Raw genomic sequence first — 57671 nt, forward strand, 5'->3', positions numbered from 1 at the left:
GCGGGTTCGAGCCCCGTCCGTTCCGCCACTTATTTAAATTATCATCGCATCGCGGGATAATAGTTAGCGTTCTTTAGGGGCGTAGCTCAGTTGGTAGAGCACCGGTCTCCAAAACCGGGTGTCGCGAGTTCGAGTCTCTCCGCCCCTGCCATATAATTAGCCTTCCGCTTGCGGAAGGCTTTTTTGCTTTTGGAACCTGATAACTTACATCACCCTGCCTTTTAGACTTTTTCTTCGATTTTCGTGGAAAAGATTCTTTGTTCTTGAACTGTTGGGACGCTTCGTATACATCTCTGCACATTTACGCCCAACGATAAACCTAATAACATTCGAATATAAGCGTTAAGACTTTTGGTAGAATGCTACCAATGATTGTGTCAGGAATTTTATCTCTTCCTTTCTATCGCTGTTATGCAGCCAAACGGCATAAATTGGACGAATAAGAGCCTCCTGTGACTCATCAATGTAAAAGCCACTTTGCCCCCAGTTGGCTGGGAAAAATGCTCTCCCTCCGGTCTGACTCATTATTTGGCTAGCAATTGAGATTGAGCTAGTTGTCAAAATAGGCGGTTTATTGCTGCTAACAAGTTGCTCATCAAAACGTGAGAAGTCAGCCCCCCATTCCAAGCGAATATAAGGCAGATTTTTCGCTTCGTTGCCTTCAGCAGTGGCAAGTAGTTGTAGTGAAAACTCACCGACTTTTTCTGTCGACAGCTCCTCCATTTTGGGGATCTCTGTCGTGATCAATAGATCTAGATGACGTTCATGCAATTGCCGGACATGCGTGTGTCGTTGCCCTATGCGAGTCTCAAGTAACATATCTGGTTTCTGGCAATAAACCCCAGTTAGCCATGAGATCAATAATGCCTCCCACATCATGGCTGGTGCACCGATAGAAAGCTCTTTATGTTGGCGACTCTTGAGAACGTCTTTTTTTGCCAGTAGCCATGTTTCCATCAGCTTTTCTGCGTAGGGTACGAGTCGTTCACCAGCCTCAGTCAGTTGGATATTGTTGCGATGACGAGTAAACAGATCGGCACCAACCTGTGTTTCTAATTGCCGTATACGAAAGCTAACCGCTGATTGTGTTAGATAAAGCGATTCTGCGGCTTTGCCAAAGTGCCTCGTTCTGCTGACTTCCAAGAAGGTTTTCAATAATTCGCTATCCACTGTCTCTCCCACAAAAATATTAATCATGATGATTTAAATGTTTTGTTTTACACGTTGTCAAGCCTAACTAATACTCCGCGCCATAAGTAGCACAGCAATAAGAAAATTTAGGAGCGTGTCAGATGGCGGAAAGCTTCAGCACAAATCATCGTTTTTTTGACAATAAACATTATCCACGTGGTTTTTCACGCCACGGCGATTTCACAATTAAAGAAGCTCAGGTTCTTGAGCGTTTCGGTTATGCATTTAACGAGTTGGATTTAGGGACTCGCGAACCGCAAACTGAAGAAGAAGAACTGTTCGTTGCGGTATGCCGTGGTGAGCGCCAGCCTGCAACGGAAGCTGAGAAGATCTGGTCTAAGTACATAGCACGAATCCGTCGTCCTAAGCGTTTCCATACTCTATCTGGTGGCAAACCACAGATGGATACGGTTGAAGAATATACCGATAGTGATGACTAAAAACTCGGGGCTTAAGGCCCCGTTTTTTATTGTAGTGCTTGATGTAAATGTTGAATTAGTCGATCCATAGAGCGATAGCTCAGTGCTTCTGCAATATGAGAGCGGTTTATGTTTTCACATTGTGCGAGATCGGCAATAGAGCGAGCAACTTTAAGTATGCGATGCCAAGCTCTTACTGATAGCCCCATCTTCTCTAGCGCCTGTTCTAAAAATGCGGCGTCTGGTTGGGATAGGCCACAAACCCTGTCCATTTCCTTTCCTGCTAAGTGAGCATTAAGTTTCCCAGAACGTTTATACTGCACTTCACGTGCTAGACATACCCGCTGTCTGACCATCTCGCTGCTTTCCCCCATAGTTTTTTGAATGCTTAGTACTCCTGCCGGTAGCAATGGAACCTCAATAGAAAGGTCAAACCGATCTAAAAATGGCCCAGATAGACGAGATAAATATTTCAATATTTGTTGTGGCGGTGTTCGAGCATGAATACCTTTGTAGTGTCCGGTGGGGCTAGGGTTCATTGCTGCAACTAATTGTACCCTTGCTGGGAACGTAACTTTAGCCAGAGCCCTTGAAATGCAAGCCTCCCCTGATTCTAGTGGTTCACGCAGCGCATCAAGGACACGACGTTCAAACTCAGGCAGTTCATCTAAGAATAAAACACCATTATGTGCGAGTGATATCTCTCCTGGCCTAGGTAAAGAGCCACCGCCGATGAGCGCAGCCATTGAGGCGCTGTGATGCGGGGTTCTGAATGGCCGCTGATAGCAAGATTGTCCAGTAGTTGATTGATGCACCAAGCTAGCCACTGCAGCGCTCTCAAGTGCCTCTTCTTTCGTTAGTGGAGGTAATATGCTATTCAGCCGACTGGCTAGCATGGTTTTCCCCGTCCCCGGAGGCCCTAACAACAGCAGGTTATGTCCTCCGGTTGCGGCAATTTCTAACGCTCTACGGGCTTGTTCCTGCCCAATAATATCTCGCATGTCTTTGTTGTTTGAGGACATCGTGGATAGCTGCGTTCCTCTTGGCGAGAGGAGTTTTAAATCGCCGCTAAGGAAATCACATACTTGGAGAAGATTATCGGCAATGAGGTGTGGTTGTTGTTCCCCAAGAAGACCCAACTCTTCCTCATTCTCCGCTGGGCCGATCAACTTCCGTTGATCGCGTTGAGCAGCCATAGCTGCAGGAATTGCGCCCTGAATGCGTCGTAGGGCGCCTGAGAGGCCTAATTCACCCAACAGCTCCAATCCTTCCACTGACGTCGCGCTAAGCTGCTCAGAGGCAATTAAAATCGCAATAGCGATGGGCAGATCGTAGCGTCCTCCTTCTTTGGGCAAGTCAGCTGGAGCCAGATTGACCGTTATTCGTTTGGCCGGAAAAGTAAAACCGCAGTTGATGATTGCGCTTCTAACACGGTCTTTGGCCTCTTTCACAGTGGCTTCGGGTAGGCCTACCAGCGTAAAACCAGGCAATCCTGTGCTGATATGTGCTTCAACGCTGACGGCTGGAGCTTGGACACCGATTGCCGCACGGGTATTAATCATCGCTACTGACATAGTCACCTTCGAGCATAGCCACCTCCTTGTTTAGCGACATCATGCGGCTAAAGATTTAAAGCGCCAGTCTGAGCGATGTGTTTTGAGTACTTGATTCCAGCCTTTTGATGCATATGCCCTGCTTTCCATTCAAACCTGCGGACCAGATTATGAGGTGGCAACAAAACTTAACATTTAACATACAATATTTAACAAAGATAGCGTGCTAATTGTTTTGGCCCTGTAGCTAAGAGGGTTATATTTAACATTAGTAATACAAAAAGACATTCTGCATAACAAACCACAATTAACAGGCTGTGCAGTTGTCTCCTATAAAAACGCTAAAAAAGCGCCTCATACTCTACGGTAGGGAATTCACTATGTTTGGTTGGTCAAGCCAGCAACGTAACGTTGCTATTGCGAGCTTTCTAAGCTGGACGCTCGACGCATTTGATTTTTTTATCCTCGTATTCTTACTTAGCGATATTGCTGCGGCTTTTCACGTCGGTATGGAACAGGTCACGCTAGCGATTTTATTGACGCTTGCGGTACGTCCTATTGGTGCCTTGCTGTTTGGGCGCGCGGCGGAGAAGTATGGTCGTCGGCCAATATTGATGGTGAATATCCTGTTTTTTTCAATCTTTGAGCTGCTTTCCGCAGCCGCTCCATCCCTCACTACTTTCCTCGTCCTCAGAGTGCTCTATGGCGTTGCGATGGGCGGTATCTGGGGTGTTGCGTCATCTCTGGCTATGGAAACTATTCCAGACCGTTCACGCGGTCTAATGTCAGGCATATTTCAGGCAGGTTATCCGTTTGGCTATTTGCTGGCAGCGGTGGTGTATGGCTCGTTGTTTGAGCTTGTCGGTTGGAGAGGCATGTTTGTCATTGGCGCGATACCGATAGTGTTATTGCCGTTTATATATTTCAAAGTCCCCGAGTCTCCCGTTTGGTTGGCAGCGCGTGAGCGGAAAGAAAGCACTGCGTTATTACCTGTTTTGAAGAGTCATTGGAAGCTTTGTATTTATCTTGTTTTGCTGATGGCGGCGTTCAATTTCTTCAGTCATGGCACGCAAGATATGTATCCTGCTTTTTTGAAAATTCAGCATGGTTTCGATCCTAAAACCGTCAGTATCATTGCCATTAGCTACAATATCGCGTCAATTATCGGCGGTGTATTCTTTGGCGTTCTATCAGAAAAAATTGGGCGTAAAAAGGCCATTATTATTGCAGCTGCGCTGGCTTTACCTGTGATTCCTCTGTGGGCATTCTCCGGTGGGTCGCTCATGCTTGGTATTGGCGCATTCCTAATGCAGTTCATGGTTCAAGGGGCTTGGGGCGTTATCCCAACCTATCTGAATGAGCTGGTTCCCGCGAATACTCGTGCTGTATTGCCTGGTTTCGTGTATCAGTTGGGGAATCTGATTGCTTCGGTAAACGCAACGCTTCAAGCCACCATTGCTGAAAGCCACGGGCAGAACTACGGCTTGGCGATGGCCATTATTGCCGGTAGCGTTGCGGTGGCCATTATTGTGCTGATTTCCTTCAGTCGAGATACACAAGGTGCCTCATTGGGAAGAAAAATTTCTCCAGAGGAAACCACAATAAAATGATGTTAAATCATATTATTGGGTGTGATTTGAGCCGTTTTTGTTTAATGGTTACGCAAAAAAATTATTGTCAGACAGCAAAGAACTGTGATAACTCTTTAAGCATTAGCTCAGAAGGCAACAGAAAAAACTATTTATGAAAACTCTCGTCCAAGTACTCAGCCTCGTCGTGATTAGTGTGGTGGTGATTATTATCCCACCGTGCGGGGCAGCACTTGGACGAAGAAAGGCTTAAAAATCAAGCCTGAATCAAACGAGAACCCCCGCACCGAAAGGTCCGGGGGTTTTTTTTCGCAATGAGAAAGTGGCGGGGAACAGAAAATGACTGACAGAATAAAATCCTGTTGTCCCAGTAAAAGGGCGGGGAATTAAACTATGAATGGAGCACAGTGGGTAGTACAAGCATTGCGAGCACAGGGTGTTGATAAAGTTTTCGGCTATCCAGGTGGCGCAATTATGCCGGTATACGATGCATTGTATGACGGTGGTGTGGAACACCTACTGTGTCGGCACGAGCAAGGCGCTGTCATTGCAGCGATTGGCTATGCTCGTTCAACGGGAAAACCTGGCGTATGTATTGCGACTTCCGGCCCTGGCGCAACGAATTTGATCACTGGGCTGGCTGATGCCATGTTGGATTCAGTTCCCATCGTTGCGATCACTGGGCAGGTAGGTTCAGCCCTGATTGGCACCGATGCATTTCAAGAGATCGATGTTCTGGGGCTATCTCTGGCCTGTACCAAACACAGTTTTCTGGTGGAATCGCTGGAAGCTCTGCCAAGTATCATGGCTGAGGCCTTTGCAGTAGCAACTAGTGGTCGTCCTGGACCGGTGTTAATCGATATTCCAAAAGATATTCAGTTGGCTGAAGGTGAATTGGCTGCGCATTTGTCTGCGGTGTCAGAAGTGATGGCTCCTTGCCAAGAGGAATTACAACAGGCTCGTGAGCTGTTGGCTAAGGCGAGAAAGCCAATGCTGTACGTTGGCGGTGGTGTGGGGATGGCGCAGGCCGTTCCCGCTTTACGAGATTTTGTTAATGCGACCGGCGTACCGGCAGTAGTGACGCTGAAAGGTTTAGGGGCTCCAGACGCTAACCATCCCTGTTATTTGGGCATGTTAGGGATGCACGGCACTAAGGCAGCTAATCTTGCAGTACAGCAATGTGATTTACTGATTGCCGTTGGCGCACGTTTTGACGATCGCGTTACTGGGAAGCTGAATGCGTTTGCTCCCCACGCTAAAGTGATTCATATGGATATCGACCCTGCCGAAATGAGTAAGTTACGTCAGGCTCATGTGGAATTGTGCGGTGATTTAAACCGCATGTTGCCAGCGCTGAGTCAGCCATTAAGCATCGGTGAGTGGCAATATGACGTTATCAGCCTGAAAGCTGAGCATCCGTGGCGTTACGATCATCCGGGGCAGGCGATTTATGCACCGTTGTTTTTGAAACAGTTGTCTGACCGCAAGCCCGCTGAAGCGGTGGTGACAACCGACGTTGGTCAGCATCAAATGTGGACTGCGCAACATATGCAGTTTGCTCGCCCAGAAAATTTTATTACCTCAAGCGGCTTAGGCACGATGGGCTTTGGTATTCCTGCTGCGGTTGGCGCACAGATGGCTCGTCCTGATGATATGGTGATCTGTGTATCTGGCGACGGCTCATTCATGATGAATGTGCAGGAACTGGGTACCATCAAACGTAAAAATTTGCCGGTGAAAATCATTTTGTTGGATAACCAACGCTTGGGCATGGTTCGCCAATGGCAACAACTCTTTTTTGATGGTCGCTACAGCGAAACCAATCTGTCAGATAACCCTGATTTCATCATGTTGGCCAGCGCGTTTGGAATTTCTGGTCAGACTATCACCCGTAAAGATCAAGTCGACGCGGCACTGGATACGCTGTTAAACAGCGAGGGGCCTTACCTGCTCCATGTCTCCATCGACGAATTAGAGAATGTCTGGCCTTTAGTTCCGCCGGGCGCAGGCAATGAATCTATGATGGAGAAAATATCATGATGCAGTTAACATCTTCGCAACATCAATTGGCTATTCAGGCACGATTCCGCCCAGAAGTTTTAGAGCGTGTGCTGCGCGTTATTCGTCACCGTGGCTTTCAGGTTTGTGCTATGAATATGGCTCAGACGCTGGATTCAGATAGTGTGAGCATCGAACTGACGGTGTCGAGCCAACGGCCAATCAACCTGCTGTCATCGCAGCTGAATAAATTGATGGATGTTGCCAGTGTTGAGATCCAGCCTCAGACCGCACGTCAACAGGCTGTTTGTTAACCGATTACGTTTGTTACAAGATTAATAACATTAATTACGCGCATGAGACGCGACAAGGAAAAGAAGAATGACCACTAAGAAAGCTGATTATATTTGGTTCAATGGCGAGATGGTTCCATGGGCAGAAGCTAAAGTACACGTAATGTCTCATGCGCTGCATTATGGCACTTCCGTATTTGAAGGGGTGCGCTGCTACGATACCAACAATGGCCCTGCAGTTTTCCGTCACCGTGAGCATATGCAGCGCCTGCGTGACTCCGCCAAGATCTATCGCATGCCAGTTTCCTACAGCGTTGATGAACTGATGGAAGCCTGCCGTGAAACTCTGCGCAAAAATAATCTGACCAGTGCTTACATCCGTCCATTGGTATTTGTCGGCGATGTTGGCATGGGCGTTAACCCGCCAGAAGGCTACAAAACTGATGTCATCATTGCCGCATTCCCTTGGGGGGCATATCTGGGCGCAGACGCACTGGATCAGGGTATTGATGCTCAGGTTTCTTCTTGGAATCGTGCAGCACCAAACACCATTCCAACCACGGCAAAAGCCGGTGGTAACTACCTTTCCTCTTTGCTGGTTGGTTCTGAAGCTCGACGTCATGGCTATCAGGAAGGTATCGCTCTGGATGTGCATGGCTATGTATCAGAAGGCGCGGGCGAAAACCTGTTTATGGTGAAAGATGGCATTATTTTCACCCCGCCGTTCACCTCTGCGGCGCTGCCGGGGATCACGCGTGATGCCATTATCAAACTGGCAAAAAATGCTGGTTTTGAAATTCGTGAGCAGGTTATGTCGCGTGAATCACTGTATCTGGCAGACGAAGTCTTTATGTCAGGCACCGCGGCAGAAATTACCCCAGTACGCAGCGTAGACGGCATTCAGGTGGGTATTGGTCGCTGCGGCCCAGTGACGAAACAGATTCAGGAAGCCTTCTTTGGCCTGTTTACTGGTAAGACCGAAGATCAGTGGGGCTGGTTGGATTTAGTTAACGCTAAGTAATTGAAGTGACAGACAGGTTATTCATCAAAATATAACCCCGAAATACATCGGGTTGCAGGCAACCAATGCACACGCAGCTGGAAGTATGAAAGGGATAAGACGGGCGGTTCGTTCCCGCCCGCATAAATAGATAAAAGCCTGAGCACAGGCTTACGCTGGAGTGAATTAAGCATGCCAAAGTATCGTTCTGCAACAACCACACATGGCCGTAATATGGCGGGCGCTCGTGCATTATGGCGAGCAACAGGAATGACCGACGCAGATTTTGGTAAGCCGATTATTGCCGTGGTTAACTCATTTACCCAGTTCGTGCCTGGTCATGTCCACCTGCGCGATCTGGGTAAACTGGTTGCAGAGCAGATCGAGGCCTCAGGCGGCGTAGCTAAAGAGTTCAATACGATTGCGGTTGATGACGGTATCGCTATGGGACATGGCGGTATGCTGTATTCCCTCCCTTCCCGCGAGCTGATTGCCGACTCCGTGGAATACATGGTTAACGCACATTGTGCTGATGCCATGGTATGCATTTCCAACTGCGACAAAATCACCCCAGGGATGCTGATGGCGTCACTGCGCTTGAACATTCCAGTGATCTTTGTTTCGGGCGGGCCGATGGAAGCGGGTAAAACCAAGCTATCCGATCAAATCATCAAGCTGGATCTGGTTGATGCGATGATTCAGGGCGCCAATCCAAACGTCTCGGATGCGGATAGTGAACAAATCGAGCGCTCAGCGTGTCCTACTTGCGGCTCATGTTCCGGTATGTTCACCGCTAACTCCATGAACTGTTTAACTGAAGCGCTGGGTTTATCTCAACCAGGAAATGGTTCATTGCTGGCCACCCACGCTGACCGCAAAGATCTGTTCCTGAATGCGGGCAAGCGCATTGTCGAATTGACGAAACGCTATTACGAGCAGGACGATGAACGCGTGTTGCCGCGCAATATCGCTAACAAAGCGGCGTTTGAAAACGCGATGACGTTGGATATCGCCATGGGCGGCTCAACTAATACCGTTCTGCATCTGTTGGCTTCGGCACAGGAAGGCGAAGTTGATTTCACCATGACGGACATCGATCGTCTGTCACGTAAGGTTCCTCATCTGTGTAAAGTCGCGCCAAGCACCCAGAAATACCATATGGAAGACGTGCATCGCGCTGGCGGCGTGATGGGGATTTTAGGGGAACTGGATCGTGCTGGGCTGCTAAATCGCGAAGTGAATAACGTTCTGGGCATGACCTTGCCTGAAACGTTAGCGACCTACGACGTGATGGTCACAGAAGATGACAGTGTCAAAAAGATGTATACCGCTGGCCCTGCGGGTATCCGTACCACAAAAGCATTCTCGCAAGAGTGCCGCTGGGACTCTCTGGATACTGATCGCCAAGAAGGCTGTATCCGAACCCGTGAGTTTGCCTATAGTCAAGACGGTGGTTTGGCCGTGCTGTACGGCAATATCGCTGAAGATGGCTGTATTGTGAAAACCGCCGGTGTGGAAAAAGAGAGCCTGATTTTCCGTGGCCCAGCGAAAGTGTATGAAAGCCAAGATGCGGCAGTAGACGCCATTCTGGGGGGAAAAGTTGTCGCGGGTGACGTTGTTGTTATCCGGTACGAGGGGCCAAAAGGTGGCCCTGGCATGCAAGAAATGCTGTATCCGACGACCTATCTGAAATCGATGGGGCTAGGTAAAAGCTGTGCGTTGATTACCGATGGCCGTTTCTCCGGAGGTACGTCCGGCCTGTCAATTGGGCATGTTTCTCCTGAAGCGGCGAGCGGCGGCATCATTGCCCTAGTACAAGACGGCGACATGATTGATATCAATATTCCACAGCGTGGCATCAAGTTAGACATTTCGGAAAGTGAACTGGCCAATCGCCGAGAAGAAGAGCTGGCGCGAGGTGATGCGGCATGGACACCTAAAGCGCGCGAGCGTCAGGTATCCTTTGCTTTGCGTGCTTATGCGATGCTGGCAACTAGCGCAGACCGCGGCGCGGTACGCGATAAATCTAAGCTGGGAGGTTAATCATGACTTCCCCTGCTAAGGCGCAAAAAGAAGTGCTTCCAGAGCAGCCCTGTGGAGCTGAATATCTGCGTGCGGTGTTACGAGCTCCAGTGTATGAGGTTGCTCAGGTAACTCCGCTACAGACCATGACTAAGCTATCCGAACGAATTGGCAATACGGTTTTAGTCAAACGCGAAGATCGCCAGCCAGTGCACAGTTTTAAATTGCGCGGTGCCTACGCGATGATCGCCGGTCTTAACGAAGAGCAGAAAGCCAATGGCGTGGTAACGGCCTCCGCAGGCAACCATGCACAGGGAGTCGCGCTTTCCGCCTCACGTTTAGGCATTCAATCCACCATTGTGATGCCGGTATCTACCGCTGATATTAAAGTAGATGCGGTGCGTGGCTTTGGCGGTGAAGCCGTGCTGTACGGTGCAAATTTTGATGAAGCCAAAGCCTATGCGATTGAATTAGCCAAGAGCAAAAATCTGACGTTTGTTCCTCCTTTCGATCACCCGGCGGTTATCGCGGGCCAAGGCACTTTGGCTATGGAGTTGTTACAACAGGATGCTCATCTGGATCGCGTATTTGTTCCCGTTGGTGGCGGTGGCTTAGCCGCTGGTGTCGCGGTGTTGATCAAACAGCTGATGCCGCAGATTAAGGTGATCGGCGTTGAAGCCGAGGACTCGGCCTGTTTACGCGCGGCGTTGGATGCGGGGCATCCGGTAGATTTAGCTCGTGTTGGCTTATTTGCTGAAGGTGTGGCGGTGAAACGCATCGGTGATGAAACCTTCCGCCTTTGCCGCGAATACCTAGACGATGTGATCACCGTCGATAGCGACGCGATCTGTGCGGCAGTGAAAGATCTGTTCGAAGATGTGCGAGCTGTAGCGGAACCTTCAGGTGCATTGGCGCTAGCGGGTTTGAAGAAATACGTTCAGCAGCATCAGATACAGGGCGAGCGATTGGCGCATGTACTTTCGGGAGCCAACCTTAATTTCCATGGCTTGCGCTATGTCTCAGAGCGCTGTGAGCTTGGCGAGCAACGCGAAGCGCTATTAGCCGTGACGATCCCAGAGCAGCAGGGCAGCTTCCTCAAATTTTGCCAATTGCTAGGTGGCCGTTCGGTCACTGAGTTTAACTATCGCTATGCCGATGCTGATAGTGCCTGCATTTTCGTTGGTGTACGTCTAACGCGCGGAGTGGCGGAGCGACAAGAGATTTTGGCTATGTTGCAGAATGGCGGTTATCAGGTAGTCGATCTTTCTGACGATGAAATGGCGAAGCTGCATGTGCGTTATATGGTCGGAGGACGTCCATCTAAGCCACTGCAGGAGCGACTTTACAGCTTTGAGTTCCCTGAATCGCCAGGTGCGTTGCTGAAGTTTTTGAGTACGCTGGGCACCCATTGGAATATATCGTTATTCCACTATCGCAGTCATGGCACCGATTTTGGCCGCGTTTTAGCTGCGTTTGAACGTGCAGATAGCGATCCAAACTTTGAATCGCGACTGCATGAACTTGGCTATGAGTGTCATGATGAAACGGATAATCCGGCTTTCCGTTTCTTCTTGAAGGGCTGATTTGAAGAAGGTTCTGGTGGCTATAACAGCTGCCAGAATGCATGAATCAACGGCTCTTCTAACCGTTTTTTCTGCACGCAAACGCCCAATTCGAAAGGAGCAACCATCGAGACATGTTCAAGTTCGGTGATACGAGCACGAATTGACTCAGGGCTGTTATTCAGCACCACGTCGGGTAACAGGGCGATGCCGCAGCCGAGCGCGACCATCGACACAATCGCTTCATGGCCGGAAACAGTGGCGTAGATTTGCGGGTTACTGATTTTTTGCCGACGGAACCACAGATCGATTCGCTGACGTGAAGGCCCATGCTGCGGCAGGATAAATGGGATCTGTGACCAATCTGGTTGCTCTGCAAGTGCTAAAGAGCGAACGTGGCACGGTAGTGCAGGGGCAATCAAACGCAGCGGGATCTCACCAATCTTGGTGAACTCAATGCTGGTGGGCAGTGTTTCTGGGCGACCAGCGATGCCGAGGTCGGCTTCGTCTGACTGAATCTTGCTGACAGCATCGGCGGCGTCACCGGTGGTGAGCTTGATCTCGACCAACGGATGCAGAGCGCGAAAGCGATCAAGCACTGACGGCAGGTGGCTGTAGGCGGCAGTCACCGAGCAGAACAGACGTAGTTCTCCGGTAAGTGCTGGCCCTGTCTGTCCGAGAGCATTGCGCAGCTGTTGGTATTGCAGCAGCGTTTGTTGAGCAAAGACTTTGAGTTGTTCACCGGCGCTGGTTAGCCGAACATCTCGGTTATCACGTAAGAATAGCGGCTGGCCGAGTTCCTCTTCAAGCCGCTGGATCTGGCGTGAGAGCGTTGATGGGCTAACGTGCACGGCATGCGCGGTGCGGCCAAAGTGACGCGATTCGGCTAGGTGGATAAATAATTTTAAGTCTCGAAGATCCATGGGTGATTTCCGCTCATTACATTGCAAAAACTGCAATGACATCTTCGTAATATATCAATTTAAGCAATACAAATCCTGTCATATGATGGGTTCATTCTCCTTGACGAGAACCTCCCCGACAGACAGGCGGGGAAGTGAAAAATAATTAACTTGCAGACGTCGCCTTTAGAGCGAAAACACAACGTCCAACAACAAAACAATGGAGCACACGATGGCTAACTATTTCAACACATTGAACCTGCGTCAGCAGTTGGCGCAACTGGGTAAGTGTCGCTTTATGGGGCGCGAAGAATTTGCAGATGAAGCGGGTTACCTGAAAGGTAAAAAAGTGGTGATCGTTGGCTGTGGTGCGCAAGGGCTGAACCAAGGCCTGAATATGCGCGACTCCGGTTTGGATGTGGCCTACGCGTTGCGTGCAGAGGCGATTGCCGAGAAGCGCGCCTCATGGCGTAAAGCGACCGAAAACGGTTTTAAAGTCGGTACCTACGAAGATCTGATCCCGCAGGCAGATCTGGTGGTTAACTTGACTCCAGACAAACAGCATTCGGCGGTGGTAAAAGCCGTACAGCCGCTGATGAAAGATGGCGCAGCGCTGGGGTACTCGCACGGTTTCAACATTGTTGAAGTGGGTGAACAAATTCGTAAGGACATTACCGTAGTAATGGTTGCGCCTAAGTGCCCGGGTACTGAAGTACGTGAAGAGTATAAGCGTGGCTTTGGTGTACCGACGCTGATTGCGGTTCACCCAGAAAACGATCCTAAGGGTGAAGGTATGGCGATTGCTAAAGCCTGGGCCGCAGCCACTGGGGGCCATCGTGCGGGGGTTCTGGAGTCTTCTTTCGTTGCAGAAGTTAAATCTGACCTGATGGGCGAACAAACTATTCTGTGTGGCATGCTGCAGGCTGGTTCTTTGCTGTGCTTTGACAAGCTGGTGGCGGACGGTACCGATCCTGCTTATGCAGAAAAATTGGTGCAGTTTGGTTGGGAAACCATCACTGAAGCGCTGAAGCAGGGGGGAATTACCCTGATGATGGATCGCTTGTCGAACCCAGCCAAACTGCGCGCTTATGCATTATCTGAGCAGTTGAAAGGCATTATGGCTCCGTTGTTCCAAAAGCATATGGACGACATCATTTCTGGTGCGTTCTCAAGCGGAATGATGGCTGACTGGGCAGAGGATGACATCAAATTGCTGACTTGGCGTGAAGAGACCGGCAAAACAGCATTTGAAACTGCGCCACAGTTCGAAGGCAAAATTGCGGAACAGGATTACTTCGACCAAGGTGTTCTGATGATTGCTATGGTTAAAGCGGGCGTCGAACTGGCATTCGAAACGATGGTGGCTTCTGGCATCATTGAAGAGTCAGCATATTACGAATCTCTGCATGAGTTGCCGCTGATTGCGAACACCATTGCCCGTAAACGTCTGTATGAAATGAACGTGGTTATCTCTGATACCGCAGAATACGGTAACTATCTGTTTGCGAATGCGGCAGTGCCATTGCTGAAAGAGAAATTTATGGCTTCACTGCAAACTGGCGATTTAGGCAAAGCCGCTAGCACAGCGACTGCGGTTGATAACGCTCAGTTACGTGACGTGAACGAAGCAATTCGCAATCATCCAATTGAAGCCGTTGGTCATAAGCTGCGTGGCTATATGAAAGATATGAAACGTATCGCTGTGGCGGGTTAATCGCGAAAATCTAAAAAAAGGCGCCGAGGCGCCTTTTTTATTGCTTCAATTTTTACTAGTTGCGATAAAGCACTTTGATAATGTGATAACCGAACTGTGTATGCAGCGGACCATAAGGTTCCAGCAGTGGGCAAGAGAACACGACTTTATCGAAAGCAGGTACCATTGCGCCTTGCTTGAATTCACCTAAGTGACCACCTTTACGACCAGATGGGCAGATAGAGTGTTTCTTGGCCAGCTTCTCAAAATCACCGCCATTCTTTAGCTGTTCGAGAAGATCCAGCGCCTGTTTTTCTTCCTTTACAAGGATATGCAATGCTGCCGCGTTTTTTGCCATCGAGGATACTCCAGATGAAGGCATTAGAGAGATTTTCTCTAGTGTACTCAGCTAAGGGTTATTTCTGCAATGGCACTGACTTCGAGCAGTGCTCCATAATGTAGGGCTGAGCAAGGTACCACGGTACGGGCAGGTCGATGATCTCCCATCCACTCGGCATACAGCCGATTGAGTTCTGGCCACAGGGCGACATCACAAAGATAGATCTGCACATTGACCAAATGGCACTTATCAATATTTTCGGCAGCCAGCAAAGCGTCAATATTGCTAAAAACGACATGCGCCTGCTCGGCTAAATCACCTTGCGGTCGCGGGCTGTCGAGCGAAATTGGTAACTGACCAGAAATATAGAGATTATTGCCCGAGAGCACTGCAGGGGAATAGTGTCCCCCAGGGGCTGGTAACTTATCTGAATGGATTATTTTCATGACAGATTCTGCCCGCGTTTAATAAAGTCACCGTAGGACTCTGCGTCTACGTTGCCGCCGCTAACGATGATCCCCACGCGTGCTCCGCGGATATCAATGTTTCCACTCATCGCTGCTGCAGCGGCTAAGCACCCAGTGGGTTCAACCACCATTTTCATTCGTTCCATAAAGAAACGCATCTGATTGCAGAGTTGCTGATCGCTGACGGTAAGAATATCTTCGACAAAGTTACGAATAATTGGGAAGGTTAGTTCACCAACGCATTGGGTTTGTGCGCCATCGGCGATAGTATCGGGAACAGGGATGCTAACGCGCTCTCCGCTGCGTAAAGATTGCTGAACGTCGTTACCAGCTTCTGGCTCAACGCCAAATACACGACAGTCTGGAGCTAAGTGGTTAGCCGCTATGGCGCAACCAGAAAGCAATCCACCGCCGCCGGTACAGACAAATAAGAAATCAAGCTCACCAACCTCTTCGAATAACTCGAGAGCTGAGGTGCCTTGGCCTGCAATCACATGCGGATGGTTGTACGGAGGTATGATGCTTAAGCCGCGTTTAGCCGCCAGATCGGCAGCGATCGCTTCTCGATCTTCTTTTTGGCGATTGTAAATAATGACTTCGGCCCCATAACCGCGTGTTGCTGCAAGTTTGGCCGCTGGAGCATCGTGCGGCATCACTATGGTCACCGGTACTTCTAATTCTCGTGCCGCCAGCGCCATCGCCTGCGCATGGTTGCCGGAGGAGAAAGCGACGACCCCACGTTTCTTTTGTTCCTGTGTTAAATGGCTTATCGCGTTATAAGCCCCGCGAAACTTAAATGCTCCAACTCGCTGGTAGTTTTCACATTTGAAAAACAGGCTTGCGCCAGTGATGGCATTCGCTTGGGTGGAGGTGAGAACTGGCGTGCGGTGTGCCGCACCTTGAAGGGTTTTTGCAGCTTCGCGCACATCATCAGCACTAACTGCCATCGTTAACAGGGGCATGATTTTCTCCTCGGGGTGCAATTTTCTTTGTCATTTTGTATAATTTTATACGATCAGTAAAACAAAAAGGAAAGCGCTATATGAAAAATAATGAAAGCTCCACTGCAGAAGTGTTGAGCGAGAACCAGCTATTGCTGCGTGAAGGCGCTAAAATTGCTAAAGCGTTGGGGGAAATGTTTGCGCCTACCTGTGAAGTGGTACTGCACGATCTGACCAACCCGATGCATTCTATTGTGGCGATTGAGCAGCCACTGTCTGGCCGAAAGATTGGCGATCCCTCAACCGAGATGGGATTGGCTCGTATTCGAGATCCACACTATCCTGATGTGGTGCAAAATTACGCCAATCGATTTCCTGATGGGCGCCCAGCAAAAAGTACCTCGATCGGCTTGCGTAACAGTCAGGGCGAGTTTGTTGCCGCGTTATGCCTGAATATGGATGTTTCTTTGCTGGATTCCGTTCAGCGTGTGCTTTCTCAGCTTACCTCTGTGGATAGCGAGCATGCTCCTACTCAGGAAAGTTTACGCAGTAGTTTCGGGTCTAAGGATGTGAAACGCGCGATTGAAGATTATGCTGCGGCAATGTCGAGTCAGCCGCGTGCGCTATCGGCTCCACAACGAAAAGTATTGATCCGTCATCTGGCGACCTCCGGTTTGTTGCAACTGCGTGGGGCAGCAAAAATTGTCGCGGATGAACTGGGGATTTCGCGTGCTTCGGTATATAACGCATTGAAGGTAGAACCCACGCGGTGAGTTTATTTTCGCAGCTTGGTTTCTGCTACAATTCGCCTCCGTCTTGTTCTTTTGTCGCAATCATATTCAGGTTAAGTCATCCATGCGTTTAAATCCCGGTCAGCAGCAGGCTGTTGAATTTGTTACTGGTCCTTGTTTAGTTCTGGCTGGGGCCGGCTCAGGCAAAACCCGTGTTATTACAAACAAAATTGCGCATCTGATCCGTGAATGTGGCTATCAGGCTCGCCATATTGCCGCTGTGACTTTTACTAATAAAGCTGCCCGCGAGATGAAAGAGCGCGTTGCGCAGACTCTGGGCCGAAAAGAAGCGCGTGGTCTGATGATTTCCACCTTCCATACCTTGGGATTAGAGATCATCAAACGGGAATATAAAGCGTTGGGAATGAAGGCGAATTTCTCATTGTTTGACGATCAGGATCAGTTGGCATTGCTAACGGATCTAACCGAACAATGGCTAGAGAAAGATAAAGATCTGCTAAAGCAACTGATTTCGACGATCTCAAACTGGAAGAACGATCTTATCGATCCCCAGCAGGCGGCGACGCATGCATTTTCTGAGCGCGACAAGATATTTGTGCATTGCTATCAGCTGTATGACGCTCAGCTAAAAGCCTGCAACGTGCTTGATTTCGATGATCTAATCCTGTTGCCAACGTTGTTGTTGCGTCGCAATGAAGAGGTGCGTGAACGTTGGCAGCAGCGCATTCGCTATTTGCTGGTGGATGAATATCAAGATACCAACACGAGCCAGTATGAATTGGTAAAATTGTTGGTAGGCAATCGAGCACGATTTACCGTCGTGGGCGATGACGATCAGTCGATTTATTCGTGGCGTGGAGCGCGTCCGCAGAATCTGGTATTGCTGAAAGAGGACTTCCCTGCTTTGCAGGTGATTAAACTGGAGCAGAATTATCGCTCTTCGCAGCGCATTCTGAAGTCAGCTAACATTCTCATTGCCAACAACCCACACGTATTTGAAAAACGACTGTTCTCTGAATTAGGGTATGGTGAAGAGCTAAAAATCATTACGGCAAATAATGAAGATCACGAAGCGGAACGCGTCGTGGGAGAGCTCATCGCCCATCACTTTATCAATAAAACCTCCTATAGTGACTATGCGATTTTGTATCGCGGGAACCATCAGTCTCGCGTATTTGAAAAAATGCTGATGCAAAACCGCATTCCGTATCGTATATCCGGTGGTACTTCATTCTTCTCGCGCCCAGAAATTAAAGATTTATTGGCCTATCTGCGCGTTCTGACCAATCCAGACGACGACAGCGCTTTTCTGCGCATTGTTAATACGCCGCGGCGTGAGATCGGCCCTGCGACGCTGCAAAAATTGGGAGAATGGGCTAATCACCGGGGCATTAGCTTGTTCCGTGCCAGCTTTGATTTTGGTCTTAGCCAAACGCTGACCGGACGGGGGTTAGAGTCTCTGCAGCGTTTTACCCACTGGATGCAGGAAGTTTCTGCGCTGTCAGAGCGTGAGCCAATAGCGGCGGTGCGAGATCTCATTCATGGCATTGACTACGAGAGTTGGTTGTTTGAAACCTCTCCTAGCCCAAAAGCAGCCGAGATGCGCATGAAAAACGTCAACCAGCTGTTTAGTTGGATGACAGAAATGCTAGAAGGCAGTGATATTGATGAGCCAATGACGCTGACTCAGGTCGTCACACGTTTTACTCTGCGCGATATGATGGAGAGAGGCGAAAGTGAAGATGAGGCCGATCAGGTACAGTTAATGACGCTACATGCTTCTAAAGGGCTAGAGTTTCCGTATGTTTATCTTGTCGGCATGGAAGAAGGTTTACTGCCACATCAGAGCAGTATTGATGAAGATAACGTCGACGAAGAGCGACGATTGGCCTATGTGGGAATAACCCGAGCACAAAAAGAGCTTGTGTTTACCCTGTGCCGAGAGCGCCGCCAATACGGAGAATTAGTGCGTCCTGAGCCAAGTCGGTTTCTATTAGAGCTACCACAAGACGATCTGAATTGGGAGACGGAGCGTAAAGTAGTCAGCCCACAAGAGAGAATGCAAAAGGGGCAAGCAAACGTCGCGAATATTCGTGCGATGTTGGCGAAGGCGAAGGGCGGAAGCTAATTGTTATTGCGCGTATTTCCATCGTTCATAATGAGAAAAGGCATCTGTTAGGATGCCTTTTTCATATCATAAGATCGGGTTTATTCGATCTCTTCTACCAACAGGGTCCAGTGTACATAGCTTTCCCACAGACTTTCCTGATGTAGGTTTTCCGCGCGTAGCGGGTGTGCCTGTAGCCAACCCGCGGGTAGGACAACATGTAATTTGTCGCCCTCAGCTTTTAGATTCAGGAGTGGCATAGTGTCATCACGGCGGCGGCTAGCAAAGATAATCGCCAACCGTAGAATGCGGCACAGGCGATGTGCTATTTCTTGTGGAACCGCATTTTGTTGACTTAAAGCAGTCATATCTAGCATGCCGTTTTGATTTTGCAGCAAAGCAGCCAGTAGCTTCTTTTGTGCTGGGGTAAACCCAGGCAGATCTATGTTTCTAATCAGATAGGCGGCATGCTGCGTTGACTGTTTGAAGTCTACGCTTAGGCCAACTTCATGCAGCAAACAGGCCCAGTGCAGTAGTTCAGCACTACGGCTATCGATTTGCCAACTTTTGGATAATTGCAGAACAAAACTTTCAGCCAGCAGGCTGACACGCTCAGCTTGCTCAATATCGAGCTGATAGCGGCGCTGAATATTACGAATTGTCCGCGAGCGAATATCTTGCTCTACGGGAAGATCCAGCATGCCATACACCAGTCCTTCGCGCAGAGCGCCGCCGGATAATGTCATGCTTTCGATCTCTAAGGTTTCGAAAATCGCAATCAGGATCGATAAGCCGCTTGGAAACACCAGCGCTCGTTCAAGAGTGAGCCCTTCAATTTCCAGTTCTTCGAGTTTGCCACACTGAATCGCTCGTTGGCGCATTTGCAGTAGTTTGTTCAGCGTGATGCGTTCATCCATCCCCTGAGCAACCATTATTTCCTGCAAAGCTTGAACCGTGCCTGACGCCCCGACGCAGATCTGCCAGCCATGCTGTTTTAAGCTGTCAACCACGGGCAACAGCATCTCGCGCGCAGCGTGACCCGCACGGTCGAAGTTTTCTTGGGTGAGATTACGATCGTTAAAATAGCGCTCAAGCCATGTCACACACCCCATTTGGAGGCTGTGTAGGACATCTGCCGTCGCGCCTGTCCCAGCTGCTAATTCGGTGCTACCGCCACCGATATCCACCACTAAGCGTTGCGCCGAGCCCCCTGTGGTATGCGCCACGCCTTGATAAATCAGGCGAGCTTCCTCTTCACCACTGATAACTTGAACTGGGCGGCCGAGGATTTCTTCAGCTTGAGTAATAAACTGCTGCGCATTTTTAGCAATGCGCAACGTCGCGGTTGCCACTACGCGGATTTGTTCGCGCGGAATATCCTGTAAGCGCTCAGAGAATAAGCGCAGGCATTGCCAACCGCGTTGCATGGCTTCGTCAGATAGTTGATTCTCGCTATCTAAACCCGCAGCTAAACGTACTTTGCGCTTAATACGGGCGAGTACCTGAATACTTCCCGCCACCTCACGCACAACCAGCATATGAAAGCTGTTAGAACCAAGATCAATAGCGGCATACAATGAGGCGGAGCTGCGCATAAATAATTAACTCGTACGTTTACGACTTTGACGCATCGAACCGTTATTACGGCGCGGACCTGAACTACGGCGTTGGCCGTTGTTACTCCGAGGGCGAGTTAATCGCTTCGGTGCAGGTAAATCAGTCAGCAGCGCTTCGCTGTTGTACTTGCTTACTGGGATTGAGTGCTCAATATAGGCCTCAATTGCTGGCAAATTGAGGACATATTCTTCACAAGCCAGTGTGATGGAATAGCCACTTTCGCCTGCACGTCCAGTTCGGCCGATACGGTGAACGTAGTCTTCACAATCGTCAGGTAAGTCGTAGTTGAATACGTGAGTCACCAGTGGGATATGTAATCCACGGGCAGCGACGTCGGTTGCAACTAAGATATCCAGATTGCCTTTGGTGAAGTCATCCAGAATACGCAGACGTTTTTTCTGAGCGACATCGCCGGTCAGCAGGCCTACACGATGTCCATCTGCGGCTAAATGACCCCAGATATCTTCGCAACGGTGCTTGGTATTGGCAAAAATAATGCAGCGATCTGGCCACTCTTCTTCGATCAGCGTCTGTAATAAACGCATTTTTTCTTCGTTAGAGGGGTAGAACAGCTCTTCTTTAATGCGATGACCCGTTTTTTGTTCTGGTTCCACTTCAATATATTCAGCGTTGTTCATATGTTCGAAGGCAAGTTCGCGTACACGATAAGATAATGTAGCGGAGAACATCATATTTAAGCGCTGATTGGTCGCAGGCATCCGACGGAATAGCCAGCGGATATCTTTAATAAAGCCTAAGTCGAACATGCGGTCGGCTTCATCAAGAACCACAACCTGAATACAGCCGAGGTCGATATGGCCTTGCTTAGCATAGTCGATCAAGCGGCCCGTAGTGCCAATCAGAATATCAACACCACTTTCGAGCACTTTCAGCTGCTTATCGTAGCCATCGCCACCGTATGCCAAACCAAGTTTCAGACCAGTTTCGTGCGCGAGTGCCTCGGCATCAGAGTGAATTTGGACGGCTAATTCACGTGTCGGAGCCATAATCAGCGCTCTTGGCTGATTGGTTTTACGGTTCTCTGCGACAGGGTGAGTGAGTAAATAATGGAAAGTTGACGCTAAAAAAGCCAGCGTCTTGCCGGTGCCTGTTTGTGCCTGACCTGCTACATCACGCCCATTCACTGTCAGGGGTAATGCGAGTGCCTGAATAGGCGTGCAGTTATGAAAGCCTTTAGATTCAAGGGCTTTGACCACCGTTGGGTGCAGGGCGAAGTCGGCGAACTTCTGTTCAGTTAAGTGTGTTTTGCTCATAGTGTCGTAGAATAACAGTTAACGCTATGTTCACGAAAGACGTTCACGAAAGTATTGCTTTACGAACGCGTATCCGTTGAAATAAAGTCAACCCTTTATTGGAAGATGATCGGTCTAGTAGGTTAAGATTATACCAATAAAGGCAGACTTAATCCTGTGGAGTAGAACATGAGCGATAAAATTGTTCACCTGAGTGACAACAGCTTCGATACCGATGTATTAAAAGCTGAAGGCCCGATTCTGGTTGATTTCTGGGCAGAATGGTGTGGTCCATGCAAGATGATTGCTCCGATTTTGGATGAAATCGCGACTGAATACGAAGGCAAGTTGACCATTGCTAAACTGAATATCGATGAAAACCCGGCAACTGCGCCGAAGTTTGGCATTCGCGGTATTCCAACCCTGCTGCTGTTTAAAAACGGCGCTGTGGCTGCGACTAAGGTCGGCGCTTTGTCCAAAACTCAATTGAAAGAGTTCCTGGACGCGAATCTGTAATCATCATATTTATGATGTTGTCTGGTGGTTAGTCGTTTTCTTGCGACTGACCGCTAGACGTCCGCGAATAAGCGTGTTAAGTTTAACCTCACTGCAATACAGTACTTACCTGTAGTTTGAATCATAAAGTTAGAATCTAAGTTTTATTCTGTTTTGAGACCTCTGTGTTTTAAACCCTAGTGTGACCTTCGAGAACTACTGCGGTCATCACGGTTGGGGCCAGCAAGCTAAAACATAGGTTTTAAACCGTAAGGCACCTTCATATCATCAATGAGTACACGCGAATTGGATCTGCAATCTTTTGGCATGTGTGCGATTTATCCGCGCTGTAATCCATACCGGGTGCTATGAAAGTCCACAAACAGGCATGGATGACCCCTGTCATACCATTCACAATACGTTCGAGATATACCCCGAGTTTAAAGAACCCACCATTATGAATCTTACCGAATTAAAGAATACGCCGGTCTCTGAGCTAATTACTCTCGGCGAAAACATGGGCCTAGAGAATCTGGCCCGTATGCGCAAACAGGACATTATTTTTGCAATCCTGAAACAACATGCAAAAAGCGGCGAAGATATCTTCGGTGATGGGGTGCTAGAGATATTGCAGGACGGATTTGGTTTCCTCCGTTCAGGCGATAGTTCCTACCTAGCAGGCCCTGATGATATCTATGTTTCTCCAAGCCAAATCCGCCGTTTCAACCTTCGCACTGGCGATACTATTTCCGGTAAAATCCGTCCTCCTAAAGAAGGTGAACGCTATTTTGCCCTGTTGAAAGTTAACGAAGTTAACTACGACAAACCAGAAAACGCCCGCAGTAAAATTCTGTTCGAAAACCTTACTCCTTTACATGCAAACTCTCGTCTTCGTATGGAACGCGGCAATGGTTCCACTGAAGATTTGACGGCTCGTGTATTGGATTTGGCTTCTCCGATCGGTCGTGGTCAGCGTGGTCTGATCGTTGCGCCACCGAAAGCGGGTAAAACAATGCTGCTGCAAAACATTGCGCAGAGCATCGCTTATAACCATCCTGACTGTACTTTGATGGTTCTTCTTATCGACGAACGTCCAGAAGAAGTTACCGAGATGCAGCGCTTGGTTAAAGGTGAAGTTATTGCTTCTACCTTTGACGAACCAGCGTCTCGCCACGTTCAGGTTGCTGAAATGGTTATCGAAAAAGCCAAACGTCTGGTTGAACATAAGAAAGACGTTATTATTCTTCTGGACTCCATCACCCGTTTGGCTCGTGCCTACAACACCGTTGTTCCAGCGTCAGGTAAAGTTCTGACCGGTGGTGTAGATGCTAACGCCCTGCATCGTCCAAAGCGTTTCTTCGGTGCTGCACGTAACGTGGAAGAGGGGGGTAGCCTGACAATCATTGCCACCGCGTTAGTTGATACCGGTTCTAAAATGGATGAAGTTATCTATGAAGAATTTAAAGGTACCGGCAACATGGAACTGCATCTTTCCCGTAAAATTGCGGAAAAACGCGTGTTCCCTGCAATTGATTACAACCGTTCTGGTACTCGTAAAGAAGAGCTTTTGACAACGTCTGAAGAGCTACAGAAAATGTGGATTCTGCGTAAGATTATTCATCCTATGGGTGAGATTGATGCCATGGAATTCCTCATCAATAAGCTTGCGATGACAAAAACGAACGATGATTTCTTCGATATGATGAAACGTTCGTAATAGCCAGAAAACTCGGGGAAACGCCATGTTAGAGATAACATGGCGTTTTTCTCATTTAACGGATACGATTGTTGATTAAAATATAGGAGCGCGCATCGCATACTTTTCTAAATGAGGACTATTGTTTTAGCACAGACATTTTTAGTGCGAGGTTAACAATTGAGTCTATTTGGGATGTATTTAGCTTTTAGTGCGGTGTACTATCCATGGGATATAGGTTGTTATAGCGTTGTTTAGCAAACTAATTCTTTTGTTGGCAATAAGAACAGAGAGCAGTTAACCGTGAATTTACTCGATATGAGTATGAGTCTTCTCCTTATCTTCCTATTCTCATTTGCGTTCTTGTTTTTTGCTCGGAAAGTTGCAAAAAAAATAGGGCTAGTAGATAAGCCGAACTATCGTAAACGCCATCAAGGGTTGATACCTTTGGTCGGCGGTATTTCTGTTTACGCGGGTATTTGTTTTACTTTCCTCTTCTTCCAGCCGTATATACCCCATGCGAAGCTTTACCTGATTTGTGCAGGCATCTTAGTACTGGTCGGTGCTTTGGATGACCGATTTGATATCAGCGTGAAGTTCCGAGCCACTGTACAGGCATTGATTGCCATTGCCATGATGGTATACGGCGGCTTATATCTCATGACCTTGGGTCACGTGCTAGGCCCGTGGGAGCTAAATCTTGGGCCATTTGGCTATGTCGTCACTCTGTTTGCCGTTTGGGCCGCCATCAATGCGTTCAATATGGTGGATGGGATCGATGGCCTGCTGGGCGGGTTATCTTGTGTGACCTTTGCCGCCATGGGGATTCTGCTTTTTCAGGATCACCAAGGAGATTTAGCGCTGTGGTGTTTCGCCATTATTGCGGCCATCTTACCTTACATCGTGCTAAACCTTGGGATTTTGGGGCGCCGTTATAAAGTCTTTATGGGCGATGCGGGTAGTACCCTGATCGGTTTCACGGTGATTTGGATCCTGTTGCAGAGCACTCAGGGAAAATCACATCCGATGAATCCGGTGACGGCGCTTTGGATGATTGCGATCCCACTGATGGATATGATTGCCATCATGTATCGCAGATTGCGCAAAGGAATGAGCCCCTTCTCACCAGACCGCCAGCATATTCATCATTTGATTATGCGTGCCGGTTTTACCTCTCGTCAGGCTTTCGTTCTTATCACTGTCGCCGCGGCACTGTTGGCTGCGATTGGCGTATTAGGCGAAAGGTTACAATTTATGCCTGAATGGGGAATGTTGGCATTATTCTTGCTTGCATTTTTCATGTACGGATATTGTATAAAACGCGCGTGGCGTGTAGCCCGTTATATTAAGCGTATGAAGCGGCGACTCCGTAACGCGGCGCAGCGCAAAAAAGCTTAACCTGATGTAGTGATGGAAATTGAGACAATGTCGAACCAGAACGAAATGCCCGTTGAAAACGAGTTGGATATTCGCGGTTTGTGCCGCACCCTTTGGCAGGGCAAGGCTTGGATAATTGGTATAGCCGCCGCTTTTGCTATCGTTGCGATACTTGTTTCTTTTCTGATGAAGCAGGAGTGGAGTGCTACCGCTATCACTGATAAGCCGACGGTGAATCTGTTGGGCGGTTATTATTCTCAGCAGCAGTTTTTACGCAATCTTGATCAACGGATTGGCGGTAATCAGGCACTAGAGCCCAGTATTGCTGATGAAGCCTATAATGAGTTCATTATGCAATTAGCGGCGTATGATACTCGTCGCGATTTCTGGCTAAAGAGCAAATATTACCAAGAGCGCAAAGAGGGCGATGTTAAAGCTGATGCAGCCTTGCTGGATGAGATGGTGAATAACATTGTGTTCATTCCCCGCGACGATGCGAAAAAAACCAATGATAGCGTCAAATTAATCGCGGAAACGGCAGCAGATGCGAATACGTTGCTACGACAATATGTTGATTTTGCCAGTCAGCAAGCAGCTAGCCATTTGAATGAAGAGATTCAGGGCGCGTGGGCTGCTCGTACTATTTCTCTCAAAGCGCAGGTGAAACGCCAAGAAGAAGTGGCTTCCGCTATTTATCAGCGGGAGGTCAAGGGGCTTGAGCAAGGATTAAAGATCGCACAGCAGCAGGGTATCAGCAGTTCTCGTACTGATACTCCCGCAGAGCAACTTCCTGCAGCGGATTTGTTTATGTTAGGTCGTCCAATGCTGCAGGCTCGTTTAGAAGCACTTCAGGCATCAGGACCAAGCTACGATCTGGATTATGATCAAAACCGCGCGATGCTAAATACGCTCAATGTTGGACCAACATTGGATAGCAAATTCCAGACCTATCGTTATCTTCGCACACCGGAAGAACCGGTTAAACGCGATAGCCCACGTCGAGGCTTTATGCTCGTGATGTGGGGAGCTATCGGCGCTTTGATCGGCGCAGGGGTGGCGTTAGTGAGACGAACTCGCCCGTAAGTTATCTGAATTCATCCTATTGGGCACCGGAAGGTGCCCAAACTACGGCTGATGGCCGTAATTTACTGATAAAAAGAGATCTACAGTGAAAGTATTGACTGTATTTGGAACCCGTCCTGAGGCCATTAAAATGGCTCCGCTGGTTCATGCTTTGGCAAAGGATAGTGCCTTTGAGGCGAAAGTCTGTGTAACAGCTCAGCATCGTGAGATGTTGGATCAGGTACTAAACTTATTTGAAATTACGCCTGATTATGACCTGAATATTATGAGACCTGGCCAGGGACTCAGTGAAATAACCTGCCGGATTCTGGAGGGTTTGAAGCCAGTATTGGAGGATTTCAAACCTGACGTAGTATTAGTTCACGGTGATACGACGACGACGATGGCCGCCAGTTTGGCTGCTTTTTATCAGCGTATTCCAGTCGGCCACGTTGAAGCAGGGCTGAGAACCGGAAATCTGTATTCTCCATGGCCGGAAGAAGCGAACCGCACATTGACCGGTCATATGGCTATGTTCCATTTTGCCCCGACGGAAACGTCAAAGCGGAACCTCATCAGAGAAGCCATCTCAGATACAAATATTTTTGTCACAGGTAATACCGTCATTGATGCGTTGATTTGGGTTCGCGATCGCGTGTTGGGCAATGAAGAACTAAGACAAAGCCTAGACCAGCGCTATCCGTTCCTAGATAAAACGAAGAAACTGATTTTGGTTACCGGCCATCGTCGAGAAAGCTTTGGTGGCGGTTTTGAGCGCATTTGCAGCGCCTTAGCTGAAATAGCCCGCTCTCATCCTGATGTGCAGGTTGTATATCCTGTGCACTTGAACCCGAACGTGAGCGAGCCCGTCAACCGTATTTTACGTGGCATCGATAACGTTATTCTTATTGAGCCGCAAGACTATCTGCCATTTGTCTATCTCATGAATCACGCCTATATGATCCTAACGGACTCGGGCGGTATTCAGGAAGAAGCGCCTTCTCTCGGCAAACCAGTATTGGTTATGCGAGACACTACCGAACGCCCTGAAGCCATTACGGCAGGAACGGTTCGTTTAGTCGGAACAGATACTAAAAAGATATTGGAACAGGTCAGTCGGTTGCTAACGGATGATGAGGAATATCATGCGATGAGCCGAGCACATAACCCGTATGGCGACGGACATGCCTGCCAACGAATCCTTGAAGCATTAAAAAATCATCAGGTGACGTTATGAGTTTTGAAACTATCTCTGTTATTGGTCTGGGTTACATCGGTCTGCCAACTGCGGCTGCTTTTTCCTCGCGCCAGAAAAAAGTGATTGGCGTGGATGTGAACCAACATGCTGTAGATACTATTAATCGCGGTGCAATCCATATTGTTGAGCCTGATCTAGATAAAGTGGTTAAACAGGCCGTTGACGGTGGTTTCCTGCGCGCAGTGACAACGCCTGAAGCCGCAGATGCATTTTTAATCGCGGTACCAACCCCGTTTAAAGGCGATCATGAGCCGGATATGGTTTATGTCGAGTCTGCAGCCAAGTCGATAGCCCCCGTACTGAAAAAAGGCGATCTGGTCATCCTTGAGTCTACATCCCCAGTGGGTGCTACAGAACAAATGGTGGCATGGCTGGCAGAGTCTCGTCCAGATTTGAGCTTTCCGCATCAGGCCGGTGAATCTGCCGATGTGAATATCGCTTATTGCCCAGAGCGAGTCTTGCCGGGCAAAGTGATGGTTGAACTGATTCAAAACGATCGTGTGATCGGCGGGATGACGCCAAAATGTTCAGCCCGAGCGAGTGAGCTTTACAAGATTTTCCTCGAAGGCGAATGTGTGGTGACCAATTCCCGCACTGCCGAGATGTGTAAATTGACGGAAAACAGCTTCCGTGATGTCAACATTGCATTTGCTAACGAGCTTTCGCTGATTTGCGATACTCAAGGCATTAATGTATGGGAGCTGATCGCGTTGGCGAATCGCCATCCTCGAGTCAATATTTTACAGCCCGGTCCAGGCGTCGGTGGCCACTGTATCGCCGTCGACCCATGGTTTATCGTATCTCAGAATCCACAGCAAGCACGTTTGATCCATACCGCACGTCTGGTGAATGATGGCAAACCTATTTGGGTGGTTGACCGCGTTAAAGCCGCGGTTGCCGATTGCTTGTCCCAGTCTGGTAAGCGAGCTGCCGAGATTAAAATTGCCTGTTTCGGTTTAGCCTTTAAGCCTGATATTGACGATTTACGCGAAAGCCCAGCGATGGAAATTGCTCATATGATTGCTGAATGGCATGCGGGACAAACGTTGGTTGTTGAGCCGAATATTGAGCAGTTGCCGAAAAAGTTAATTGGTCACGCTGATTTGGTCACTACCGCAGATGCACTGCGTCAGGCGGATGTGATTGTCATGCTGGTCGATCACAAGCAGTTTAAAGCGATTCCAGCCGCGCAAGTGACTCAGTCCTATATTGTCGATACTAAAGGGGTATGGCAGTGAAGCGTATTCTTGTAACCGGCGGTGCTGGTTTTATTGGTTCCGCCGTGGTGCGCCATATTATTGCTGATACCAACAACAGCGTTGTGGTCGTGGATAAGTTGACCTATGCGGGAAATCTAGAGTCGTTGACTCCGGTTTCTGATAGCGATCGCTATGCATTTGAGCAGGTAGATATTTGCAATCGTACCGAACTCGATCGGGTATTTGCCCAATATCAGCCAGACTACGTGATGCACTTGGCTGCGGAAAGTCACGTTGATCGCTCTATTGATGGTCCTGCGGCTTTTATTGAAACTAACATCGTAGGCACCTATACGATCTTGGAAGCCGCTCGCCAATACTGGAATGGACTGGACGAGCAGCGTAAAAGTGCTTTCCGTTTCCATCATATTTCCACCGATGAAGTATATGGCGATTTGCATGGCACTGATGATTTCTTCACAGAAACGACGCCATATGCCCCAAGCAGCCCATACTCTGCCTCTAAGGCATCCAGCGATCACTTGGTACGCGCTTGGCTGCGTACCTATGGTTTCCCAACCATTGTGACTAATTGCTCCAACAACTATGGCCCATACCATTTCCCAGAAAAGCTGATCCCGTTGATTATTCTCAACGCGTTAGCAGGGAAGCCGTTGCCGGTCTATGGCAATGGGGCGCAGATCCGTGATTGGCTATACGTTGAAGATCATGCTAGAGCACTGTATCTGGTGGTGACTGAAGGTGTTATCGGTGAAACCTATAACATCGGTGGTCATAACGAGCGTAAGAACATCGACGTGGTGAAAACCGTTTGCACGCTTCTTGAGGAGCTGGTTCCGAGTAAACCCGCTGGCGTTGAGCATTATGTCGATCTGATTACCTACGTAACGGACCGCCCAGGACATGACATGCGTTATGCGATTGATGCCGCCAAGATCGAACGCGAGCTGGGATGGCGACCACAGGAAACCTTTGAAAGCGGTATCCGCAAAACGGTTGAGTGGTACCTAGCCAATGAGTCTTGGTGGAAACGCGTGCAAGATGGCTCTTATGCTGGTGAGCGTTTAGGTCTGCAATAACTTTTCTCCACCGCTGGTGGCACACAGCTTTCTATCGGCTGTTTCACTAGGGAGATATCATGAAAGGCATGATTTTATGAAAGGAATAGTCCTTGCTGGTGGGTCAGGCACCCGTTTACACCCAATTACTCGTGGTGTATCTAAGCAGCTGTTGCCAATTTATGATAAGCCAATGATTTATTATCCATTGTCAGTACTGATGCTGGCAGGGATCCGAGATATTCTGATTATATCAACCCCAGAAGACTTGCCTTCATTTCGGCGTTTGCTGGGCAGCGGTGAAGAGTTTGGTATTAGCCTGAGCTACGCGGAACAACCAAACCCTGATGGATTAGCTCAGGCATTCTTGATCGGCGAAGAATTTATCGGTAGTGATGCCTCTTGTTTAGTGCTTGGAGACAATATCTACTTTGGTCAGGGCTTTAGTCCAAAATTACGCAATGTGGCTAAGCGCCAACATGGTGCAACGGTATTTGGTTATCAGGTCATGGATCCTGAACGTTTTGGTGTGGTTGAGTTCGATGATGAATTCCGCGCTTTGTCTATTGAAGAAAAACCGGAGAAACCCAAGTCTAATTGGGCTGTGACGGGGCTTTATTTCTACGATGACCAAGTTGTTGATATTGCTAAGCAAGTGAAGCCTTCACCACGCGGTGAGTTAGAGATTACCAGTATCAACCAAATGTATCTGGAACGTGGCGAACTGAATGTCGAGTTGCTGGGCCGAGGTTTTGCGTGGCTAGATACTGGTACACACGACAGCCTAATTGAAGCGAGTACTTTCGTTCAAACGGTCGAGAAGCGTCAAGGCTTCAAGATCGCGTGTTTAGAGGAAATTGCATGGCGGAATGGTTGGCTTGATGATGACGGTGTTAAACACGCAGCACAAAAGCTGGCTAAAACTGGCTATGGCAAATACCTAATGGATCTATTACATGTGCGTCCGCGCCAATATTGAGCCCTTAGCGTGGGAGAGTGAATATTTTCAGCTCCGTAGCGCGAAATTGGCTTTTTCATCGACGGCTCCACAACTGACAACGGCTGATCTTCAGCCGTTTGATATTGTGCAGGCTAAAATTCCTGCCGATCGCTTGGTATTGGCAGATGACTTAGCAAACCTCGGTTTCAGGTTGGTTGAGGGAGAAATAGATTTATCGCTTCCCATCGGACTTGAACAAATTGGCACAAGAACTGCAAACAACAATGCAGGGGCGACTGTTTTTGGCAGCCGTATTGCCGTGGCTGAGGATATCCCTTGGCTCAGAGCACAGGCTGCGCAGGCTTTTGCGCTTAGCCGTTTTCGAGCCCCTTGGTATCAAGCTGGCGACAGCGCTCGTTTTTATGCCGAGTGGGTTGAGAAAGCGGTCCTAGGAACCTTTGACCATCAATGCTTGCTGGTGCTAAATACGCAAAGGAAGCCTGCCGGATTCGTTACGTTACGCGCTCTTGCTAATGGAGAGGCCAGAATTGGTCTACTTGCCGTTGCTCCAGAAGCGGCAGGCTTAGGCATTGGAAAACAGCTTATGCAGCTGGCACAGAATTGGTGTCGGGATAACAACCTTTCGTGTCTGCATGTTGCAACACAAACGGGAAACATTCCGGCTTTACGGCTTTATATTCGCAGTGGTGCCGTGATTGAAAGCACGGCCTACTGGCTATACAGGTGAACACATGATTCCATTTAACGCTCCTCCAGTTGTAGGGACAGAACTTGAGTATATGCAGGCCGCTATGACCAGCGGCAAGCTGTGCGGGGACGGTGGTTTTACTCGCCGTTGCCAACAGTGGATGGAGCAACGTTTTGGCAGCGCCAAGGTGCTGTTAACGCCCTCTTGTACTGCTTCGTTAGAAATGGCTGCTTTGCTGCTGGATATTCAGCCTAACGATGAAGTGATTATGCCAAGCTTTACCTTTGTTTCTACAGCCAATGCCTTTGTGTTGCGCGGTGCGAAAGTGGTGTTTGTCGATTTGCGTCCAGATACGATGAATATTGATGAAACCAAAATTGAAGCCGCTATTACCGATAAAACTCGCGCTATCGTGCCGGTTCACTACGCGGGCGTAGCCTGCGAAATGGACACTATTATGGCGTTGGCGAAGAAATATAATTTGTTTGTGGTCGAAGATGCCGCTCAAGGCGTGATGTCGACTTACAAAGGCAAAGCGCTGGGCTCAATTGGCCACATCGGTTGTTTTAGCTTCCATGAAACCAAGAACTACACCGCTGGTGGAGAAGGTGGCGCGACGCTGATTAACGATCCTGCATTGATTGAGCGTGCGGAGATTATTCGCGAGAAAGGGACTAACCGTAGCCAGTTCTTCCGTGGTTTAGTGGACAAATACACCTGGCGTGATATTGGTTCCAGCTATTTGATGTCTGACCTACAGGCAGCTTACCTGTGGGCGCAGTTAGAAGCCGCAGAGAAGATCAACCAACGCCGTTTGCAGCTATGGCAGAATTATTATGATGCGTTCCTGCCATTAGCCCAAAAAGGCAAAGTTGAGCTGCCATCGGTACCGAATGATTGCCAGCAAAACGCGCATATGTTCTATCTGAAACTGCGTGATATCGATCAGCGTTCAGACTTCATTAACTATCTTAAAGAAGCTGAAATCATGTCGGTATTCCATTACATCCCTCTGCATGAATGCCCTGCAGGTGAGCGTTTTGGCCGTTTTGAAGGTAAAGACGTATATACCACCAAAGAAAGCGAGCGTTTAGCACGCTTACCGCTGTTCTATAATATGTCTGACGTTAACCAGCGTACGGTGATCAGCACTATTCAGAGTTTCTTTGGCTGATGTCATTAGCAAAAGCATCTTTATGGACGGCCGGCTCTACCCTAATAAAAATTGGGGTAGGGCTGCTGGTCGTCAAGCTGCTGGCGGTCTCTTTTGGCCCTAGCGGTGTTGGGCAGGCGGGAAATTTTCGTCAGATGGTTACCGTGCTCGGTGTTCTCTCCGGTGCGGGTATTTTTAACGGCATTACCAAGTATGTGGCTGAGTATCATCAACAACCTGAGCGCTTAAAGGCGGTGGTGGGGACTTCGTCCAGTATGATTCTGGGCTTTTCCACCTTGTTGGCGGTGGTATTCCTGATCGCGGCTGAGCCAATAAGCGTTGGCCTGTTTGGCCATGCGAACTATCAACCGATTGTGCGCGCAGTCGCTTTTATCCAGATGGGCATTGCCTACGCCAACTTCTTTATGGCGGTATTGAAAGGCTTTCGTGATGCGCGTGGTAATGCGCTCTCCATCATCGGCGGTAGTTTACTGGGTGTAGTCGCATATTATCTCTGCTATGCGTTTGGCGGTTATCCTGGTGCGTTGGCAGGCTTAGCGTTGGTTCCGGCTATTGTCGTGATCCCTGCGAGCTTCATGCTGCTTAAGCGTCGACATATACCGCTGAGCTATTTTCGCTTGGGTTGGGACAAGGCGATTGCCAGCAATCTCGGCAAGTTCACCATTATGGCGTTGATCACATCGGTAACGCTGCCGGTTGCTTACGTGATGATGCGGAATTTGCTGGCACGGTACTATAGCTGGGATGAAGTGGGAATTTGGCAAGGGGTCAGCAGCATTTCTGATGCCTATCTGCAGTTTATTACCGCTTCGTTTAGCGTATATCTGTTGCCAACATTGTCGCGGTTGGTGAGTAAACATGACATTAGCCGCGAAATCAGCCGCTCGCTCATGTTTGTTTTGCCTGCGGTTGCAGCGGCCAGTTTTACCGTTTGGTTGCTGCGAGACTTTGCTATTTGGCTGTTATTCTCCAATAAGTTTATTGCGATGCGCGATTTGTTCGCATGGCAGTTGGTTGGCGATGTATTGAAAGTGGGTTCCTATGTCTTTGGCTATCTCGTGATCGCCAAAGCATCGCTGCGCTTTTATGTCATGACTGAGGTGAGCCAGTTTATCTTGCTCACCGGTTTCTCTCATTGGCTCATCCCGCAGCATGGCGCTCTTGGAGCAGCGCAGGCATATATGGCGACTTACATCGTCTATTTCCTGCTCTGTACATCTGTATTCTTGATTTATCGTAGACGGGCATGACGACACTGATTCACGTTCTGGGATCGGATATCCCACACCATAACCTGACCGTACTGCGCTTCTTTAACGATGTGTTGAGTGAACGCGTGCCAAAAGAGCAAGCTCGGCACTTTATGGTTGCAGCGCGTGATGCTTCGGCGTTTAGCGCATTCGAGCAGCTTGATATTACCGTTTGGCCGGATAAGAAAACCTTGGCTGAGGCGGTTATCACTCGAGCCAAAGCCGATCGTTCAGTGCGTTTCTTTATGCACGGGCAATTTAATCCCACGCTCTGGATCGCTTTGCTTACTGGGAAGATTAAATCTTCACAGGTTGCATGGCATGCGTGGGGGGCGGATCTGTATGAAGACGCCACCAGTTGGAAATTTCGCTTATTCTACCAATTGCGCCGTGTGGCACAGGGACGAGTGGGGCACGTATTCGCTACTCGCGGCGATCTGATTCATTATCAGCAACGCCACCCTCGAGTACCGGCCTCATTACTCTATTTTCCGACGCGTATGGATCCTGCGCTTACGCTGGAGAACCCACAAAAATCGGTGAATGGCCCACTGACTATTCTGGTTGGGAATTCTGGTGATCGGACCAACCGCCACATAGAAGCGCTGGAAGCGATCAAAGAGCAGTTTGGCACAGACAACCGCATCATTATCCCAATGGGTTATCCCGCCAATAACGCTGAGTATATCGCTCAGGTTAAACAGGCGGCAGAGCAGTTATTCCCTGCAGAGAATGTGCAGCTTTTGACGAAGCAGGTGGCTTTTGGTGACTATCTGGATATTCTGCGTCGCTGTGATTTGGGTTATTTCATTTTCAATCGTCAGCAGGGGATTGGTACGTTATGTTTGCTGATCCAGTTTGGCGTGCCGTTTGTGTTGAGCCGCAAAAACCCATTCTGGCAGGATTTAGCTGAGCAGCATCTACCGGTACTGTTCTACGGCGACTCTCTCGACGCAAACGTTGCACGTGAAGCACAGCGCCAGATGAATGTCGTTGATAAAAGTCAGATCGCATTTTTTAATCCAAACTACATTGATGGCTGGCAGCAGGCCTTGGAAATTGCCGCAGGGGAGCATGTATGACTCTGGCGCAGTTAGGCGGCTTATCGCTAGTCTATTTCTTCTCGGTGATGTTTGTTTTATTCCTGACATACAAGGAATTTCGCCGCGTTCGCTTTAACTTCAACGTGTTCTTTTCACTGCTGTTTTTACTCACGTTCTATTTTGGCTTCCCGCTGACATGTATGCTGGTTTTCCGCTTTGATGTCACCGTCGTGCCCGTGGAGTATCTGCTTTATGCTCAGCTTTCGGCCACGGCGTTTTATGCCATCTATTATGTAACCTATAAAACACGTCTAAGGCCGGTTCAAAAGGTTCAGGTAGAGCGTTCGATGTTTAGCATTAACCGGGTTGAAGCGCACCTGACGTGGATCCTGTTAGCGTTGATTGCTATTGGCACCGTTGGCGTGTTCTTTATGAATAACGGCTTCTTGTTGTTTAAGCTGCATTCATACAGCCAAATTTTCTCCAGTGATGTCTCGGGCGTGGCGCTTAAGCGTTTCTTCTACTTCTTTATTCCGGCCATGCTAGTGGTCTATTTCCTTAAGCAGGATCAGCGAGCTTGGCTGTTTTTCCTCGTTAGCACCGTGGCGTTTGGTATTTTAACCTATGTGATTGTCGGTGGAACTCGTGCCAACATCATCATTGCCTTTGCTCTGTTCTTGTTCATTGGCATTGTACGTGGCTGGATAACGTTGTGGATGCTGGCTGCTGCTGGCGTACTGGGTATTGTTGGTATGTTTTGGCTGGCGCTAAAACGCTATGGCATGAACGTGAGCGGCGATGAAGCGTTTTATACCTTTCTATATCTGACGCGAGACACTTTCTCCCCGTGGGAGAATCTCGGGTTATTACTGCAAAACTACGACAAGATTGATTTCCAAGGCTTAGCGCCGATTATCCGTGACTTCTACGTCTTCATTCCAAGCTGGATGTGGCCGGGGCGTCCCGACCAAGTATTCAACACCGCCAATTATTTCACGTGGGAAGTACTTAACAACCATTCTGGTTTAGCCATTTCTCCAACGCTGATTGGTTCTCTGGTCGTGATGGGCGGAGTCGCTTTTATCCCGGTGGGAGCGATAGCTGTCGGCCTGATTATCAAATGGTTTGATTGGCTATATGAAAAAGGCAAGCGTGAGGCCAACCGTTATAAGGCCGCGATAATGCAGGCATTCTGTTTCGGAGCTGTGTTTAACATTATCGTACTAGCCCGAGAGGGGATGGACTCTTTCGTATCACGCGTGGTGTTTTTCTGCCTGATATTTGGATTGTGTCTGTTGATCGCAAAACTACTTTATTGGCTATTTGATAGCGCTGGTTTGATTCGGCAGCGAGTTCGCCGGAGCCGTATGCCTCGAGTGACGTCTCCCGCAAGAAAAGTTTTACAAGGATAATGAACATGCAGACGACGAACCCCATCCCTAAATATGACATTAGAGGCATCGAGCTTTGGGGCTTCCGTGATATGCCGCAGTTTCTTGAGCATCTGTTTGATGACGGTGAACTGAAAACCGGTACTTTGGTGGCAATTAACGCTGAGAAAGTGATGACCGCTGAGGTCGATAAGCCTCTGCGCGATTTGATCGATGCAGCTGAATACAAGTATTGCGATGGCATCAGCATGGTTCGTGCTATTCGCCGCAAATACCCTGGAGCTCAACTTAGTCGCGTTGCAGGAGCTGATCTCTGGGAAGCGCTAATGCAGCGTGCGGGAGAGAAGGGAACGCCTGTTTTCCTTATCGGCGGCAAGCCTGAAATTTTAGCTGAAACCGAAGCCAAGCTGCGTCAGCAGTGGAATGTTAATATTGTAGGTAGCCAAGATGGTTACTTTAAACCTGAAGAACGTACTGCCTTGTTTGAACGTATTCGCGCAAGTGGTGCAAAAATAGTGACGGTAGCCATGGGATCGCCAAAACAGGAAATCCTGATGCGTGACTGTCGCAACGTTTATCCTGATGCGCTGTATATGGGTGTTGGCGGTACTTATGATGTTTTCACCGGACATGTAAAGCGTGCGCCTAGGGTATGGCAGAATCTTGGGCTGGAGTGGCTATACCGTTTATTAGCTCAGCCAACGCGTTGGCGTCGTCAGTTCAAGTTGCTTAAGTTTTTAGGGTATTACTACGGCGGGCGTTTATAGCGTGTAGACCAAAGGGGCTTTCTCCCCTTAATGTCTTATCTTTATTCGCTGTATTCAGTATGTTTATTCGTTAACGCGGTTGGGAAATAAATCATCGATAGCTGATAAACAGTGATGATTTGATAGAAGTCGTAGGGTAAAGCGTCGACATTTGCGTCAGAATGCGCAAAGTCTAATCAAACGCGATATTTATGACAAAAAGCACTAGACAGCATGGCACCAAGTCCGTAATATCCGTTCCCGCAACGGCGCTAAGCGCCCGTAGCTCAGCTGGATAGAGCGCTGCCCTCCGGAGGCAGAGGTCTCAGGTTCGAATCCTGTCGGGCGCACCAGTTTTTTTAAAGAGCTTTACGAAGCTTTGTGTGCAAGAGCTGCGGTGGTATGCAGTACAAAATACGATACCGCGTTATAAGAATTGATGGTGGCTATAGCTCAGTTGGTAGAGCCCTGGATTGTGATTCCAGTTGTCGTGGGTTCGAGTCCCATTAGCCACCCCAGATTTAAGTGGCATTGCGAAGGTGGCGGAATTGGTAGACGCGCTAGCTTCAGGTGTTAGTGTTCTTACGGACGTGAGGGTTCAAGTCCCTCTCTTCGCACCACAACCAATCTAGAATTGGTAATCTGTGAGTAGTAAAATGACCGAGGTCATTCAGTAGTACGAACTCTTAGGCGTAAGTCAGAGTTATCGGCGAGTAGCGCAGCTTGGTAGCGCAACTGGTTTGGGACCAGTGGGTCGGAGGTTCGAATCCTCTCTCGCCGACCAATTAATTGAATGTGATTTGTAGAATAAAATCGTGTTCAAAGAGTTAGAAAGCCCTAATGCAACTGAGTATTATGGGTGAAAAGAATTGCATCGGCGAGTAGCGCAGCTTGGTAGCGCAACTGGTTTGGGACCAGTGGGTCGGAGGTTCGAATCCTCTCTCGCCGACCACTCTTGAGAAAGACCCCGCAATGCGGGGTTTTTTTTCATCTAAAATTCCTCAAACAATCCTCTGATATTTTCTTTTTGGTTTCGCCTTTTAGTTCTATTTGCCTCTAATCCCAGCCTTGTTACTCTTCTGATCAATCAAACAATTTTCACTATGTTGGTTTTTAACGACATAGCTTATTGGCTATGTCTCTGAATTGAGACTCATAATTCATTGATTTTAAATATGAATTTATCTAGCAAAGAAAGGTGTCGTTGGTGAGCGACACATTGATGGGTAAACGGGTTCTGTGACTCTACGAGACGATGAGTGAATTAGCCTGCTGCTTTTATAAATTGCCTCGCGCAAGCTTGCTGTCGCGCACTGAGTATAAAAATATCGCTGGATAGGACTTGGTTTTCAAAGTTGGCACGCCAAGTGCATTATTATCTACGTAGATGCTCATTCACCTTCTTATGTTTGCGAAAGCTTCATAAACCTCCGAATGATGCAGAGCCAATTTACGGTGTCTATTGTCCGATCCTGATGATAGTGGTCTTGACCCTTCATCAGCCCACGGGCGTAACGTTGAGTGAGACACCAATCAGTTGTCCTAAGATCTGATTGTCCTTTTAGACACTTGCCCTATGGCAGGTGTTTTTTTTGCCTAAAAATCACATAAAAAAGCCCGCATTATGCGGGCTTAAAAGAAGAGCGAGAAGTGCTTAGGCTGGATTAGCAGGCTGGTCTTGCTTTAGCGTCAGTAATAGGCCATCACGTCGCATCTGAGCCGCCTCTTCAGGACGATGGAGTTTATCTAACACATCGGCTAACCAAGCGTAGTCGTAAGCGTCTGGGCGCTGTTTAAGCGCCGCACGGAAGGCTTCGCTGGCCTGCTGCCACTCGCCGTGACGCATCAATAGTTGGCCTAAGGTGCTGTTGAGCAATGCGCTAGCGCCATGTTGCTTAATTTGCTGATTTAACAGCTTCTCTAACTGTTCAGGATTGCCTGATTTGAGTTTTGGCATCAAGAGCACTAAGCGCTCGTCGAATTTACGTTTCAGCCCATCAACCAAGATCTGTTGGGCTGTATCGTGATCGTTACATTCGATGAGATGCTCTATCATTGCGACTTGCAAAGCGGTCTCATGACGCGTTTTGCGGCTTTGGTCATTCCACCAACTTTTTAGACCAAGGCTGCCACCGTTAGCCATGCGTTCGTTCATCAGACCGATGTAGGCTTTTAGCTGTAGCTGCTGGATTTCGTCATCGTTATAAACATTAGCTTTGGCAAGGCTGGGTAAAATCTCAAGCAGTGACTGATACGCCTGCGTTCTGACATACGCCTGCTCTGCCAAACGAAGTACTTCAGGATGACGCGGTGCAACATTTAGCAGAGCGTCAACGCCGTGGCGTGCTGCATGATTTTCACCGCGAGCCAATTGAATGCGCACGCGAGTGATATCGACAGGAAGTTGGTTGCTGTCAGCAACTTCGGAAGCTCGCTCTAAATACTGATTAACGCGTAGTTCGTCACCGCGCTGCTGTGCCGCTTCAGCCGCCAGTAAATAGTTAACCACAGGTTGTTCTGCGTGATCGGCATTGCGGGAAAGCAGCTTTTCCACTTGGGTGTAGTCGCCTTCAGCAAGCTTCATTAAGCCTTCGCGAGTTTGCTTGCGCGCGCGCGTACGCTTGCGACCAACGAACCAGCCGCGTGTACGCGCTCCAGTGCGAAAGACGCGGCGGAGTATCCACTCAATCGCGAATAACACAACAATCAGCAGGATCAACATGATCACCAGCGCGGTAACGCTAGTTTCGATGTTGTAGGTATCCGTCTGAATCAAAACATAGCCCTGATGACCGGCAAACATGGGCCCCAATACAATCCCTGCGATTAGGATGATAAATAGCAATAAGACCTTAAGCATGCTTATTCTCCCTGTGCTGTGGGCGCGGAGGCTGGCACAGAAGGTGTCGCCATCAGATTACGCACGCGGGTTTGCATCAGTTTTTCCAACAGTGGTTGGCTTTTTAGCTCCGTTGGGACATCCATATTAATAGACTGCTGACTAAGCTCATCTAACTGGCTCAGGAAGGCTTTTGTCGTGGGGTCATTCACATCGAAGTAAGCACGTACCCACGTAGAGACGGTTTCAAGGGACTGCTGATAAACTTCATTTTGATGGCGTGGTACCGCTTGGGCGGCGACCAGCAAGCGCGAGCGAATGTTTTCACGCAGGTACACATCTTGGTTTGGTGCCAGCAGCGGCTCAGCGCTACTGTCGCGGCGACGCACAGTGATAAACTCAGACATAAAGTTATGCCAGCTTTTCACCAAATTTTGTCGCCATTCGGTCAATGAGCTAGATACTTCACCGTCATCTTCGTCCATCGGTGCCTCATCGCTGTTATTGTCAGCGAGACGCAAATCGTCGACCTGATTAGACAACTGATTCAGTTTGAGAATAATGCCATCAAAATCAATTTGGCTAACGCTCGCTAATGATGCGATATCTTCAGTCAGCGCACGGCGTACATCGATCAGGCTTGGATCGTTCATTTCAGCCAAACTTTCATCGGCGCTTTTCAACAGCGCACCGGCGGTTGTGACGTCCTGATCGCTCCATAGCTTGCGACCGGCTAGCTTAACCAGAAAATCAGCCTGAGCGAGCAACCAGTTTTTCGCATCGCTACCTGAAATCGCGGCAACTTTGGCTTCTAGCTCTTTCAACTGCTGTGACTGAGATGTTTGCAACTGATCGGCAACGCTAAGCGCTTTATTTTGTTGGTTGATCAGCGCATTGATACGCAGTTTTTCTTGTGCCTGCTCGTTATGCAGCGCAGTCAGTTGATCGCTGAGCTCATTATTCTCAGCCTGTTGCGCCAAGGCCTGTTGGTGGCCGTGATAATACAAACCAGCACCGAGCGCGATCACCAAAACAATGGCAATGGCGCCCAGCACTGGCCCTTTAGCGGATTCTTTTTTCACAGTTTTAGCGACCTGCTCACTGGAGATACTATTGTTGAGATTAGATGCTGGCTGGATCTCGTGTTCAGTCGCGGTGTTCTTTTCCTCAACCTTTTCGGATGGGGTTGTCGGTTCCGTCATCTTGGCACTTCCCATAGTCAGTTATTGTAGCGCGCGGATCAGCGCGTCATTATCAGCACTTTCAGCTACCTGAATGTCTTTCCAGCCCAATGCCTGAGCGAGGGTAGCTAACCGTTCGCTAACCACAATCAAACGGCAATGTAATAGCCACATTATCCGATCGTAATCAGGAACTAAATCATACAGTTGTTGTAGCATTTCGCCACTGGTCACGACGAGTGTCGAAATCCCTTGCCGTTGCCAGTGAGCGCTTTGTTCAGCACCATTATAGTGGATAGCACAACGTTGATAGCATTCACACAGTGTTACGTTCACGCCGCGTTGGGTCAATGTTTCGGCTAATAACTCTCGACCACCGTTGCCACGTAATATTAGTGCCCGCTTTCCTGCTATGTCTCTTAATTCAGGGAGAAGTAGTAAGGACTCAGAAGTTTCTGGCGGCTGCGGATAACCGACGGGCAGGCCACTGGCGGTGTGTAGGCGTAGCGCCGTTGGGCGTCCAATGGCAAAATAGCTGAGCTCACGGGGCCATGTCATTCCGTTTCTTTGCAGATAGGGATGGGCATAGCGTACCGCATGTTGTGATAAGGCGAAAACTAGATCGCCTGAAGCAAGCTGTTGAAGCTGAGCGGGTAACGTTGTTAACCCTGAACCAGGCGTAAAGTCGATAAGCGGAACATGATAGGCCGCTCGCCCCAGCGTTCGCAGTCTACTGACTAGGGCTTCACCAGCTGGTGATGGGCGAGTGACCAAAATACTCATCGTGGCGTTTGCCCTTGATAAACGTCTTCCAGAATTTCCCGTGCACCGCGTTCAAGTAATTCTTCAGCCAGAGAAACGCCCAGATCCGCGGCTTTAGCGCGTGGGCCACGGCGTTCACCGCGAATAATGAGGGTGCCGTCAGGTTTCCCCACTAAAGCACGCAGCCATATTTCATCGCCATTCAGCTCAGAATAGCTGCCGATCGGAACCTGACAACCCCCTTCCAAACGTGTATTCATCGCGCGTTCAGCGCTGACGCGAGTGGCGGTATCAATATCATTAAGCGGAGCGAGTAACGCTTGGGTCTGAACATCATTTAAACGGCACTCTATCCCCACCGCGCCTTGGCCGACGGCTGGCAGAGATTGTTCTGGCGGTAGTGCATAGCGGATACGTTCTTCAAGCTCTAAGCGTTTCAAACCCGCAGCGGCCAGAATAATAGCGTCATAGTCACCGTTATCCAGTTTTGCTAAACGAGTTCCCACGTTGCCACGCAGATCGCGCACGATGAGGTCTGGGCGAATCTCTCTTAGCTGACACTGACGACGCAGACTAGAGGTGCCAACGATGCTGCCTTCAGGCAGGTCTTCCAAACGTGCATATTTAGGCGAGACAAACGCATCGCGCGGATCTTCGCGTTCGCAGATGGTGACTAGCCCTAAACCTTCGGGGAAGGCGACCGGAACATCTTTCATTGAATGCACGGCAATATCGGCACGCCCATCCAGTAATGCGAGCTCCAGCTCTTTCACAAACAGGCCTTTGCCGCCCACTTTTGCCAACGGAGTATCCAGCAGAACGTCGCCGCGAGTCACCATAGGCACCAACTCCACGGTCAAATCTGGCCAATGTGCTTGCAGATGATCGCGGACATAATATGCCTGCCACAGTGCCAGTGGGCTCTGTCTGGTAGCAATGCGTAGGGTCTGGTTTGGCTGAGACGTATTTTCTTGCATATGAATATCCATTTTTATCCTATGCTTCATCCTATCATTTTGTTAGCAAACCTGCAGCGCTGGAACCTAATGGCTGTTTGATGGGAAAATAATTGGGAAGGGGAAAGGATGAAATAGTCGGTAAGATCAACGACAAGAAAGGCGCTACAATAAGTGTGTGGCTTTACATACTTTACGGTCAACCAGCAAGGTGTTAGATTGATCACGTTTCCAGCAATTTCTTATTAAAACATTTCTTACTAAAAAACGGTGAGATACGGAAACAGGGTTCTCTCAGACACTGGAATAATCAGGCGAAACGTCTTGTACCTCTACATCGAGACACTGAAACAGAGACTGGATGCGATAAATCAACTTCGGGTTGATCGCGCTTTAGCGGCTATGGGGCCGGCCTTTCAACAGGTTTACAGTCTGCTGCCAACCTTATTGCATTACCACCACCCACTGATGCCAGGTTACCTTGATGGTAACGTTCCCCACGGCATCTGCTTCTACACGCCTGATGAAAATCAGCAAACCTATTTACATGAAATCGATCTCCGTTCTCCCGGCTTTATTGCTGCGGACAATCCCGGCCAACTGCCGATCACTGGCGTTTACTCAATGGGAAGCACTTCATCCATCGGGCAAAGCTGTAGTTCGGATTTGGACATTTGGGTATGCCACCAATCTTGGTTGGATGGCGATGAGCGCAATCGGTTACAGCAAAAATGTACACGGTTGGAAAAATGGGCTGCGTCGCTTGGCGTGGAGGTTAGCTTCTTCCTCATCGATGAAAACCGTTTCCGCCATAATGAAAGCGGGAGTTTAGGCGGGGAAGATTGTGGCTCCACCCAGCATATTCTCTTGCTTGATGAGTTCTACCGCACTGCGGTACGTCTAGCGGGCAAGCGTATTCTGTGGAATATGGTGCCAAGCGAAGAAGAAGCACACTATGACGAATACGTCATGTCGCTGTACTCTCAGGGCGCGTTAACGCCAAACGAATGGCTAGACCTTGGCGGCCTTAGTTCACTTTCCGCGGAAGAGTACTTTGGTGCGAGTCTGTGGCAGCTATATAAAAGTATCGATTCTCCTTACAAGGCCGTGCTGAAAACCTTGTTGCTCGAAGCTTATTCGTGGGAATACCCGAATGCTGAGTTGCTCGCGATCACGATTAAGCAGCGTTTGCACAAGGGGGAGATTGTCTCTTTCGGGCTTGACCCTTACTGCATGATGCTAGAGCGTGTGACGCATTATCTGGAGCAGATTAACGATACTGCGCGTCTCGATTTAGCTCGCCGCTGCTTCTACCTGAAAGTGTGTGAAAAATTGTCACGTAGCCGCGCCTGCGTAGGCTGGCGACGTGAGATTCTGAGCCAGTTGGTTGAATCTTGGGGCTGGGGTCAAGAGCGCATTGAAGTGCTCGACGATCGCGCTAACTGGAAAATCGAACGGGTACGCGAAGCGCATAATGAGCTGTTAGATGCCATGATGCAGAGTTACCGCAATCTGATCCGCTTTGCGCGTCGAAATAATCTTAGCGTAAGCGCCAGCCCGCAGGATATCGGGGTGCTCACCCGTAAACTCTATGCGGCGTTTGAGGCATTGCCGGGTAAAGTCACGCTGGTGAACCCGCAGATTTCTCCCGATTTATCAGAAAAAAACCTAACCTTTATTCACGTGCCGATTGGCCGAGCCAACCGTACTGGCTGGTATTTGTACAATCAAGCGCCGACTATCGACACGATCATCAGTCATCAACCGCTGGAATATAACCGCTATCTGAACAAACTTGTGGCGTGGGCGTATTTCAATGGACTGCTGACTGCGGATACCAAGCTACACATCAAGAGCAATAACAACCTGTGCGATATTAATAAACTACAGGAGCTGGTTCATGATGTGTCTCAGCATTTCCCTATACGTTTGCCAGCCCCATCGCCGAAAGCGTTGTATAGCCCATGTGAAATCCGTCATCTGGCAATTATCGTCAACTTGGAAAACGATCCAACGGCGGCGTTTCGCAATCAGGTGGTACATTTCGACTTCCGCAAGCTGGACGTATTCAGTTTTGGCCAACAACAGCAATGTTTAGTCGGCAGCATCGACCTGCTGTACCGTAACTCGTGGAATGAAGTGCGTACTTTGCACTTCAGCGGCGAGCAGGCGGTGTTGGAAGCGCTGAAAACGATTTTAGGCAAAATGCATCAGGACGCGGCGCCACCGGAGTCGGTTGAAGTTCTGTGTTATAGCCAGCATCTGCGTGGTTTGATCCGTACGCGGTTGCAGCAGTTGGTATCTGAATGTATTGATTTGCGCTTATCGAGTACTCGCCTCGAGCCAGGGCGTTTCAAAGCCGTACGCGTGGCGGGACAAACCTGGGGACTGTTCTTTGAGCGCTTAAGCGTTTCGGTGCAGAAACTCGAGAACGCCGTTGAGTTCTACGGGGCGATTTCGAATAACAAACTGCATGGCTTATCTATTCAGGTCGAAACTGAGCAGGTACATTTGCCAGCGGTGGTTGATGGCTACGCAAGCGAAGGGATTATTCAATTCTTCTTTGAAGATGGTGATAACGAAGGATTTAACATCTATATTCTGGATGAAACTAATCGCGTAGAAGTGTATCACCATTGCGAAGGCAGTAAGGAAGAACTGGTGCGTGATGTTAGCCGTTTCTACTCTTCATCGCACGATCGCTTCACCTATGGTTCAAGTTTTATCAATTTCAACCTGCCGCAGTTCTATCAAATCGTGAACGTTGATGGTCGCTCACAGGTGATGCCGTTTCGTGCTAACACCTTGCCGCAGTGTAATGTGAACGACGATAACGACGGCGCGCCGCTGAAACAGCAGTTCCAACTGCATTAAAAATATAACGACATAGTGTTATTAAAACTAACCTATGTCGTTATTTCATTTAAATTCTATATGCCATCATTAATTCTATTTGCTTTGACGCGCTTGAGCCATTTTGAATGATACAGAATGCCTGAAATATAATATCCATAAATGCATCTGGCTATATCGAAGTGCCAGTAGACTCATTTGGCATCATAATACTTAACTTATAATTATGAATCTTTATCTGATAGTTAGTTTCATATTAGAGGTGGTGTTTTTTCTAAATGAGGTTTTACCTTTATTAAAGTTGTGATTTATATTCTTGTGAGCTTTGATTCTATGCCATAAAAAACTATTACTTGGCAGAAATACAAAGGTGAACTTAGAAGTGTAAATGTACAGTCTTCGTCAGAATACGTTCGTTCTGCTGATTTATATTGGCGAAATTATGTATATCTCTAAAGCAATCCGAATTGTAGCCAGAGACCATATGATTTTAATTATGGTAAGACTATTTTTTTGATCCTGAATCCGGGCTCCTCGTTTAATATGGAATGTTAATGATGAAGAAAATCGCGTTTCTATTATTACCTCTATTATCCAGCACAGCTAGCGCAGTTATGGTCGATTTGCGTCATGAGTATCTTGACGACTCAAAAGCAAACTACGATCGCGTTTACATTTCACATCGCTTTGACAATGGTTTTGGTTTCGCCGTAGAGGCCAAAACCCGTTCAGGCGGGGATGACCAAGAGCGACCATTCAGTGAGTTCGGTGATAACGGCGATGAGTATACGCTAAGCTATCAATTCTCAACCTCAGATTTTGTTATACAGCCTGGCTTTGTATTGGAAACGGCCTCATCAACGGCTATTTATAAGCCATACCTTCGAGTTCAATATAATATTAATGATCAGTGGTGGGTGGCTGGGCGTTACCGCTATGAATATAGTCGTAACACCGATAGTGGTTCAGAGGTGGATAAAGATGATGGCCATATGAATCGCGGCGATGTTTGGCTTGGATATAATGTAGGCAACCTTGGATTTGAGCTTAATGCATTATATAAAAAATCAGACCAGGTCATTTATAATAATGATAAAGATGATTATGAATATAATTTCCGCACTTCTTATAAAATAGATAACATTACTCCTTATGTTGAAGTCGGTAATGTTTCTGTTTCTTCTTCCTCAGAGGATCGTCAAACTCGTTTCCGTGTTGGGATGGCATATACATTCTAATACCTGATGTTAACATCTATGAGTTGTGCGCCTATTGATGGAATGTATCATTTCTTTATATTTTGAGTGTCATCCTTTATTTATTTTGATGATATATACCGTATAGAGTTTGCATTGCAAACAGTAAGGAATCTACCCTTTAGCGTTATGCAACGTAAAGTATCGGCGGTATAAATACTTCCTTGTCATGAATATCTCATGACAAGGCGTTTTTTTCTCACATCAATCGCTGATGCTGTTGGCTTCGCCCAACGTATTCCCTATCAAGAGATCTTAATCTCTTCACCAGACTGTGCGCTGCACGCCGTTGACAGCAGGGCGTAAAACTCTTCGCCGCTACGGTCGCAGATCCATCCGGTATCGCGGAAGTTGAAGTGATAGCCGCCCGCTTTGGTTGCTAGCCATATCTGATGCAATGGCTCCTGACGGTTGATCACGATTTTGCTGCCATTTTCAAAAGTCAGCGTCATCACTCCGCCATTGGTTTCGTAATCGATGTCGGCATCACCTTCATAAGCGTCAATGGCCTCTTCGATGTTTAACATCAGCTTATCTGCTAACTGGTGAAACTCGGTATCGTTCATATTCATTTCCTATTGCTTTTCAGGGTCCAACTGCGATTATAGAGAGCTTATAAGTTGGATCCACACGCATTAATACAATAAATGGTAATGACCATGAAAAAACAATTTCGTCTGGCCTTGGTGGCTTTTTCCCTATTCGGCCTTGCAGGTTGCGGTTTGAAAGGGCCTTTGTACTTCCCACCGGCTGATGCGCCAGCGGCAAAACAGAGCCAGCCAGATACACAAACTAATGCACCTGCTGCTAATCAGGGGGCGAATACACCCTCTAATATTGCCGGTGTAGAGCAAGGCCAATAATCCAAGATAGCGAGAACTGTCAGGATGTTATTTAGGTGACGACGGAAGTTAAGACGTAGGGTTGAGAGGTAGGTATGCAGTTCTCTAAAATGCACGGTTTAGGCAACGATTTCATGGTCGTTGATGCTGTAACACAAAACGTTTACTTCTCGCCGGAGCTTATCCGCCGTCTGTCCGATCGACACAATGGTGTGGGCTTCGACCAGATGCTGATTGTCGAACCGCCCTACGATCCTGATTTAGATTTTCACTACCGAATCTTTAACGCCGATGGCAGTGAGGTCGGACAGTGTGGCAATGGCGCGCGCTGTTTTGCCCGTTTTGTCCGGTTGAAAGGATTGACCAATAAACGTGAAATTCGCGTAAGCACGCAGAATGGCCGTATGGTGTTGAAGGTCAGCGACGACGAGCTGGTCACGGTGAATATGGGTGAACCGATTTTTGAGCCATCAAAGATCCCGTTCAAAGCGGTGAAAGCAGAAAAAACCTATATCATGCGCGCGGCTGAACACACCATTCTATGCGGCGCGGTATCCATGGGAAATCCGCACTGTGTGTTACAGGTCGATGACGTTGAAACTGCATTAGTTGAAACCATTGGTCCGGTTCTGGAAAGTCATGAGCGCTTCCCTGAACGGGTAAACGTTGGCTTTATGCAGGTAATTAACCGTAATCAGATCAAATTGAGAGTGTATGAACGCGGTGCAGGCGAAACACAAGCCTGCGGCAGTGGTGCTTGTGCTGCGGTTGCCGTGGGTATTCAGCAAGGCCTGTTAGATGAGAATGTACAGGTTGATTTGCCTGGCGGCCGCCTGCAAATTCGCTGGAATGGGCCGGATAATCCGCTGTTTATGACAGGGCCAGCTACGCATGTTTATGACGGCTTCATACACCTATAATTCATCCGTTTATGAGTGAGCGATAGACAACTATGAGCGACATCGAAGATCGGGTATTGGACAATCTGGCGCTAAATGATGCACAGGTGATGGAGTATCTGCTACAGAACCCTGACTTCTTCATTCGTAATGCGCGCAATGTGGAACAGATGCAGGTTCCCCACCCGGTGCGCGGTGCTGTTTCATTAGTTGAATGGCAGTTGAATCGACAACGTCAGCATATCTTCAATCTGGAAGAAGAGATCACGTTGCTGATGGAACAGGCCAGCGCCAATGAAGTTTTATTTAATCGTTTGTTAGAGTTACAAGGCCATTTGGCAGGGGCTGACAGCCTCTCTGATTTCCTCCAGCGCTTTAATCGCTGGGCACGTTCTCTTGGGCTGGCAGGCGCGAATATCCGTTTGTTTAGCGATAAATGGTATCTGAATGCGCCATCTGACTTTGCTCATTTAGCTCTTTCGCGCAATGACTTTGAGATGATGCGGATCCAACGGCTCGGCAATCAGAACCACTATCTCGGGACGTTGAACGGCCCTGAGTTGCTGCTAGTATTACCGCAGGCCAAAATGGTGGGCTCGGTGGCGCTATCTCTGATGGGCGAATTTGGTGATTTAGGGCTAATTATCTTTAGTAGCCGTGACAGCCATCATTATCAGCAAGGTCAGGGCACCGTGTTGCTCGATCAACTTGCCTTGCTGATGCCGGGGCTAATAAGCCGATGGATTGAACGCCAATGAGCGTAGAAACCCAGACGTTAGCGTTACCCGTGGAGGCGTTTCTGCGTTTTTTGCGCGTCGAGCGCCAGCTCAGCCCGCATACTATTGAAAGCTATCATCATCAACTGATGGCGATTATTGAGATTATTTCGGCCTCGGGTCTACGTGACTGGCGGCAGCTTGATTCCAATCAGGTACGCATGATTACTGCGCGCAGCAAACGCAAGGGGCTGGAGGCGGCCAGTATTGCGCTTCGCCTCTCTTCGTTGCGTAGCTTTCTCGATTGGCAAGTCAGCCAAGGCGTCATGTCTGTCAATCCTGCCAAGGGGATTAGTGCCCCCAAACAAGCGCGTCATTTACCTAAAAATCTCGACGTCGATGACGTCAACCGCCTGCTGGAGATTGATTCCAGCGATCCCCTCGCTGTTCGCGATCGCACTATGCTTGAGGTGATGTATGGCGCAGGCCTCCGTCTTTCCGAGCTGGTAGGGCTCGACTGTCGTCACATGAATATGGCTTCGGGCGAAGTCTGGGTGATGGGGAAAGGGAGTAAAGAGCGTAAACTACCCATTGGTCGCACCGCGATCCATTGGTTAGAGCAGTGGCTACCATTGCGTGAAATTTTCGATCCGGTTGATGATGCGGTTTTTGTATCCAAATTGGGAAAGCGAATTTCTGTGCGCAGCGTACAGAAGCGGTTTGCCGAATGGGGCGTTAAACAGGGCGTCACCAGCCATATCAACCCGCATAAACTACGCCACTCGTTTGCAACGCACATGCTGGAATCTAGCGGCGACCTGCGTGCGGTGCAAGAGCTTCTTGGCCACGCTAATCTGACGACGACCCAAATCTATACCCACCTTGATTTCCAACATTTGGCGAAGGTGTACGATGCGGCGCATCCACGCGCTAAACGAGGAAAATCCTGATGTATTCGAATCTCCATTTTTATCGCCCGCTCAAAGCGATTGCGGCTTTCACCTTTGATCTTGATGATACGCTGTATGATAACCATCCGGTCATCATGCGTACCGAGCGGGAATCATTGGCATTTTTACAGCAAAATTTTGAACCGTTACGCGAGTGGCAAAGTGCAGACTGGCAGCGTTTACGCGCAGAACTCCGCGCCAAAGACCCAGAAATTTGTCACGATGTGACCGCATGGCGCTGGCAAGCGGTGTATTTAGCGCTAACACGTGGCGGCTTTAGTGAAGCGCAGGCTAGCGCGGGTGCTGATTCTGCAATGGAAAATTTTGCTCACTGGCGCAGCCAGATTACGGTACCGGAATCTACGCATACCACGCTGCGAGCGTTGGCAGAAAAGGTTCCTTTGGCAGCCATTACTAACGGTAACGCCGATCCGACCTTGTTTGGCCTCGCTGATTACTTTGCGTTTATTCTGCGTTCAGGTCCAGACGGTCGCTCAAAGCCTCATGACGACATGTACCGTACGGCACAGCAACGTTTGAATGTTCCAATGACTCATATTCTACATGTCGGCGACGATCTCACTACAGACGTAGCTGGCGCGATACGCAGCGGCATGCAGGCTTGCTGGATCAACGACCGCGAACGTAGCCTAACAACGGCCTCAGATAGCCGTTTGTTACCTCACGTTGAGATTTCACGGTTGGATTCGCTCACGGCGCTGATATAATCTCCAATAATCTGTATAAATTCCCAGTGAAAAAGACGTATTTCGTTTAACGAAGCGCCTATTTCCCCATTTTAAAACGGTGCCTATGGACGTTTCCGATCTGCTCAACAGCCTTAATGATAAACAACGCGAAGCCGTTGCTGCGCCGCGCAGCAATCTTCTGGTGCTGGCTGGAGCCGGAAGCGGCAAAACTCGCGTGCTGGTACATCGCATCGCGTGGTTGTTGTCGGTAGAAAACTGTTCGCCATACTCAATTATGGCGGTAACGTTCACCAACAAAGCGGCTGCAGAAATGCGCCACCGTATCGAGCACCTGATTGGTACGAGCCAAGGCGGGATGTGGATTGGTACTTTCCACGGTTTGGCACACCGCTTACTGCGCGCGCATCATTTGGATGCTAATTTGCCGCAGGATTTCCAAATTCTCGACAGCGACGACCAACTGCGTTTGCTCAAGCGTATTGTTAAAGCGCTTAATCTTGACGAGAAACAGTGGCCGCCGCGTCAGGGCATGTGGTACATCAACAATAAAAAAGATGATGGCCTACGTCCGCAACACATCGAAAGCTATGGCAATCCGGTAGAACAAACCTGGCTGCGTGTCTATCAGGCATATCAAGAGGCTTGCGACCGCGCAGGTTTAGTCGATTTCGCCGAGCTGCTGCTTCGCGCTCATGAGCTGTGGCTCAATAAGCCGCAAATTCTCAATCATTACCGCGAACGCTTCACCAATATTTTGGTGGACGAATTTCAAGATACTAACCGCATTCAATACGCTTGGATCCAAATGCTGGCCGGTAACACGGGCAAAGTGATGATCGTGGGGGATGATGACCAGTCAATCTACGGCTGGCGCGGTGCGCAGGTAGAAAACATCCAACGTTTTCTGGATGATTTTCCCGGCGCGGAAACCATTCGTTTGGAACAGAACTACCGTTCAACCAGCAATATTTTGAAAGCAGCCAACGCCCTGATTGAAAACAACGACGGGCGTTTGGGGAAAAAACTGTGGACGGAAGACGGCGACGGCGAAAAGATTTCGCTCTACTGTGCGTTTAACGAATTAGACGAATCACGTTTTGTCGTTAACCGCATCAAAGCTTGGCAGGACAACGGCGGGTCCTTAAATGACTGCGCAATTCTGTATCGCAGCAACGCCCAATCACGTGTATTGGAAGAGGCATTGCTACAGGTTGCGATGCCATACCGTATTTATGGTGGGCAGCGGTTCTTCGAACGTCAGGAAATCAAGGATGCGTTGGCTTATTTACGCCTAATTTCCAACCGTAATGACGATGCAGCCTATGAGCGCGTGGTAAATACGCCAACGCGTGGGATTGGCGATCGTACTCTCGATGTGATTCGTCAGGCGGCGCGCGATCGCCAACTGACGCTATGGCAGGCGACCCATGAGCTCATCCAAGAGAAAGTATTTGCAGGCCGCGCATCGGGGGCGTTACAGCGTTTTATCGAGCTGATTGATGCTCTGGCAAGTGATACGGCGGATATGCCGCTGCATGTACAAACGGATCGGGTGGTACGTGATTCTGGTTTGCGTCAGATGTATGAGCAGGAAAAGGGCGAAAAAGGCCAGACGCGAATTGAGAACTTGGAAGAGCTGGTGACCGCAACGCGTCAGTACAGCTACGAGGATGAAGACGAAGACTTGCTGCCATTGCAGGCATTCCTATCACATGCAGCGCTTGAGGCCGGTGAAGGGCAGGCAGACGCCTATCAGGACGCCGTTCAACTGATGACGTTGCACTCGGCGAAAGGTTTAGAGTTTCCTCAGGTATTCATCGTGGGAATGGAAGAGGGAATGTTCCCAAGCCAAATGTCGCTGGACGAGGGTGGACGTTTGGAAGAGGAACGCCGTTTGGCCTACGTTGGCGTAACGCGAGCGATGCGCAAGCTAACGATAACCTACGCGGAAACTCGCCGACTGTATGGCAAAGAAGTTTACCATCGTCCTTCTCGCTTCATTGGCGAATTGCCGGAAGAGTGCGTGGAGGAGGTTCGTCTGCGAGCCAGCGTTACACGTCCGGTAAAACATGCCAGCATGGGAACGCCAATTAGCGCCAACGACAGCGGATTCAAGCTGGGGCAGCGCGTTAAACATGCCACCTTTGGTGAAGGTACGGTAATCAATCTGGAAGGCAGCGGAGAACATAGTCGTCTACAGATTGCGTTTCAGGGCGAAGGCATCAAGTGGCTGGTTGCCGCCTATGCCAAGCTAGAGGCGATGTAACCATTTTCTGTCATCCTAGCTCTTTTTACGGTGTATGGAGCTAGGATGAATCAGCTCATCAGCTGCAGTATTTATCCCCAATTTGCGCTTGTGCGTACCACGTCATGAGTACCTGAGTCCCTGTCTCTCCTTCGGCTGGAGCCCAAGGTGCAGAATCTTGCTCACTGACTGGCACATAGCCACCGTGTTTAACCTCAAAAATCACGCCGCCGTTATCCAGAGACAGCACTGAATGCCATGTGCCTGCATCCATTTCTAATGCGGCACACTCTTCGCCCAATACCACGCGACGAGTTACGCAGCCGCTCTCATCAAAGTTCAGCACGAGAAAGCGCCCACTCAGCGGTAGCAGGAGTTCAAAGGTGTGCGGATGTCGGTGTGGACGAATATAGGTGCCAGGCTCCATGGCAATCGCGAGTCGCTGCACGGGATCGCTCAGTTCGGGATGGAAATTGCGATGGGCACGTAATCGAGGGGCCGCTGCTGCCGTGGCGCTTTGCTGTTTCAGGTCATCAAAAGTGATTTGTTTCATTGGGTTTGCCTGATTTTAGGACTTGTAGAGTCCATATGATGGATGCTTTGGTATAAGGTAATAGAAGGGCGTATTTAACGATATGATTTTTATGTGGCAGCCTTTATGCAAATGCGGTGGTGAGGGCGGGACTCATAAATATTTTGGTATGAAACATCCTGAGCGAATAATGTTCTGTAATTACTCACAACGCCAGTTGACAGGCTTTTTCGTATCGGCGTAACATGCGCGCACTATTATCTGTGAGGACATACGCCTTGGACACACCCAGTAGATACTGGCTCAATGAACCCGTTTGCGGGTACAACTTCTAAGGCTATCCACTTATGCTGATAGCCTTCGTGGTTGTCAGCGACTTCTTTATGTCGCTATGAGTCAGATCTGATATGGTCTGAAACAGCTAGGTGACGCTACCCCTCGTTTGTTTCCTGTGCTCCATGCGTGATCCTTAATGTCACCGCAACGGAGTTTAAAAGCATGCTAAGTGCATTTAGATTAGACAACAGCCGCTTATCCCGTCTGGAGCTGGATGACACGGAAGATCTGACATCATCTTTGTGGGTCGATTTGGTCGAGCCGGAAGAAGATGAGCGTCAACGAGTTCAAGATGAGCTAGGGCAAAGTCTGGCAACTCGCCCAGAGTTGGATGATATCGAAGCATCTGCACGTTTCTTTGAAGATGAAGACGGCCTACATATTCACTCATTCTTCTATTATGAGGATGCGGAAGATCACGCGGGTAACTCCACCGTGGCATTTACCATCCGCGATGGTCGCTTGTATACGCTACGCGAGCGCGAGCTTCCTGCATTTCGCTTGTATCGCATGCGGGCGCGAAACCAGATGCTGGCCGATGGCAATGCCTATGAGCTGTTGCTCGATCTGTTCGAAACCAAAATTGAGCAGTTAGCGGATGAAATCGAAAACATCTACAGCGATTTGGAAAAGCTAAGCCGCGTCATCATGGAAGGTCATCAGGGTGATGAGTACGATGAGGCGCTTTCGACGCTGGCGGAACTGGAAGATATCGGCTGGAAAGTGCGTTTGTGTTTGATGGATACCCAGCGAGCACTTAACTTCTTGGTTCGTAAAGCACGTTTGCCTGCTAGCCAGTTAGAACAGGCGCGCGAAGTGCTGCGAGATATCGAATCCCTGTTGCCACACAACGAATCCCTGTTCCAGAAAGTTAACTTCTTGATGCAGGCGGCAATGGGCTTTATCAACATTGAGCAGAACCGCATCATCAAGATCTTCTCGGTGGTATCCGTGGTGTTCCTGCCACCGACGCTGGTGGCATCCAGCTATGGTATGAACTTTGAGTTCATGCCGGAGCTGAAATGGTCGTTCGGTTATCCGGGGGCGATTGGCTTGATGTTGTTGGCAGGACTTGCGCCGTATTTATATTTCAAACGTAAAAACTGGCTGTAACCCGCAGTATTTCCTCTCATCCCTCCCCTTGATGGGGAGGGATATCCGCGTTAGCTCCGCAACTTTCTCTGCGTATACAGTGCATCCAGAATAAACAGTAACAGTGCCGCCCAGATAAAGCCGAAGGCAACTAGTTTATCCTGCGTCATCTGCTCGTTGTAAAACGTGATGGCCAGAATAAACATCAGCGTTGGGCCAAGGTACTGGAAGAAACCTAGCGTGGACAACCGCAGGCGCGTCGCGGCAGCGGTGAAGAACAGCAGTGGAATCGTTGTGACAATACCTGCAGCGATCAGCAGTAGGTTAAGCGAGATTGGGTTTGCGCTCAGGTGGCTGGTCGCACTGTCAGCGATGCCAAATAGATAAATAGCGGCAACGGGCAGTAACCACAGAGTTTCAATCAGCATACCGGTTTGAGCATCGACCGCGATTTTCTTACGAATCAAACCATAAAATGCAAAGCTGAACGCCAGCCCGAGTGAAATAACTGGCACCGAGCCAAATTTCCACAGCTGAATGAGCACACCACAAACGGCGAGAGCTAACGCAATCCACTGCATCCTGCGGAAGCGCTCACCGAGGAAAACAACCCCGAGCAAAACGTTTACCAGCGGATTAATAAAGTATCCGAGGCTGGCCTCGAGCATATGGTTATTGTTTACCGCCCAGATAAACAGCAGCCAGTTGCCGCCGATTAAACAGGCGCTAAGTGCCAGCAAGCCGATCTTGGCAGGCGTTTTGGCCAGCGCGCGTACCTTAGACCAGTTTTTGCTCAGTGAAAGCAAGACCAGCATGAAGAAGAATGACCAGATTACGCGGTGGGTCAGGATTTCAGTGGGTGGAACCTGCTGAATCAGCTTGAAATAAGCAGGCGCTATGCCCCAGATAAAATAGGCAGCCAGAGCAAACAGAATGCCATGACGAGTTTGTTGCGAATCCATGAAACACTTCCGAAAAAATGAATAGGCGCTGAGTCTACTGTATTTTCCCGGAATGTTTCATAGTGGTAACGGAGATGATCCTATTAACCCTAACTTATCCCAAGATTTCGTGAGAAACCGGTAAAAAATGCTGCCTATCCGACCATATACGTGGCGGTCGCTGAAGCGATGTGGAGGTTTTGTTCGTTGTGGAGTTCTACACGCGCTACGGCAACTTTATTACCGGCACGTAATAGGCTGCCGCTAGCGGTGAAACGCTCACCGCGTCCAGGGCGCAGATAGTCTACCCGCATATCGATGGTGCCCATTTTCGATAGCCGAGCCAACAACTCCTCTTGTGTGATTTCATCGTGGCGCAGCAGCGCGGAGCCCACGCAAACCAGCCCCGCGCATACGTCTAGCACCGATGCGATAACGCCGCCGTGTAAAATCTTCTGATGTGCGTTACCCACTAACATCTCTTTGGAATCGAAAACCAGCTCGGCATAGTCCGCCTCGAAGCGCTGAAGCTCTAAACCCAGAGAACGGTTAAACGGCATGTGGTAAACGAAGATTTCACTAATCAGTGCGCTAGCTTTTTCACGGGTTAAAAAAGTGGGGGACATGGAACGTTCCTTTCTTTCGCAGATGACATACAAACGTTATTGTTAATTTTATGTTGATATTATGCTTAATGATTGTTTGTTTCCAGCGCCAATAAGAATGATGAACGTTCACGCAGCGCCCCTTCCGTGTAGAATGTCGCCTTTAAATCATTTATGGCGTAACTATTTCCTCGAAGGGGTATCAATAATGCGGATGGGATGGATGATGTTAGCGGGACTGCTAGCAGTTTCTGCGGCGGTTCAGGCGGAAGAGGCTACGGTAAAGCAGGTTCACGATAAGCCATTGGTGAAAGGTAGCATTATCGCGAACATGCTACTCGAGCACGATAACCCATTCACGCTTTACCCTTATGATACGAACTACCTGCTCTACACTGAAACGAGCGACGTAAATAAAGAAGCTATTCGGTCGTATGATTGGGCAGATGACGCACGTAAAGATGAAGTTAAATTTCAGTTGAGTTTGGCCTTCCCTCTCATCCGTGGTATCGCGGGCGATAATTCGGTGTTAGGGATGTCCTATACTCAGCGCTCGTGGTGGCAGGCCTTCAACCGCAGCGCTTCTTCTCCCTTCCGTGAGACAAACTACGAGCCACAGCTATTTGTTGGCTGGTCAACGGACTATCAGCTTGGTGACTGGACCCTGCGCGATATTGAAACGGGTTTTAATCATCAGTCTAACGGGCGTTCCGACCCTACCTCGCGCAGTTGGAACCGCGTTTATGCGCGCCTGATGGCGCAAAATGGTAACTTCCAGGCGCAGATTAAACCCTGGTATCGCATCCCTGAAAGCAGCAGCAAAGATGATAATCCAGAT

Annotated in this window: 51 protein-coding genes and 6 tRNA genes (1 of these 57 running past the window's edge); 41 read left to right on the plus strand and 16 right to left on the minus strand. The window is 48.8% G+C overall.

The genetic code is table 11. From position 1 onward, the window contains the following. Nucleotides 1–75: 75 nt before the first annotated feature. Nucleotides 76–151 (plus strand) — tRNA-Trp (locus HMPREF3091_RS10010). A 191-nt stretch (nucleotides 152–342) separates the two neighbouring features. On the opposite strand, the gene hdfR is transcribed toward HMPREF3091_RS10010, so the two are convergent. Then, a complete protein-coding gene (gene hdfR, locus HMPREF3091_RS10015) occupies nucleotides 343–1170 on the minus strand; it encodes an HTH-type transcriptional regulator HdfR (protein ID WP_070715722.1) in 828 nt (275 codons plus the stop codon). A gap of 122 nt (nucleotides 1171–1292) precedes the next feature. On the opposite strand from hdfR, the gene HMPREF3091_RS10020 reads away from it, so the two are divergent. Continuing rightward, nucleotides 1293–1631, plus strand: a complete 339-nt coding sequence (locus HMPREF3091_RS10020; RefSeq protein ID WP_004089230.1) for a MaoP family protein — start codon at nucleotides 1293–1295, stop codon at nucleotides 1629–1631. Between the two features lie 26 nt (nucleotides 1632–1657). Here HMPREF3091_RS10020 and HMPREF3091_RS10025 read toward each other — a convergent pair whose 3' ends face one another. After that, a complete protein-coding gene (locus HMPREF3091_RS10025; RefSeq protein ID WP_070715628.1) occupies nucleotides 1658–3184 on the minus strand; it encodes a YifB family Mg chelatase-like AAA ATPase in 1527 nt (508 codons plus the stop codon). A gap of 359 nt (nucleotides 3185–3543) precedes the next feature. Between HMPREF3091_RS10025 and HMPREF3091_RS10030 the strand changes: the two genes are divergently transcribed. From HMPREF3091_RS10030 to ilvA, 7 genes are all read left to right on the plus strand, one after another. Further along, on the plus strand, nucleotides 3544–4773 hold the full coding sequence (locus tag HMPREF3091_RS10030; protein ID WP_070715632.1) for an MFS transporter: 1230 nt from the start codon (nucleotides 3544–3546) through the stop codon (nucleotides 4771–4773). Between the two features lie 133 nt (nucleotides 4774–4906). Then, entirely contained in the window at nucleotides 4907–5005 is a 99-nt protein-coding gene (gene ilvL, locus HMPREF3091_RS22180; RefSeq protein WP_071778685.1) for an ilv operon leader peptide, read from the plus strand. Between the two features lie 140 nt (nucleotides 5006–5145). Further along, complete coding sequence (gene ilvG / locus HMPREF3091_RS10035; RefSeq protein ID WP_070715635.1) at nucleotides 5146–6792, plus strand: acetolactate synthase 2 catalytic subunit; 1647 nt, start codon at nucleotides 5146–5148, stop codon at nucleotides 6790–6792. Next, nucleotides 6789–7064 (plus strand): acetolactate synthase 2 small subunit, encoded by a 276-nt coding sequence (gene ilvM, locus HMPREF3091_RS10040; RefSeq protein WP_004089239.1) that lies wholly within the window; start codon nucleotides 6789–6791, stop codon nucleotides 7062–7064. Before ilvG ends, ilvM begins: the two co-directional genes overlap by 4 nt. Nucleotides 7065–7131: 67 nt before the next feature. Next, nucleotides 7132–8064, plus strand: a complete 933-nt coding sequence (locus HMPREF3091_RS10045) for a branched-chain amino acid transaminase (RefSeq protein ID WP_070715639.1) — start codon at nucleotides 7132–7134, stop codon at nucleotides 8062–8064. A gap of 171 nt (nucleotides 8065–8235) precedes the next feature. After that, entirely contained in the window at nucleotides 8236–10086 is a 1851-nt protein-coding gene (gene ilvD, locus HMPREF3091_RS10050) for a dihydroxy-acid dehydratase (protein ID WP_070715641.1), read from the plus strand. Nucleotides 10087–10088: 2 nt separating this feature from the next. Further along, the gene (gene ilvA, locus HMPREF3091_RS10055; RefSeq protein ID WP_070715643.1) at nucleotides 10089–11648 is read left to right on the plus strand and encodes a threonine ammonia-lyase, biosynthetic; all 1560 of its coding nucleotides are present in this window, start codon (nucleotides 10089–10091) and stop codon (nucleotides 11646–11648) included. A 20-nt stretch (nucleotides 11649–11668) separates the two neighbouring features. On the opposite strand, the gene ilvY is transcribed toward ilvA, so the two are convergent. Next, entirely contained in the window at nucleotides 11669–12550 is an 882-nt protein-coding gene (ilvY, locus tag HMPREF3091_RS10060; protein WP_004089243.1) for an HTH-type transcriptional activator IlvY, read from the minus strand. A 211-nt stretch (nucleotides 12551–12761) separates the two neighbouring features. Here ilvY and ilvC point away from each other — a divergent pair, with 211 nt between their 5' ends. Further along, nucleotides 12762–14243: a ketol-acid reductoisomerase gene (gene ilvC / locus HMPREF3091_RS10065; protein WP_035502124.1), complete on the plus strand. Its 1482-nt coding sequence runs from the start codon at nucleotides 12762–12764 to the stop codon at nucleotides 14241–14243. Between the two features lie 55 nt (nucleotides 14244–14298). Here ilvC and ppiC read toward each other — a convergent pair whose 3' ends face one another. Genes ppiC through HMPREF3091_RS10080 form a run of 3 tightly spaced genes read right to left on the minus strand, consistent with a single transcriptional unit; the run spans nucleotide 14299 to nucleotide 15991 of the window. Next, entirely contained in the window at nucleotides 14299–14580 is a 282-nt protein-coding gene (gene ppiC / locus HMPREF3091_RS10070; protein WP_004089245.1) for a peptidylprolyl isomerase PpiC, read from the minus strand. Nucleotides 14581–14627: 47 nt separating this feature from the next. Beyond that, nucleotides 14628–15008, minus strand: coding sequence for a RidA family protein (locus HMPREF3091_RS10075; RefSeq protein ID WP_070715646.1), 381 nt, complete (start codon nucleotides 15006–15008; stop codon nucleotides 14628–14630). Continuing rightward, on the minus strand, nucleotides 15005–15991 hold the full coding sequence (locus HMPREF3091_RS10080; RefSeq protein WP_004089247.1) for a threo-3-hydroxy-L-aspartate ammonia-lyase: 987 nt from the start codon (nucleotides 15989–15991) through the stop codon (nucleotides 15005–15007). Before HMPREF3091_RS10080 ends, HMPREF3091_RS10075 begins: the two co-directional genes overlap by 4 nt. An 80-nt stretch (nucleotides 15992–16071) precedes the next feature. Between HMPREF3091_RS10080 and HMPREF3091_RS10085 the strand changes: the two genes are divergently transcribed. Further along, a complete protein-coding gene (locus HMPREF3091_RS10085; RefSeq protein ID WP_004089248.1) occupies nucleotides 16072–16743 on the plus strand; it encodes a helix-turn-helix transcriptional regulator in 672 nt (223 codons plus the stop codon). 82 nt (nucleotides 16744–16825) lie between these two features. Then, a complete protein-coding gene (rep, locus tag HMPREF3091_RS10090; RefSeq protein ID WP_004089249.1) occupies nucleotides 16826–18850 on the plus strand; it encodes a DNA helicase Rep in 2025 nt (674 codons plus the stop codon). A gap of 80 nt (nucleotides 18851–18930) precedes the next feature. Here the strand turns inward: rep and ppx are convergent, their stop codons facing one another. Both ppx and rhlB read right to left on the minus strand, forming a co-directional pair. Next, nucleotides 18931–20424, minus strand: a complete 1494-nt coding sequence (ppx, locus tag HMPREF3091_RS10095) for an exopolyphosphatase (protein ID WP_070715647.1) — start codon at nucleotides 20422–20424, stop codon at nucleotides 18931–18933. Between the two features lie 6 nt (nucleotides 20425–20430). Then, on the minus strand, nucleotides 20431–21720 hold the full coding sequence (gene rhlB / locus HMPREF3091_RS10100; protein WP_004089253.1) for an ATP-dependent RNA helicase RhlB: 1290 nt from the start codon (nucleotides 21718–21720) through the stop codon (nucleotides 20431–20433). A gap of 168 nt (nucleotides 21721–21888) precedes the next feature. Here rhlB and trxA point away from each other — a divergent pair, with 168 nt between their 5' ends. From trxA to HMPREF3091_RS10195, 19 genes are all read left to right on the plus strand, one after another. Then, nucleotides 21889–22215 (plus strand): thioredoxin TrxA, encoded by a 327-nt coding sequence (trxA, locus tag HMPREF3091_RS10105; RefSeq protein ID WP_004089255.1) that lies wholly within the window; start codon nucleotides 21889–21891, stop codon nucleotides 22213–22215. A gap of 436 nt (nucleotides 22216–22651) precedes the next feature. Then, nucleotides 22652–23911 carry a transcription termination factor Rho gene (rho, locus tag HMPREF3091_RS10110; protein WP_008815829.1) on the plus strand — a complete coding sequence of 420 codons (1260 nt, stop codon included), beginning with the start codon at nucleotides 22652–22654 and terminating at the stop codon, nucleotides 23909–23911. Between the two features lie 282 nt (nucleotides 23912–24193). Then, nucleotides 24194–25288: a UDP-N-acetylglucosamine--undecaprenyl-phosphate N-acetylglucosaminephosphotransferase gene (gene wecA, locus HMPREF3091_RS10115; protein ID WP_008815830.1), complete on the plus strand. Its 1095-nt coding sequence runs from the start codon at nucleotides 24194–24196 to the stop codon at nucleotides 25286–25288. Nucleotides 25289–25300: 12 nt separating this feature from the next. Continuing rightward, the gene (gene wzzE, locus HMPREF3091_RS10120) at nucleotides 25301–26350 is read left to right on the plus strand and encodes an ECA polysaccharide chain length modulation protein (RefSeq protein ID WP_004089258.1); all 1050 of its coding nucleotides are present in this window, start codon (nucleotides 25301–25303) and stop codon (nucleotides 26348–26350) included. Between the two features lie 85 nt (nucleotides 26351–26435). Then, nucleotides 26436–27566 carry a non-hydrolyzing UDP-N-acetylglucosamine 2-epimerase gene (gene wecB / locus HMPREF3091_RS10125; RefSeq protein WP_004089259.1) on the plus strand — a complete coding sequence of 377 codons (1131 nt, stop codon included), beginning with the start codon at nucleotides 26436–26438 and terminating at the stop codon, nucleotides 27564–27566. Beyond that, nucleotides 27563–28825, plus strand: a complete 1263-nt coding sequence (gene wecC, locus HMPREF3091_RS10130; RefSeq protein WP_004089260.1) for a UDP-N-acetyl-D-mannosamine dehydrogenase — start codon at nucleotides 27563–27565, stop codon at nucleotides 28823–28825. The genes wecB and wecC overlap by 4 nt, the downstream gene beginning before the upstream one ends. Continuing rightward, nucleotides 28816–29886: a dTDP-glucose 4,6-dehydratase gene (gene rffG / locus HMPREF3091_RS10135; protein ID WP_210403552.1), complete on the plus strand. Its 1071-nt coding sequence runs from the start codon at nucleotides 28816–28818 to the stop codon at nucleotides 29884–29886. The genes wecC and rffG overlap by 10 nt, the downstream gene beginning before the upstream one ends. 76 nt (nucleotides 29887–29962) lie before the next feature. Next, complete coding sequence (gene rfbA, locus HMPREF3091_RS10140; RefSeq protein WP_070715649.1) at nucleotides 29963–30844, plus strand: glucose-1-phosphate thymidylyltransferase RfbA; 882 nt, start codon at nucleotides 29963–29965, stop codon at nucleotides 30842–30844. Further along, the gene (rffC, locus tag HMPREF3091_RS10145) at nucleotides 30822–31553 is read left to right on the plus strand and encodes a dTDP-4-amino-4,6-dideoxy-D-galactose acyltransferase (protein WP_070715651.1); all 732 of its coding nucleotides are present in this window, start codon (nucleotides 30822–30824) and stop codon (nucleotides 31551–31553) included. The genes rfbA and rffC overlap by 23 nt, the downstream gene beginning before the upstream one ends. 4 nt (nucleotides 31554–31557) lie before the next feature. Beyond that, entirely contained in the window at nucleotides 31558–32688 is a 1131-nt protein-coding gene (rffA, locus tag HMPREF3091_RS10150) for a dTDP-4-amino-4,6-dideoxygalactose transaminase (RefSeq protein ID WP_070715653.1), read from the plus strand. Next, the gene (gene wzxE / locus HMPREF3091_RS10155; protein ID WP_004089269.1) at nucleotides 32688–33938 is read left to right on the plus strand and encodes a lipid III flippase WzxE; all 1251 of its coding nucleotides are present in this window, start codon (nucleotides 32688–32690) and stop codon (nucleotides 33936–33938) included. Before rffA ends, wzxE begins: the two co-directional genes overlap by 1 nt. After that, nucleotides 33935–35020 (plus strand): TDP-N-acetylfucosamine:lipid II N-acetylfucosaminyltransferase, encoded by a 1086-nt coding sequence (locus HMPREF3091_RS10160; RefSeq protein ID WP_070715654.1) that lies wholly within the window; start codon nucleotides 33935–33937, stop codon nucleotides 35018–35020. Before wzxE ends, HMPREF3091_RS10160 begins: the two co-directional genes overlap by 4 nt. Further along, on the plus strand, nucleotides 35017–36393 hold the full coding sequence (gene wzyE, locus HMPREF3091_RS10165) for an ECA oligosaccharide polymerase (protein ID WP_070715658.1): 1377 nt from the start codon (nucleotides 35017–35019) through the stop codon (nucleotides 36391–36393). Before HMPREF3091_RS10160 ends, wzyE begins: the two co-directional genes overlap by 4 nt. Nucleotides 36394–36398: 5 nt before the next feature. Next, entirely contained in the window at nucleotides 36399–37139 is a 741-nt protein-coding gene (gene wecG / locus HMPREF3091_RS10170; RefSeq protein ID WP_371328684.1) for a lipopolysaccharide N-acetylmannosaminouronosyltransferase, read from the plus strand. 255 nt (nucleotides 37140–37394) lie between these two features. After that, nucleotides 37395–37471, plus strand: a tRNA-Arg gene (locus HMPREF3091_RS10175). Between the two features lie 89 nt (nucleotides 37472–37560). Further along, nucleotides 37561–37636: transfer RNA gene (locus tag HMPREF3091_RS10180), tRNA-His, on the plus strand. 15 nt (nucleotides 37637–37651) lie between these two features. Further along, nucleotides 37652–37738 (plus strand) — tRNA-Leu (locus HMPREF3091_RS10185). A gap of 87 nt (nucleotides 37739–37825) precedes the next feature. Next, nucleotides 37826–37902: transfer RNA gene (locus HMPREF3091_RS10190), tRNA-Pro, on the plus strand. Between the two features lie 91 nt (nucleotides 37903–37993). Continuing rightward, nucleotides 37994–38070 (plus strand) — tRNA-Pro (locus tag HMPREF3091_RS10195). Between the two features lie 702 nt (nucleotides 38071–38772). On the opposite strand, the gene hemY is transcribed toward HMPREF3091_RS10195, so the two are convergent. From hemY to hemC, 4 genes are read right to left on the minus strand one after another with little or no spacing between them, the layout of a single operon-like run. Continuing rightward, the gene (hemY, locus tag HMPREF3091_RS10200; RefSeq protein ID WP_039189825.1) at nucleotides 38773–39978 is read right to left on the minus strand and encodes a protoheme IX biogenesis protein HemY; all 1206 of its coding nucleotides are present in this window, start codon (nucleotides 39976–39978) and stop codon (nucleotides 38773–38775) included. A 2-nt stretch (nucleotides 39979–39980) separates the two neighbouring features. Beyond that, entirely contained in the window at nucleotides 39981–41159 is a 1179-nt protein-coding gene (gene hemX, locus HMPREF3091_RS10205; RefSeq protein WP_070715660.1) for a uroporphyrinogen-III C-methyltransferase, read from the minus strand. A 21-nt stretch (nucleotides 41160–41180) separates the two neighbouring features. Beyond that, nucleotides 41181–41921 (minus strand): uroporphyrinogen-III synthase, encoded by a 741-nt coding sequence (gene hemD / locus HMPREF3091_RS10210; protein ID WP_070715661.1) that lies wholly within the window; start codon nucleotides 41919–41921, stop codon nucleotides 41181–41183. After that, on the minus strand, nucleotides 41918–42877 hold the full coding sequence (hemC, locus tag HMPREF3091_RS10215; protein ID WP_070715724.1) for a hydroxymethylbilane synthase: 960 nt from the start codon (nucleotides 42875–42877) through the stop codon (nucleotides 41918–41920). The genes hemD and hemC overlap by 4 nt, the downstream gene beginning before the upstream one ends. 303 nt (nucleotides 42878–43180) lie before the next feature. Between hemC and HMPREF3091_RS10220 the strand changes: the two genes are divergently transcribed. Continuing rightward, a complete protein-coding gene (locus HMPREF3091_RS10220; protein WP_070715663.1) occupies nucleotides 43181–45730 on the plus strand; it encodes a class I adenylate cyclase in 2550 nt (849 codons plus the stop codon). A gap of 536 nt (nucleotides 45731–46266) precedes the next feature. After that, entirely contained in the window at nucleotides 46267–46947 is a 681-nt protein-coding gene (locus HMPREF3091_RS10225) for an oligogalacturonate-specific porin KdgM family protein (RefSeq protein WP_118938809.1), read from the plus strand. A gap of 263 nt (nucleotides 46948–47210) precedes the next feature. On the opposite strand, the gene cyaY is transcribed toward HMPREF3091_RS10225, so the two are convergent. Further along, nucleotides 47211–47531, minus strand: a complete 321-nt coding sequence (cyaY, locus tag HMPREF3091_RS10230) for an iron donor protein CyaY (protein ID WP_008815847.1) — start codon at nucleotides 47529–47531, stop codon at nucleotides 47211–47213. A gap of 93 nt (nucleotides 47532–47624) precedes the next feature. Between cyaY and HMPREF3091_RS10235 the strand changes: the two genes are divergently transcribed. From HMPREF3091_RS10235 to uvrD, 6 genes are all read left to right on the plus strand, one after another. Continuing rightward, the gene (locus tag HMPREF3091_RS10235) at nucleotides 47625–47828 is read left to right on the plus strand and encodes an LPS translocon maturation chaperone LptM (RefSeq protein WP_035502137.1); all 204 of its coding nucleotides are present in this window, start codon (nucleotides 47625–47627) and stop codon (nucleotides 47826–47828) included. A gap of 74 nt (nucleotides 47829–47902) precedes the next feature. Beyond that, nucleotides 47903–48727, plus strand: a complete 825-nt coding sequence (gene dapF / locus HMPREF3091_RS10240; RefSeq protein ID WP_004089289.1) for a diaminopimelate epimerase — start codon at nucleotides 47903–47905, stop codon at nucleotides 48725–48727. 32 nt (nucleotides 48728–48759) lie between these two features. Next, a complete protein-coding gene (locus HMPREF3091_RS10245; RefSeq protein WP_004089291.1) occupies nucleotides 48760–49464 on the plus strand; it encodes a DUF484 domain-containing protein in 705 nt (234 codons plus the stop codon). Then, nucleotides 49461–50372, plus strand: coding sequence for a tyrosine recombinase XerC (gene xerC, locus HMPREF3091_RS10250; RefSeq protein ID WP_070715664.1), 912 nt, complete (start codon nucleotides 49461–49463; stop codon nucleotides 50370–50372). Before HMPREF3091_RS10245 ends, xerC begins: the two co-directional genes overlap by 4 nt. Next, nucleotides 50372–51100 carry a 5-amino-6-(5-phospho-D-ribitylamino)uracil phosphatase YigB gene (gene yigB / locus HMPREF3091_RS10255; RefSeq protein WP_070715666.1) on the plus strand — a complete coding sequence of 243 codons (729 nt, stop codon included), beginning with the start codon at nucleotides 50372–50374 and terminating at the stop codon, nucleotides 51098–51100. Before xerC ends, yigB begins: the two co-directional genes overlap by 1 nt. Nucleotides 51101–51185: 85 nt before the next feature. Beyond that, complete coding sequence (gene uvrD, locus HMPREF3091_RS10260; RefSeq protein WP_004089297.1) at nucleotides 51186–53348, plus strand: DNA helicase II; 2163 nt, start codon at nucleotides 51186–51188, stop codon at nucleotides 53346–53348. A gap of 58 nt (nucleotides 53349–53406) precedes the next feature. Here uvrD and HMPREF3091_RS10265 read toward each other — a convergent pair whose 3' ends face one another. Continuing rightward, entirely contained in the window at nucleotides 53407–53880 is a 474-nt protein-coding gene (locus tag HMPREF3091_RS10265; RefSeq protein WP_070715668.1) for a WbuC family cupin fold metalloprotein, read from the minus strand. A 477-nt stretch (nucleotides 53881–54357) separates the two neighbouring features. On the opposite strand from HMPREF3091_RS10265, the gene corA reads away from it, so the two are divergent. Beyond that, nucleotides 54358–55308: a magnesium/cobalt transporter CorA gene (gene corA / locus HMPREF3091_RS10270; protein ID WP_008815853.1), complete on the plus strand. Its 951-nt coding sequence runs from the start codon at nucleotides 54358–54360 to the stop codon at nucleotides 55306–55308. 50 nt (nucleotides 55309–55358) lie between these two features. Here the strand turns inward: corA and rarD are convergent, their stop codons facing one another. Together rarD and HMPREF3091_RS10280 are read right to left on the minus strand one after the other, a co-directional pair. Continuing rightward, nucleotides 55359–56249 carry an EamA family transporter RarD gene (gene rarD / locus HMPREF3091_RS10275; protein ID WP_004089305.1) on the minus strand — a complete coding sequence of 297 codons (891 nt, stop codon included), beginning with the start codon at nucleotides 56247–56249 and terminating at the stop codon, nucleotides 55359–55361. Nucleotides 56250–56383: 134 nt separating this feature from the next. Then, nucleotides 56384–56854, minus strand: a complete 471-nt coding sequence (locus tag HMPREF3091_RS10280; protein WP_008815855.1) for a thioesterase family protein — start codon at nucleotides 56852–56854, stop codon at nucleotides 56384–56386. 187 nt (nucleotides 56855–57041) lie between these two features. Here HMPREF3091_RS10280 and pldA point away from each other — a divergent pair, with 187 nt between their 5' ends. Continuing rightward, a protein-coding gene (gene pldA, locus HMPREF3091_RS10285) for a phospholipase A (RefSeq protein WP_004089309.1) crosses the window boundary here: on the plus strand, nucleotides 57042–57671 show its 5' portion. The gene runs 249 nt beyond the window's last position; only the first 630 of its 879 coding nucleotides appear in the window; the start codon lies at nucleotides 57042–57044; its stop codon lies beyond the right edge, outside the window.

This window comes from Hafnia sp. HMSC23F03 (genome assembly GCF_001816025.1).
Taxonomy (GTDB): domain Bacteria; phylum Pseudomonadota; class Gammaproteobacteria; order Enterobacterales; family Enterobacteriaceae; genus Hafnia; species Hafnia paralvei.

Excerpts from the sequence above, each read along its gene's own strand:
- HMPREF3091_RS10020 (WP_004089230.1), top strand. The coding sequence starts at position 1,293 with ATGGCGGAAAGCTTCAGCACAAATCATCGTTTTTTTGACAATAAACAT.
- HMPREF3091_RS10025 (WP_070715628.1), bottom strand. The coding sequence starts at position 3,184 with ATGTCAGTAGCGATGATTAATACCCGTGCGGCAATCGGTGTCCAAGCT.
- HMPREF3091_RS10030 (WP_070715632.1), top strand. The coding sequence starts at position 3,544 with ATGTTTGGTTGGTCAAGCCAGCAACGTAACGTTGCTATTGCGAGCTTT.
- ilvL (WP_071778685.1), top strand. The coding sequence starts at position 4,907 with ATGAAAACTCTCGTCCAAGTACTCAGCCTCGTCGTGATTAGTGTGGTG.
- ilvG (WP_070715635.1), top strand. The coding sequence starts at position 5,146 with ATGAATGGAGCACAGTGGGTAGTACAAGCATTGCGAGCACAGGGTGTT.
- ilvM (WP_004089239.1), top strand. The coding sequence starts at position 6,789 with ATGATGCAGTTAACATCTTCGCAACATCAATTGGCTATTCAGGCACGA.
- HMPREF3091_RS10045 (WP_070715639.1), top strand. The coding sequence starts at position 7,132 with ATGACCACTAAGAAAGCTGATTATATTTGGTTCAATGGCGAGATGGTT.
- ilvD (WP_070715641.1), top strand. The coding sequence starts at position 8,236 with ATGCCAAAGTATCGTTCTGCAACAACCACACATGGCCGTAATATGGCG.
- ilvA (WP_070715643.1), top strand. The coding sequence starts at position 10,089 with ATGACTTCCCCTGCTAAGGCGCAAAAAGAAGTGCTTCCAGAGCAGCCC.
- ilvY (WP_004089243.1), bottom strand. The coding sequence starts at position 12,550 with ATGGATCTTCGAGACTTAAAATTATTTATCCACCTAGCCGAATCGCGT.
- ilvC (WP_035502124.1), top strand. The coding sequence starts at position 12,762 with ATGGCTAACTATTTCAACACATTGAACCTGCGTCAGCAGTTGGCGCAA.
- ppiC (WP_004089245.1), bottom strand. The coding sequence starts at position 14,580 with ATGGCAAAAAACGCGGCAGCATTGCATATCCTTGTAAAGGAAGAAAAA.
- HMPREF3091_RS10075 (WP_070715646.1), bottom strand. The coding sequence starts at position 15,008 with ATGAAAATAATCCATTCAGATAAGTTACCAGCCCCTGGGGGACACTAT.
- HMPREF3091_RS10080 (WP_004089247.1), bottom strand. The coding sequence starts at position 15,991 with ATGCCCCTGTTAACGATGGCAGTTAGTGCTGATGATGTGCGCGAAGCT.
- HMPREF3091_RS10085 (WP_004089248.1), top strand. The coding sequence starts at position 16,072 with ATGAAAAATAATGAAAGCTCCACTGCAGAAGTGTTGAGCGAGAACCAG.
- rep (WP_004089249.1), top strand. The coding sequence starts at position 16,826 with ATGCGTTTAAATCCCGGTCAGCAGCAGGCTGTTGAATTTGTTACTGGT.
- ppx (WP_070715647.1), bottom strand. The coding sequence starts at position 20,424 with ATGCGCAGCTCCGCCTCATTGTATGCCGCTATTGATCTTGGTTCTAAC.
- rhlB (WP_004089253.1), bottom strand. The coding sequence starts at position 21,720 with ATGAGCAAAACACACTTAACTGAACAGAAGTTCGCCGACTTCGCCCTG.
- trxA (WP_004089255.1), top strand. The coding sequence starts at position 21,889 with ATGAGCGATAAAATTGTTCACCTGAGTGACAACAGCTTCGATACCGAT.
- rho (WP_008815829.1), top strand. The coding sequence starts at position 22,652 with ATGAATCTTACCGAATTAAAGAATACGCCGGTCTCTGAGCTAATTACT.
- wzzE (WP_004089258.1), top strand. The coding sequence starts at position 25,301 with ATGGAAATTGAGACAATGTCGAACCAGAACGAAATGCCCGTTGAAAAC.
- wecC (WP_004089260.1), top strand. The coding sequence starts at position 27,563 with ATGAGTTTTGAAACTATCTCTGTTATTGGTCTGGGTTACATCGGTCTG.
- rffG (WP_210403552.1), top strand. The coding sequence starts at position 28,816 with ATGGCAGTGAAGCGTATTCTTGTAACCGGCGGTGCTGGTTTTATTGGT.
- rfbA (WP_070715649.1), top strand. The coding sequence starts at position 29,963 with ATGAAAGGAATAGTCCTTGCTGGTGGGTCAGGCACCCGTTTACACCCA.
- rffC (WP_070715651.1), top strand. The coding sequence starts at position 30,822 with ATGTGCGTCCGCGCCAATATTGAGCCCTTAGCGTGGGAGAGTGAATAT.
- rffA (WP_070715653.1), top strand. The coding sequence starts at position 31,558 with ATGATTCCATTTAACGCTCCTCCAGTTGTAGGGACAGAACTTGAGTAT.
- wzxE (WP_004089269.1), top strand. The coding sequence starts at position 32,688 with ATGTCATTAGCAAAAGCATCTTTATGGACGGCCGGCTCTACCCTAATA.
- HMPREF3091_RS10160 (WP_070715654.1), top strand. The coding sequence starts at position 33,935 with ATGACGACACTGATTCACGTTCTGGGATCGGATATCCCACACCATAAC.
- wzyE (WP_070715658.1), top strand. The coding sequence starts at position 35,017 with ATGACTCTGGCGCAGTTAGGCGGCTTATCGCTAGTCTATTTCTTCTCG.
- wecG (WP_371328684.1), top strand. The coding sequence starts at position 36,399 with ATGCAGACGACGAACCCCATCCCTAAATATGACATTAGAGGCATCGAG.
- hemY (WP_039189825.1), bottom strand. The coding sequence starts at position 39,978 with ATGCTTAAGGTCTTATTGCTATTTATCATCCTAATCGCAGGGATTGTA.
- hemX (WP_070715660.1), bottom strand. The coding sequence starts at position 41,159 with ATGACGGAACCGACAACCCCATCCGAAAAGGTTGAGGAAAAGAACACC.
- hemD (WP_070715661.1), bottom strand. The coding sequence starts at position 41,921 with ATGAGTATTTTGGTCACTCGCCCATCACCAGCTGGTGAAGCCCTAGTC.
- hemC (WP_070715724.1), bottom strand. The coding sequence starts at position 42,877 with ATGCAAGAAAATACGTCTCAGCCAAACCAGACCCTACGCATTGCTACC.
- HMPREF3091_RS10225 (WP_118938809.1), top strand. The coding sequence starts at position 46,267 with ATGAAGAAAATCGCGTTTCTATTATTACCTCTATTATCCAGCACAGCT.
- cyaY (WP_008815847.1), bottom strand. The coding sequence starts at position 47,531 with ATGAACGATACCGAGTTTCACCAGTTAGCAGATAAGCTGATGTTAAAC.
- HMPREF3091_RS10235 (WP_035502137.1), top strand. The coding sequence starts at position 47,625 with ATGAAAAAACAATTTCGTCTGGCCTTGGTGGCTTTTTCCCTATTCGGC.
- dapF (WP_004089289.1), top strand. The coding sequence starts at position 47,903 with ATGCAGTTCTCTAAAATGCACGGTTTAGGCAACGATTTCATGGTCGTT.
- HMPREF3091_RS10245 (WP_004089291.1), top strand. The coding sequence starts at position 48,760 with ATGAGCGACATCGAAGATCGGGTATTGGACAATCTGGCGCTAAATGAT.
- xerC (WP_070715664.1), top strand. The coding sequence starts at position 49,461 with ATGAGCGTAGAAACCCAGACGTTAGCGTTACCCGTGGAGGCGTTTCTG.
- yigB (WP_070715666.1), top strand. The coding sequence starts at position 50,372 with ATGTATTCGAATCTCCATTTTTATCGCCCGCTCAAAGCGATTGCGGCT.
- uvrD (WP_004089297.1), top strand. The coding sequence starts at position 51,186 with ATGGACGTTTCCGATCTGCTCAACAGCCTTAATGATAAACAACGCGAA.
- HMPREF3091_RS10265 (WP_070715668.1), bottom strand. The coding sequence starts at position 53,880 with ATGAAACAAATCACTTTTGATGACCTGAAACAGCAAAGCGCCACGGCA.
- corA (WP_008815853.1), top strand. The coding sequence starts at position 54,358 with ATGCTAAGTGCATTTAGATTAGACAACAGCCGCTTATCCCGTCTGGAG.
- rarD (WP_004089305.1), bottom strand. The coding sequence starts at position 56,249 with ATGGATTCGCAACAAACTCGTCATGGCATTCTGTTTGCTCTGGCTGCC.
- HMPREF3091_RS10280 (WP_008815855.1), bottom strand. The coding sequence starts at position 56,854 with ATGTCCCCCACTTTTTTAACCCGTGAAAAAGCTAGCGCACTGATTAGT.